Raw genomic sequence first — 44,950 nt, 5'->3', positions numbered from 1 at the left:
ATAAAAAAAGACGCCCGAAAGCGTCCGAAATCCCTTTATGTTCTGTTCTGAGAGGAATATTTTGTTTAAGCGATTATAAGCCGAATCGTTTGGCCAGCTGCGCTTTATCCAGAGCCTTTACCAGCGGCAGTCCCAAAATGAAACAGGCGACAAGTTCGCCGAAGCCGACTTCCAGCGCATTGATCACAAATCCGGTGAGCAGCGCAGTCGGATAGAGCACATAAGCCAGTTCCGCGCCGATAATCACAGCATTAAACAGCACCGGCATCAGCGCCGATACCAGCGGCACGCCTTTCACGCAGAGCTTACGGCACCGCCATGTCAGCATCGCCGCCAAAAAGGTAGCCAGCGTGCCCGCAAACACATCAAAAAAACCGAGTAAATTCACGCCCAGGATCGCACCGATCAGATTCGTCAGAAAGCAGCCCAGCGTTACGCCGGCAATCGCCTCCGGAAACAAAATCGGCAGCAGCGTCATCGCTTCCGCAATCCGAATTTGAATCGGACCGAAAGAGAGCGGCGCCAATGCCAGGGAAACAGCGGCATACAGCGCCGCAATCACCGCGCTGATGCAGAAACGGACTAAAGTCTTATTTTTCATTATCAATTAATTCCTTTCGTGTTTTGTTTATTGTCAGGGGATTGCGACTGACATTTCTTCTCTCAAAACGTATATCATTATATCAGAATTCGGCAATTAATAAAGAGGCAGAATCACATCAGCACATCCAACAGCCGGCCCCGTGTCATTCCAAACAATAGGAAGAGCCAGACGGTTTTAAATAAGCAGCCTCAGCAACCTCCGTTTACATTCCTAAAACTTATTTCTACTATCGCTGCACAAAGAAGAAAGGCTGCATTAACAACGACGTTAGTGCAGCATTTCTTCTTATCTTATGTGTTTGCTTCCATCATTCCAAATTGGCATGACGTTTCATCAGTTCGGCATTATTTTTATCCAGCGATTGCGCTGACATCAAACGGATAACCAGCGCGTCGCCAATCAACAGAACGCATTGTTCAAAGGTATTGGCGCCCGGCTGAACTGACGCGGCCTGATTGTCCTGCCGTTTTGTCGTCCCAGCCGCGACCTCGACAATAAAATCAGCCAACTGGGCAAGGGTTGAGCCCGGATTCGTTGTGATCAATCCCAAATCCGCGCCGATTTTCTTACATTTCATCGCTATCGATTTCAATGTGCCTGTTTCCCCGGAGCCTGAAGCGATCAGCAGCAAATCCCCGGTTTCAATCGCAGGGGTGATCGTATCCCCAACGACATAAACCGTAAAACCGGCATGCATCAGCCGCATCGCAAACCCGCGGATCATCAGCAGCGATCTGCCCGCACCCGCGACGAAAATCCGGTTTGCTTTGCGAATCTGATCTTCCAGTACAGTCAGCTCCGCTTGTTTCAAGCGTGTCCGCGTTTCGTATAATTCATTGAGAATCATTGTCAGGATATCCGTTGTTTTCATTTCCTCAGACGTCCTTTCATGGCAAGAGCTGCCTGCTTAATATCCGCAGCGTTATATAAGGCACTGCCGGCAATGATGATCCCCGGTTTCAACCGGACATAGTCATCGATTGTTTGTAAACTCACACCCCCAGCAACGGCAATTTTTGAAGGATCAATCTTTTCCGCCAGCAGCGTTAAATCTTTCAACGGCGTTCCGCCTTGCTTCTGCCGATCCACGCCGGTATGCACGCCGATCAGATCGACGCCCAGGGTCAAACACAGCTGTGCCTTGGCGGCGAGATCGTCAACGCCGATCAAATCCGCAAGCACCTGCTTTCCCACCGCGTGCGCGGTCTTGACCACCTCTGTGATTGTGGCTTGGTCGGCAAGGGCTAAGACCGTGACGATATCCGCGCCGGCCTCGCAGGCGTCATGACATTCGATCGCTCCTCCATCCATGATTTTCGTATCGGCCAGCACACACAGCCCAGGAAATTTGCTCTTTAAAGCGCGGACGGGGTGCATTCCTTCTTTTATGATCAGCGGGGTTCCGATTTCGACGATATCCACAATATCCTTAACCTTTTCAGCAAGGCAGAGTGCCTTGCCCATTTCGGTCAGATCGATTGCGATTTGTAATTTCATAGTTGCTTCCTTCCTTAGACCGAATAAACGCTTCTTGCGCTTCTATCGGCACTCATCCAAAACTTCCTGGGGAATGCCGGCAGCCGCTTCTTCATCGATGATCAATTCAACATTGGGATGCATTCTCAGCCAGGAAACAGGGAAATGCGGATCCAGTTTTTCGGTTTCAAAGAGTTTTTTCAGCAGCGCTGCCTTATGCGAGCCTGAACAGACGACATAATAATGCTTCGTCTTCATATGTTCCTCCATCCCGGTCGTAATCGCGTGGGTCGGCATCCCTTTTGGACAATCCGCAAACACTTTTGCGTTTTGTTTGCGCGTCGCCTCATCCATTTTTACAACGTGCGTACGCGGAAGAAGGAAATCATCGGGTTCGTTAAATGCAATATGACCGTCATCACCGATACTTGTGATCGCGATATCCAAGCCTCCGGCATCGAGAATTGCCTGAGCATAGCGCCGGCATTCCGCATCTAAATCCAAAGCGTCGGCTTTGGGATAATCGACGTTTTCCATATTGATGTTGACATGATCCATAAAATGCTTATGCATGAAATAAATAAAGCTATGTGGGTCATCCGGTGCCAATCCAGCATATTCATCCATATCAAACGTTCTGATCTGGGAAAAATCCACTTTTCCTTCCTCATACATCTTGACTAAATACCGATACATGCCAATGGGCGAATTCCCTGCCGGCAGGCAGAAGACAAGGTTCGGTTTTTCCTGAATCAAGCGAACTACTTTTTCCGCCATGACGCGGCTGACTTCCTCATAATCTTTGCATACAACAATCTTCATTTTTTCATTCCTCCTGATTTCTATATTTGCGCCTTCTACACAATACCGAAGAAGGATAACGCAAGCCTGCGGCCAGCATACGGCCAGTCAGCTCTTACTCCGAGATGGACTGCAGCTGGCCCCGGCAATAAACGGCCTGCAGAGCAATGTGTTCGTCACAGACGACAATATCCGCGTCCTTGCCCGCCTCTAACGTTCCTTTGCGTCCATCCAAGCCTAAATAAAGCGCTGGATTGATCGTCGCCGCACGGATCGCCGTGACCAGCGGCAGACGAGCCTGACGATGAAGGTGATCGATTCCCTGATTGACATACAGAGCCGAGCCGAACAGCGTGCCATCAGGCAAGCGGAACGCACCTTCGTGCGCAAACTGCGCATAGTCCGGATCATCTTTGCAGTCAGCGGAATCGGTCACTAATATCAGCTTCTCGGCGCCCTTCATCGTACCGATCAGATGCACTGTTTCAAAATGGACATGGACCCCATCTCCGATCACTTCAGCATACAGTTCCTCCAGATTCAACACCGCGCCGAAAATGCCGGGATTTCGGTGATGGAATGGACGCATGCCGTTGCCGCAGTGAGTGATGCCGGTCGCACCGCAGCGCGCCGCCTCCCTGACCTGATCAAAGCTGGCGCCGCTGTGTCCGCAGGAAACCCGGATGCCGTGCGCGACCGCGGTTTTGACAAACGCGTAATCCTCATCAAATTCAACCGCGCATGTGACGGTCAGAATATGACCTCCCGCTAAATTCTGATAGTGCAGCAGCTGCTGCGAATCCGGTTTGACAATTGTGTATAGATCCTGCGCCCCGTGAAACTGATGGGAGATGAAATTTCCTTCCATGTTGATGCCGAGAATTTCCGCACCGGCAGCCTGAGCTTCGATCGCTTCCTTCAGAATCGGCAGCGCGGCTTCGTTGGCCGCCGCGCTCTGGGTTGCGGTTGTCGCTAAAAAAGACGTCACGCCTTCCTTCGGCATATGCTTCTGCCAGCGAAGCATCGCTTCCACTGTGGGCTTGCCGGCATCGCAGCGATTCCAGCCGTGCGTATGGATGTCGATAAAACCCGGCAAAATCCACTGATCCTGATAGTCCTGGTCAACCGGCTTTTCACCATAAGGCAAAACCGCCTCAATGCGGCCGCCGGCAATTTCCAGCTGACCTGGCTGAAACGCGTCGTTGATCCAAACCTGTGTACTTTGAATGATCATGAAATATTCCTCCTCTTTCTTCAAGCTCCTATGCCATGAGATTTAATTGATCCGCTTCAGGAAGGCCAACGATTTTTATTTTTGAATCCAAACACTCTGAATGCTTTGCAGTTTCTTGCCCAATGAATAAATGACGGCTGCGCAAAACGAATACCGTTTTGCCTCACGTTGCTCATTTGCTCACAGAACTTTCTTCAGTAAACAACATATTGCGAATGGATAGATATCGCTTCTATCAAAAGCAAAATTACCTCTCTGATCAGGAACAAAGGATATCTCTGTCATCCCATCGGCGATCATACATTCATCAATCGTCAATTCGACGCCATTCAATATTCGTGGCCTCCATAATTTTACATCTCATTTCTATCGGATACAATAATATTATCACTTATTTTTGTTCATATCAATAAAATTAGGGTAATCCTCCTTTCGATTTCAATAAGATTGGGAAACAGGATTGCTTGAACCAATAATTTTGATAAAATAATAGGTATCAGACGGAGGTTTTTATGCAAACATCACAAAAAGCCATGGAGCGCCAGTCGCGCATCCGCGATTTATTGTGCTCAAAGGGAACCTTGACATTGCAGGAGCTGGTTGTCCTTTTAAATTGCAGCGAAGCGACGATTCGCAATGATTTGAGCAAACTGGAAAAGGAAGGTGTGCTGCAGCGCGTCTTCGGCGGTGCGGTGGCCAATGAAAGCACCGGCCGGAACTCCGTCATTTCCAAGCGCATGAACCGGGAAGTGGAAGAAAAAAACAAATAGCAGATTATGTTGTCAAGAATCTGATTCAGCCGAATATGATTTTGACATTGGATTCCGGCACGACGAATATGATGCTCGCCAAAAAAATAGTCGACGCCAAAATTCCGTGCACGATTGTGACCAATTCTTTTTCCGCAGCAACGATTATCTCAAAATCTCCGCACATCCAGCTGTACTTAGCTGGGGGATTCTTAGATGTTCAGCACGAATCATTTCATGATGATGTTTCTGAGCTGATTGTTAAAGCCTACCGAAGCAACCTATGCTTCATAACGCCTAATGGCTTGGATCAGAACGGCACAGTCACCAGTTCCAGCATACCGGAAAATTCGATCAAGCAGCTGATGATCAGACAGGCGGATAAAACGGTCGTTCTGGCAGATCATACCAAACTATGCAATACGGAACTCAGAGTGATCTGCTACGCCGACAGCGTGGATCAGGTCATCACGGATTATCAAGCATCAGCAGAACAAATCAGTATGTTAACGCAGGCCGGTTTCCGAATCGTTCAGGCTTAACAGGAAAATCAATTCTGTGCTTAAGAAAGCAAAAAATCCAGGGACTTCCTGGATTTTTCTCAAACTTATTTTATTCCAATCCCGATGATGAGTCCTATATCGCTCAACATGACACGGCAGCGTTGCTGCCTTTATCTCGTTTCCAGATTGGCTTAACTTCATGTCCGTGGGGGATCGATGCCCACCTCTGCGTTAAGCCTGTTTTTGATAATTTCTCTCCCCCTGCAGAGGTGGGGGGAATCCTCGCTTATTTCGTTGAATAGCCATATTTAAAGAATTATACCTAACAAGGATAACCGTTTTCAGTGCTTCCTTAAAATTCTTAAAAACCTTCAAAACATAATCTTAATTATCCCGCAGGTTTATCCGCAGGAATTAATTCACATCCTTAAGAATAATTTTAACTAAAGCACCGCTTTGCTGCTCTTTTCCGCTTAATTCATAAACAGTGCGCTTAGAGTCATTGTCTAATTGCAGATTTTCTTTTGTCATTAATCTGACCTTTTATTCTTCTATCGGAAGCAGCGAATCACTTTCCGAGTACAGCATGACACAGGCCATTAACATGCCGTAGACAAAACGGATAATCAGCTGAACAATCTGGGACGCCCAGGCTGCGCCGATAAACCAGCAGGCCGCTTCAGCGATCGCGCAGCAAGTAAACGCAAGCATGTAGATTTTCATGCGAAGATCAGTTTCCTTAGCCTTTTCCCGCAGCCGGCGGCGACGGAATTGCCGCCAGCAGCCTTCAAACATCTTAGCGAAGCCGAACAGCTCAAAGATCCGGCAGACCAGCATCAGAATTCCGCTGTATCGTAACGGCAAACTGGCAGCCAGAGAAAGCAGGCAGCAGATCATCGCGCCCAGCAAGCCGAGGCCGGAAATCAGAAAAGCCCGGATCTCACTGCTGCGAAAGTTCATCATCATGCCGATGGCACATAAGCCGTAGCCGATCATATTGAAAACCCAGACCAGACCCTCCCAAGGCAGTTTCACAATCGTCAGGGTCAGAAACATCAAACCCCAGAAAATCAAAAGCATTCCTTTTTTCATTCGCTGTCCCCCTTTCGTGTGGTTGACAACAGATTAAAAACATTAAAGCCTTCCTGCCGTTTGCGCTGCGTGGAGAACTGCAGATCAAAAGGATTGCCTTTTTCATCCTCCAACGTCATCGTCGGACTCAGCCGCATCGACTGCAGCGGATCGACCGTTTTTTCCTTAAAGCTGCCCTGAATGACAATTTCACCCTGCGGCACCAACAAGCCCTTCCATTCCTCCACCGGCTTATCGTTGATAATCAGCTCCAGCACGTCCAATACATTTTCTGCCGTAGTGCTGGAAATACTGGCAAAGTGCAGCATCTTTGTCGCGTTTAAGCGAATCGTAAAGCTGCCGTCATCCTTGGATGTCATTTCAGTAATTTCAAACGGACCCTCGTTCTTCTCTTTCGGCACCAGCTTCAGCTTTCCCAAACGAATCTGTTCTTCACTGCCGTCAGTAAACGTTAATATCGCATCGGACAAATCCAGCCCGCCGCTCTCCGGCCATTCGGTTTCCATCGGGGCAATGACAGCCTGCACGGTCGTCACTTCAAACGGACCGAAGCTCTGCGTTGTCCGGCCGATCACATACACAGGAAAATCCTTGGCGACAAAACGCATGGAATCCACGGTTTTAGGTTCATCCTGAGCGCTTAGATAACTGAATTCAAAACCCATCATTTCCGAGGAACGGCTTTGATAGATCAATTCTGTGTTCTGTTCAATCAGGGTCAGGCTTTCAACCCGGAATACGCTGACTAAAAGCAGCAGCACCGCGGCGCAAAGCCCCAGCAAGCCTGTCATGATCAATAATAAACGATTTCCTTTTCGCATTGTCGGCTCCTTTCCATTAACGATATAAAATGCTTTTCAGCCGCATCAGAGTATTTATGGGATCAGAAATCACGGTCTTTTTACGTTTAGACAGGAAACGTCAATTTCCGATTGGCTTTATTATCTCATTGAATGGCTGCAGATTCAATGAAACAGATGTGAACAGTTTGGGACTTTTTGTCTAAATTCAGAAAATTCCTTTCCAAGTCATGCAGTCAGAACGGTTTTTGATCTGAAGCTTTTAGCGCAGAATCCATCCGATGATCAAAATGATCCCTGTCTATGATCGGTTCTGTTCCTGACCTTATGATATAAGATGTTTTTGCCGCTATAAAGGCTATATATTTTTTCATTTCTTCCCCCTGGTTCATCATTGAGGTATAAGATAATCCGTAACGCAGGACTTCATTTCCTTGATTTCATTTATGACTTTTATCTTTTTATGAATTTCCGTCCAATTTGAACAGATAAGCATTAAATAAGCCTGTACCGGCGGCCCGTCTTGCTTCAAAAAAGCAAGACGTTCCCAACAAAATAATATCTTGGTTTTTCAGGAAAGCGCAGTCATTCCCGTCTTCTAAACTAAGTCTTTAAACAGAAAAGCGCGCTTTTAAAATAAATTTTTATGCGCATTCAATTCATTCTCTTTTATAATCTGATGCTTTTTCATGGTAAAATAAGAAAAACCTCAGGAGGGATGACCATGAAATGTCAGGAAGCCGCCGTTTTATTAAAGAAAAATATTCAACAGATTCTGGTCGGCAGTGAACAGAGCTGCGATTTGATGATGATGAGCTTGTTAGCAGGGGGCCACATTCTGTTGGAAGATGTTCCAGGCACAGGCAAAACAACCTTGGCCAAGGCTGTCGCGCAATCGCTGAACCTCTCGTTTAAACGGGTTCAGTTCACGCCGGATCTGATGCCGTCGGATCTGATCGGCATTCAGTTTTACAATCAGGCCAAAGGTGAATTTGAGTTCCGCCCCGGCCCTTTATTCACGCAGCTGGTGCTGGCGGATGAGATCAACCGGGCTGCCCCGCGGACTCAATCCAGTTTACTGGAAGCCATGGAAGAACATCAGATCAGCGTGGAAGGAACAACCTACCCGCTGCCGGAGCCGTTTTTCGTCATCGCGACGCAGAATCCGATCGAAAATCAAGGAACCTTCCCGCTTCCGGAAGCGCAGATTGACCGTTTCATGGTTCGCATTCATCCGGGTTATCCTTCGCCGCAGGAAGAAGTGCGGATGCTGAAGAACCTTAGTGCGCAGGCCTCAATGCCAAAATTGGACGCGGTTCTGGATGGAGCGCAGTTATTAGCGATGCGCAGAGAAGTCGATGCCGTCCGCATCCATGATGTCTTATTAAACTATGCTTTACAAGTTATCAGTAAGACACGAGCCCATGAGCGAATTCAGCTGGGCGTCAGTCCCCGCGGCGCTTTAGCCTGGATCCGCTGCGCCAAGGCAAAAGCGGCCATGGAGGGACGGGATTATGTGCTGCCGGATGATTTAAAAGCCTGTGCCCAGCCGGTACTGACTCACCGTTTGATTCTGGGAGGATTGAGCCTGGGATCAGATCGGCAAGCGGAAGCCGTCTTAGCCCAGATTCTTGAAGAAATTCCAGTGCCGGTTGAAAAGTTTCAGGGTTGATTCCCTATGACGCTGTTGTTAATCTTTATTCTCGGTCTGACGCTTGTCCAGCTGGGCCGTCTTTACTTTGAACGGCAGGGAGCGCGCGAGCTGAGCATCACGCTGCTCAGTGATGTCAGCCGGCTGGAGCCGGGACAGACCCTGACGTTGACGGTGATTTTAGAAAATAAGAAACGCATGAGTGTTCCGCATGTTTCCGCACGGATTCTGTTTCCCGCCATCCTGGAATGTCTGGAACCGGATCTCATTTTGAACGATGAAAGCACGGCTTCAGCGCTTGTCCTGCATACGACGCTGGCCGGAAGGCAGAAAAAAACCCGGACGCTGAAGTTCATCGCCCGGCAGCGGGGGGCCGGGGAGTTCCGGGTGACCACTTCCCTTTCTGATTATTTAAGCCTGACTCAGCTGGATGGACCGCAGGCGCAGCCGCGATTGTGTATCGTTCATCCGCTGCGGCAGTTTCCTTCATCCCTTGCCGCTCATCCCTGCGGGCTGCAGGGTCAGCGCTCAGTTCGGCGCTGGCTTTATCCCGATCCGATTTTTTATACGGGCGTCCGTCCATATCAGCCGCAGGACAGCTTCCGCGATATCGACTGGCGGGCAACGGCACGGTACCAGTCATTATACGTAAAAGAATACGATCACACCTCAGATCCGGCGTTTTCAATTTTCTTAATTTTGCAGTCGATTCAAAATTTGTTTGCGGATGATGCGGAATTTATGGAAAGGGCCGTGCAGTTCGCCGCCGCCATGCTGGATCAAAGCCAGCGCCAGCAGCTGCCAACGGCGTTGGTAACCAATGCGGTCGTGCGGTTTACCGTTGCGGACACCTCAGTCTGTGATCACAGTTTGAACCATACAGTCAGCTGTCTGGATCTGTTAGCCTGCGCCGCACCCTATCCGCTGAGTGAGCCGACACGGTTATTTCAGCGTTATCCGCAGCTGCTGGACGCCGCGCATCATTGCCTGTTGATTCTGAATACTTTGACTGAGCCTTTACAGGAATGGGTGATGAAGATTTGCGCCCAAGGTACAGCGGTCACCCTGGTATGCTGGACGCTGCCGGATCTTAAGGGCTTGCCGGAGAACTGCGATGTTCTGTCTTTAAGGAAGGAGGAAAGGGAATGAAACGTTTCTTTCCTTATTTAATTTCCCTGCAGCAATGTCTTTGCGGTTTATGGATCATGTTCGTTCTCGTCCAGACCTTTCTTTCGCAAACCCTTTCGCTGCTTGGATGCGGACTGTTTTTCTTTGTTCAGTGGGGGCTGTCGCATTTATCCTGTGAGAAAAAGCCGGCGCTGCGAACCGGACTGTTCTTCCTCTGCATTCTCCTCTTTGCTGTGCTGATTCCTACGCATCGGGATGTTCTGACGATAGGACTGACCGCCGTCGGCTTAATGTTGGAAACCGGGTTGATTTTTTCATTGAAAGAGCTGCGCGACTGTTCGTGGGGCCGGTTGGGCATCGGCGGCCTGACTCTGGTTCTTTTAAATCTGGTGAGTCCTTCCCCGGCCTTGATCCGCTATTCGCTGCTGTTAGTCTTAGCCGCATTATGCCTGCGGGTTCAGTCGCAATTTGTCAACCCAGCTCATCCGGCTTCCTTGATGAATTTAGATCAGGATCAGGAAAAACTGTTATTAAAATTGGCGGGAATGCAGTTGTTCGTTACGTTGCTCATCAGCCCGATAAGCTCGATGATTCTCTTTCTGGCGCAGCTGCTCAGCCAGGGACTGACATGGATTTTAAGCTTTTTAATCGAAGCGTTTGCCTTTGTCTTCTCGGCGATCATTCTGTCGCTGCAAAGCTTGATCCGCTGGATTCTTTCTCAGCAGAAAGGGACTGAATCGGCCCCGGCGCTTACACCGCAGCCGGACGCTGCGATGACGCCCAGTCCTGAATCATCAGCGGCTACCTCCTCTCTTTTCAATGGGATTCTGGCGTTCATTCTGCTGATCGCCGCGGTGTTTCTGCTTGTTTCTCTGATTCGCTGGCTGATTCGGCTGATCCGCAAATCCCGCCCGGTTTCCTTGGAAGGCGGATTTGCGAGCGAAGAAATCAACAGCTCTGAAATCCCTGTCCGGCCGAATTTGCGCCAGCGCCTGCAGGCTTGGCTGCATCCTGAAGTTCTCTCTCCCATTCGGAAGCAATACAAGGAAGCGGTTGATGAACGGATTGAAAAAGGTCATCCTTACGCGCCGCATACGACGCCTTGGGAATACTGGTCAGAAGTTCAAGCGGATGAGGCCGATGATCAGTTTGAAAAGCTGACGCAGGCTTATAATGAAGAACGCTACCGGCCTTAATCTATACACACATTCACGAACAAAGACCACAGGATAGAATCTGTCTTGTGGTTTTTTTAAGAAATAGTTCTGGTTTGTGACGGTCTGATAAAACTTGAAGTTTTTTCCTCTTTTTGCGGGGCTTTTTGTCCTTTTCCGCAATATCGAAGGTGGAGGTCATTGCCTATGGATAAAGATCAAACGCAAAAACGGCCCAGCCTTCACTTAACCAATGATTTCGTTTTTAAAGCCTTCTTCACCTATGACTCCGACAAAGACGGACGCATGCTTGAAGACTTAACCACAAAATTAATTCGCTCCCGGGTGAAAGTCGAAAAACGCAGCGCCACGGAACTCTACGCTCCCAACGATCAAGGGAAAGATATCCGCCTTGATGTCAGCGCTCAGTTCATTCCTCGTGCCTATCTTAATTTGGAGATGCAGACATCAAAAATGCAGATCGAAAACCGAGCGGTCTATTACGCCTCGATGTTGTTAACCCAACAGGAAAACAAAGGGCTTCATTACTCTGATCTAATGCCTGTGATTCAGGTCTTCTTTCTGGATTATCTTTTTCCCCCAAAAGAACATTTTTCCGACAAAGCGATCCATGCTTATCAGTTTCAGGAAATTGATGATCATGACTGCTTGACAAATTTGATGACAATTTATATCATTGAGATAGCAAAGATAATTCAAGTGAAGCATAGTTATGATGAACTCAATGAAATTGAACAATGGCTCTGGTTTATCAAATACTACGATGATGAACTTAGTGATCCAATCGTCGCAGAGTTAGTTCGACGGCAAGACATATTTAAGGAGGCGAGTGAAATTATGAATGCCATCAGCAATGATCCAGCCATCCGTGACGCAGCCTTTGCACGCGATAAAGAACTGAGAGATCGAGCCCAAATCAAATATGAAGGAAGAGAAGAAGAACGCCTGAATGTAGCCCGCTCACTGCTTCGCAAGCACCTGAACGATGATTTGATTATCGAATGCACAAAAGTAACCACGGAACAATTAGCTAAGTTAAAATTAGAACTGAATTCCATGATATTTTAATAGTAAAATAATTGCTGGATCGGATGGCTGCTAAATTAGATCCTGCGGAATTAAAAAAAGGGAAAAGTCAAAGTTACAAAGACTGCCCGATGAGCCTTCTATGCTTATTGGCCTCTCAGAGTCGGATTGAAGACTACGATACAGATGTGGATTTTGTCTGACGGCACTCTATTGATCATCAAACCAATGAACGGATTGATTTTTGATTCCTCGTTGGAGTTTATGAAAAAGCTGATTATTTCTATTCTGGATGACCCTTTCAAAATGGTTCGTTACCTAGGAGCTTAGACTTCCCGAAAGAAAAAGCTCTGTTCTCTCATCCGCAAAATGATCAAAAACCCTCGTGCTTGGATTCGCAAGAAGCTTTCTTCTCATCGCCAGTTCTGAAAGTAATTTCTTCAGAATGGTTTGGCTACTTGAATTCATCAGCGCTGGATATGCAATTTCCTAACAGATAGAAAAAGCAGGTTATCTCACCTGCTTTTTCCAATGGCAAACACTTAATTTTCTTTTTTTGGTTTTCTCGGCTTTGGTTTTGGCAGATGCTCGCAAGTCATCCTTACGATCTGTCCCAGCTTCTCCCGATCATCCAGATCTTCGATTAAAAAGCTTTCCTTCGCTCCCGCATAGGGCGGTGCTTTCGGACAATCCGGCATGCTTTCTGCGACAGGCGGTGTGATTTTGATAAACAGCTGATCATCACAGATCACACCGAAGAACACCTGATCGCAATACAGACCATATTCTCCGAACATGCGTTTCCACGTGATGGTGCCGGCTAAAGCCAGCTGATCCGCCACATACGTGACAAATTCCAGTGTTGAGGCCATCATTAATAACAGGCGATGTTGCTGTCGGTTCGGGATTCCGTTCCGCCAATCAACGTGCCGTTCTCCATTCTGAGAATCATTTGTCCGCGGCCGAAAACACCGGGATCCAAGCAGACTTCAATTCGATGGCCTCTTCTTTGCAGCGCCTTGGCTAATGCGGCTGGGAAATGGGGTTCAACCAAGATGCGGTTGTCCTGTTTCCACAGCCAGCGCGGCGCATCCAGCGCCATCTGCGGATTGAAATGGAAATCGATCAGGTTCATCGCAACCTGCACATGTCCCTGCGGCTGCATATGCCCTCCCATAACGCCGAATGGTCCGACCGCTTTGCCGTCTTTCATCATAAAGCCGGGAATGATCGTATGATAGGTACGCTTGCGCGGCTCTAAATAATTGGCATGCTTTTCATCCAGCGAAAAGCCGCGCCCCCGATTCTGCAGCGCAATCCCGGTACCGTCGACCACAATTCCGCTGCCGAAGCCCATATAATTGCTTTGGATATAGGAAACCATATTGCCTTCTTCATCCGCTGTGCATAAATAAACCGTTCCGCTTTGCGGCAGCTTGCTGACCTGCGGGTCCTGTGCCCAATCCGTAATCTGCGCGGCGCGGTCAGGGCCGAGCTTCGGATCCAGCAGCTGTTCGGTTTTGACCTTCATGGCTTTGGGATCCGTGATATAGAACAGACCATCCTTAAACGCCATCTTCATCGCTTCCAACTGACGATGCACCGTTTCAACATGCAGCTTCTCTGTAAACTGGAACTCCTTAAGGATATTCAGTGCCATCAAAGCAATGATCCCCTGGCCATTGGGCGGAAGCTCGCAGATTTCATACCCCCGGTAATTCATGCGGATCGGCGTGACCCATTCATTTTCAAAGTCTTCCAAATCGGCTTTTCGCAAGTATCCGCCATATTTGCAGCTGCAGGCGTCGATCTGATCGGCGAGCTTGCCATGGTAAAAACTTTCTGTTTGCGTTTCTCCAATTTCTCTCAGTGTCTTTGCATGATTTTTCAAAGTGATGACGTCACCCGGCTGAGGAGCGCGGCCCTCAGGAGCGAAGGTCTTAAACCATTCGTCAAACTCCGGCTTTCCGGCAAATTCCTTTCTGTACTGATCATAAGCAACACGCCAGTAATGCGCTAAAACCGGCGGGCAGGGATAACCTTCCTCGGCATAACGAATTGCCGGAACCAGGCATTGCGCCAGCGTCAGCTTTCCAAAACGTTCATTCAGACTTTTCCAGGCTTTCACAGCGCCCGGAACGGTCACCGGCGTCCAGCCAAAGGTGGGCATTGACGTCTGTCCCTGAGCTTTAATGGAATCGGCTGAGATCGCTTCCGGCGCAAACCCTGAAGAATTCAAACCGAACAGTTCATTTTTATGCCAGACGATCGCAAACGCATCGCTGCCTAAACCATTGGCTGCCGGTTCCACCACGGTCAGCGCCGCGGCCGTGGCAATCGCCGCATCCATCGCATTGCCGCCCTGACGCAGTATTTCCAGACCCGCGGCCGAGGCCAGAGCAGATCCGGTGCAGACCATGCCTCTGCGGGCCATCACCGGAAACCGGCTGGATGGATAGAGTTGATCAAAACAGTCAAAATTCATCATTGTTCTTCCTCCAACATGACTTGTAATTTCAGTGTCATCGCGATTGTTTTTCCATCGATGATCTCTCCGCGCATCACCTGATCGACGACTTCCTTCAAAGGTACTTTCACACAGTTCAGGAATTCATCTTCATCCAGATGGACGCCGACAAAGGTCAGCCCCTTCGCCCAATACATCTGAATGGTTTCTTCCAGATAAGCGCCGGTCGGCACCATTTCGCCCAGAAACACGAATTCCTCAGCCTGATAGCCGGTTTCTTCCTGCAGTTCACGCTTCGCGGTCACAAGCGGATCCTCGCCCCGTTCTCGTTTACCGGCTGGGACTTCGCGCATAATCCGCTGTTGCGCGTAGCGGAATTGATCGACGAGAAGCAGTTCGTTCTGATCTGTTAATGCCGCGATCGCAACACCCCCGGGATGTTCGACTACCTCGCGGATCGTTTCCGTACCGTCAGGCAGTATGACTTCATCGTGCCGCACATGAATCAAACGGCCGGTGAACACGCGTTTTTGCGATCTTGTTTTCTCAGTGAGTTCCATATTTTCCCCCCTCATTTTCTGTTCATTTCCCGGATGTCCTCGTGGGAGTCAGGGATTTCACGTTCAACTCTGATTTAGTTATAGAGAGATTTTTGAGAAAAAGCAAGTTGAAAATGCGCTTCCTTCAACTTAGTGAAACTGAAACGCTTCTCAACCTCAGGGAAACGATTATAATAGAAGCAGAGTAGGAAGAAGGAGCGCACATGAATATTCCCGGAATTCTTTTAACGATTCTCTCAGCGCTGTTGTTTGCCATCTCGCCCGTCTTAGTTAGCTGGACTTACGGCTGGGGCAACAATCCGCTGACAATGGTTATGTTCCGCAATCTGTTTGTGCTGCCGGTGTTGTTGATTCTGATGAAAAAGGATCATACCGCAATCAGGCTGCCGCGCGAACAGTTTTTTCAGCTGTTGTTTATCGCGGCAATGGGTTCCTGTCTGACCCCCTTGCTTCTTTACAGCAGTTATTCCTACATCGGCGTCGGCGCGGGCACCACGCTGCATTTTTTCTATCCGATTTTTGTCGCTTTATTCTGCCGTTTTTTCTATCATGAAACACTGGGCAAAGCTAAAATCAGAGCGCTTATTTTAGCCTTGACCGGCACCTTGTTCTTCATGGACTTCAGTAATCTGACCAATCTGGCCGGCGTGGCGATGGCGCTAACTTCTGGGATGACTTACGCCTTTTATATGGTCTTGTTGGAAAAGCAGGGACTGTCCCGGCTGAATCCCTTTCTATGCTCGTTTTGGCTGGCGTTATTTGCGGCAGCCGATCTCTTTGTCGTGGGTTCCTTTACAGGTTCTCTGTGCTTCCAGCAGCCGGCAGTTTCCTATCTGACGATGATCATCATCGCTATGATGACCTCCTTTCTGGCGGTTGTCCTGCTCCAGAAAGGGATCGAAGCCCTGGGTTCGTCCACCGCTTCAATCTTCTGTTTATTTGAGCCGATCGGCAGTGTGATCTGCGGCGCTCTGTTTCTGCACGAAGAATTAACCATCTCGAAAATTTTAGGCTGTCTGATTATCATTTTGGCGGTCGTTTTGTTGATTATGGCTGGACGAAAAAACAAATCCCAAGATAAAATCCAGTGATTCGCCTTATTCATCAAACCCAGCGAATCGGTTCGTCAAAATGAAACCCGCCGCAAGTTCTTTCACTTTTACGCGGCTCCTTTTATCTTTCTCACGGATCACAGCCTAGAAGTCCTGAACCTAACCTCATCCCGGCTTCTGGATTTTCCTTTTAAAATTTGCGGATTTCTCTGCCTCTGCGGAGTTTTTTTCTTTTTGCATTTCGCTTTCGTTTCAACCTGTTATAATGAAAAAGGTAAAAATCATGGACTTACAATTCAATGAGGTGAAAAAACGTGAAAAAAGCGGTAAAGATCGGCATCATCATCCTTACAGTCATACTGATCATTGCCGGCTGTACTTATGGCGCGGCCAACTGGGCAATGGATTCCATGCTGAATAAAATGGAACATGGCGAAGTCATCGAAAATGAAAATGCCCAGATTGCTCCGGAAGTCAGCGAAGCGGTGAAAGAAAGAAAAGTTGTCAACATCGCTTTGTTTGGTGCGGACAACAGCCAGGGGCCGACGGGAACCGATGAAGACCGCAGTGATGCTATGAAGATTGTATCGCTGGACTTTGACAACAAGAAACTTAAAATTACTTCCGTTGAGCGGGATGTCGTCGTCTGGATTCCGGGTGATCATCAAAAATATGGTCATTTTAACTGGGCTTATTGGTTCGGCGGGGCGACGCTTGCGGTCCAGACATTGAATTATAATCTGGATCTGGATATTACGCAGTATGTTACATTTAGTTTTAACGCAGTGGAAAAGCTCGTTGATTTGATCGGCGGGGTCGAAATTGAGTTAACCGCAAAAGAAGTTGGCGCTTTGCGAGGTCAGACGCAGAACAGCGTCCGGACAGGCAAGAACACGTTAAATGGCTATGACGCCATGATGTATTGCCGGCAGCGCTACATTGACAGCGACTTTGTCCGGATGGACCGGCAGAATAATGTCATCAGCGCGATCATTGCAAAGCTGAAGCACAAAAACATTCTGGAACTGATGGATATTGTGAATGATATGCTTCCTTATATCACAACGAACCTGACCAATTCCGAGATTAAAGATTATTTGATCTCGTTATTAAGCTTTGACTTGACAAATATTGAAACCTATAAAGAGCCAAGCGGAGAATATGACGATATTATGCGCGGTCCAGGCTTAGGCGGCTATCTTGTCCGCAGCTACAGCGGTATGGTGCGGCATCTGCACGCCAACATTTACGGCGATGATGAATATAAACCAAGTCAAACTGTACTGGATAACGAAAAGAAAACCTACAAGACCTACGGGGAATTCAAGAAATAAATGAAATTGCAGTAAAGAGAGAAGGGACACGCATGCCAGGTTTAGGGACACTGATTAACGGATTGGCGGTCGTCGCCGGCGGATTGCTCGGTTTAGTTTTCCGCAGGGGACTTCCGCAGCGGTTTCAGAATACGTTGATGCAGGCGTTAGGATTATCATCAATTTTTATTGGAATATCCGGATCGCTGGAGAAAATGCTGCAAATTCAAAACGGATTTGTCTGCGTTCAGGGCACATTGCTCGCGGTGCTCAGCCTAGCCGCAGGGGCACTGCTGGGTGAGTGGATTAATTTAGAGCGTCGTTTTGAACAGCTGGGCTTATGGCTCAAGAAGAAAACCGGAAGCGAAAAAGACTCCCGGTTTATGCAAGGCTTCCTTACCGCTTCGCTGACAATCTGTATCGGTGCGATGGCGATTGTCGGCGCTTTGCAGGACGGCTTGTCGGCCGATCCTTCCTTGCTAATCACTAAAGCCGTATTGGACTGCCTGATCATCATGATCTTTACTTCTGCCTTTGGCAAAGGCGCTGTCTTTTCAGTGATTCCGCTTGTTTTCTTTCAAGGATCAATCACGATTCTGGCGCAGTTCATCGCTCCCTTGTTAACGACACAGATGCTTGACAATCTGTCCATGATCGGCTCGATGCTGATCTTTTGCGTCGGTATCAATCTGATGTTCAACACTAAAATCAGAGTCGCTAATCTGCTTCCGGCTTTGCTGATTGCAATCCTGCTGACGCCTTTGCTCTAATAAACCTTTAACTCTCAGAATGCCTAAATCTATTAAAGATCATCTTGCAAAACAATTTAAATTTCTGCGTCAGCCTTTGATTCTTGCTGTGAATGCTGATAATAGCTTTCGGTCTTATACGCAATCTTTTCTTTAAACTTCGCAAACAAGGGATGCTTGTTCCATCGATGCAGATCTTCAGCCCCGCGCCAGGCGATCAGCTGAAACAAAGGCAAAAAAACGAACGGGGTCAACGCTTCATCGAGCTGCCGACCGAGTGAAAATGTCGTTGGATCAGGATCGTCGCAATCCAGACTCAATAGAACGACCCTTTTCGTGACCTGCCGGGTTGCCTCGGCAATCGTCTCCATCCGCGGTGAGGTTTCATCCTTGGGATCGATGATGAACACGGTATAATCAGGAGCTAACTGTAAATTCGGTCCATGCAGATATTCCTCGCTCTCATAAGCAGAAGTAGGAATGCCAATCGTTTCGCCGATTTTCAGTGCGCCTTCCAATGCCGTGCCATAGCTCGCGCCCGCGCCGATCACATAAGCCTGGTGCATCGACGTAACTAACGCGTAATTGTTTTCCACCCAGGCTTCACTGTGGATAACCGCCTCACCATGAATTTCAACCGCAGATTGAAGCTCACTCGCATACGCCTCCGCCTGTTCCTCAGATAACCGCCCATTTTCCTTTGCGGTCTGCAGCGCTGCCATCCACAGGTACAAAATCAGACTGACAACGCCCTGCGTGACATAACCGACCTTTTCCTCACCGACACCCCAGTCGATGATCTGATCCGCTTCTGTTTCAAAATCACTGTGCGGATTGCCGGTGATGCCAATCGCGGGGCGTCCCAACGAGCGAATCAAGCGCAGCGCTTCTATCGCGTTGGTGCTGCATCCGCTTTGAGAGACAACTGCGCACAAACCAACGCCTGCAAGTGACGACTCGTAATGGACGAACGTAAACGGTGTGACAACTCGTACTCTCTGCTGGAGTACCTTTTCCATCCAGCGGCGGGCACAGACGCAGCTGTTATATGAGGAACCAGAGGCGATCAACAAGATCTCCCCCTCGGGCGCCTGGCGGTAAGCCTCGACAAACGCTTTCGTTAATTCGACGCCGCGGCTCAAATTGGCTCGCAGGACGTCAGTACTGTTGTGAATATAGGTCTGCATTGTAGGTTTCATTTATTTTTCCTTTCCTTATTTCATATGTATGTTTTTATCATGGCAAGGAAAGCGAAACAGCGAAGGCAGCCGTCAACAACTTTCCTTCGCTTTCGCTTTTATTCTATCCAGTCCAGGATTTCCGTCAGAGAATGGATTGAACGATGCGCCCGACTCTGGTCAAAGCCAAACCGGAAGTCCTGCTTGGCACACACTGTCATTCCAGCGGCATACGCCGCGGCAATCCCCACCGTCGAATCTTCTACGGCGACGCAATCTGTGCAGCGGCAGTCCAGCTGCTGAGCCGTGAACCAGTAAATTTCTGGATCCGGCTTGCTTTTCACAAACTGCTCACCTGATACTATCGTATCAAAGCAGGAGGTTAAGCCGCATTGCTCTACCATTTGATCGATTGCCGCGCGGGGAGAGGAAGAAGCCACCGCCGTCTTGATTCCCTTAGCGTGGAGCTGGTTCAGGACAGGGAGGACATCCTGATCCAGCACTTCATCATAACGTACCGGCTTGTCTTTCCAATACGCGCGGTAGCGGGTCTGCAATTCTTTCAATGTCATCGTCTTCGGCCAGTAGGACAACGCCCATTCCCAAGTTCGCTTCGATGTCCAGCCAACCGTTTGACGATACGCTTGTTCGTCGATCGGAATCTGATGCTTCTGCATAAAATGCAGGAAACGGTTCATATAGACGGGTTCGCTGTCTACCAGCACTCCGTCCATATCAAAGATGACCGCCTGCATCAGCTTAATAATCAAACTGCCGGTAGTAGCGGCGGAAGGCCAACGAATGTCCGGTATGATGCTCCCAATGCGCCGCCAAGCGTCCGGTAGTAATCGTTTCAAAGACCATTGGGCTGCAGATATCCGCGAACTTCGCGTCCACGCCCGGAATCAGATAGTCGGACAGATCGATGATGACCTTCTTTTCGGCGTACTGATTCAAGAACTTCTCTACCCGCTCATCCAGCGGACGGCAAGCGTCGACACCTTTGACTAAGATAACCAGCGTGTCTTCATCGACCAACTCCAGCGAACCATGGAAGAATTCCGGCGAGGAAACCGCCTTCGTGCGCTTCCACTGCATTTCTTCCAGAATGCACATCGTAAACATGTAAACGTCACCCCAGACGGTCCCAGAACCAACCCACATCTGATACTCTTCCTTATGATACTGCTTCGCGATCTTCGCGGCGACAGGCTCAAATTTTTCTTTAACCTGAACTAATCCTTCATGGACATGTTCCATTTCTGAGGCAAATTGGGCATAATCCGGGAATTCCCCGCGCAGCTCGGCCAGCTTCAACAGAATGTAATAGAAGCTCAGATAGGTATTTTCAACCCCGCTGGAATCGATCAGGCAGACATGATCTGCAATTTCTGCCAGCGGTGTTTCGGCCTTGGTAATCGCGACCGTCTCAATCCCGCGCTCCTTGCACCATTTGACCACCGCGACCGTTTCCTTGGTATCGCCAGACTTGCTGCCGGTAATCACAATCGAATTGCGGATTAGCTGCTTATGCCCTTCCAGCATCAGCTCCGCCGCGTTAACGCAGTACACTGGAATCGAGGAATGGTTTTCAACGACCTTCTTCATTGATGTGAATTCTGCGGTCGTTCCGCCAACCCCTGTCAAAAACAGATTGCTGTAGCCGCGCTGATGCAGCTTTTCGGCGATAGCTTCCAGTTCCGGCCGTTTGGAAACGACCATCGCACCCATCTTGAGGTATTCGTCTTTTTCAAATTTAATCATATTAATCAGTCTCCTTCCCATAGTTATTTTTTCCTTAAAGATGACGTTACGCTTTGAGTCATCCCTTTTTTTGTTAAGCCAAGAAGCCGAAGAATGCACCAACAATTCCTACACCCATTAAGAGGAACGTCATCGGCAGCGGCTTCACGCCTTTTTTCAGCAGCCAGTAAACGATGCCAAACAAGCACATCGGCACTAAGCCCGGTACGATTCCGTCTAAGATACCCTGCAATGCGGTTGCGGTTTCCCCCACGCCGACTGTGATGTTCAGGGTTACATACACCATTTCTGCCGTCATGGCTCCGGCAACGATCAAACCGACAATTGAAGCTCCGTAAGTCAGAAGCTGCATCGCTCCGGATTTTTCTACTTTCTGCAGGAAATCAGTTCCCAGGTTATAACCCCAGAACGTGCAGAGATAACGCAGAACAAAGTGCGGAACATTGAAGATCAGTAAATACAGGATCGGACCGAGAATATTCCCCTGCAAAGCAAGTGAAGTTCCCACGCCGGTTGCCAGAATCCGCAGCGTTCCCCAGAAGAAGCTGTCGCCGATTCCAGCCAGCGGTCCCATTAATGCGGTCTTCACGGTAGAAACCGAAGTTTTGTCGAACGTTTCCGGATTCTTTGCGTTCAGTTCTTCCATCGCCGCGCTGATCCCTAACGGAAGCGTGATGATGAACGGCGTTGTATTGTAGAATTCCATGTGCCGAACCATGGCGTCGGACAGGTCTTCTTCTTTGTATAATTTTTTCAATACCGGAAGCAGGGCATAACAGTAGCCTAAATGCATCTGACGTTCATAGTTCCAGGTGAATTCCATCGGAATTGAACGCCAGAAGACCTTCATCAAGTCTTTCTTCGTTATTTTGGTTTCCTGAGTTACCAACGGTTTAGAAGTCATCGAGTTCCACCTCCTGCTGAACCTGTTTTTTTTCAGTTTTCGCTTCAATTTGAACAAGAACGATTGCTAAGATCACGGCGAAGATTGCACAGCCTGTCGTTGAAATTCCAAAATACTGGACAACGAAGAATCCCATGAAGAAGAAGACGGCAACGCGCTGATTCATAATCATCTGAGCCAGCATCGCAAAGCCTAACGCTGGAATCAGGCCGCCGGAAATATTGATACCGGTCTGAACAAATTCCGGAATGTGATTGAGCGCCGCGGTTACGGCATCGGAGCCGAAGTAGAAGGCCAGCGGTACAATGGGAAGGAATAAAATCTTTGATGCAAAACCGGTAATCCAATACATTCTTTCAAACTTCTTGGAATCGCCTTTCTCTGCATATTTATCACATTTATGCATCAGATACAGGCCGATTGGCGTTCCCAATGAATTGATGGCCAGCATCAGCGTCGCTATCGGATAACCTAAGGCCAAAGCGGTTTCAGCGCCAGCCCCGGCTTTAATCGCAAAGGCGGTTCCCAAAATTGTTCCGGAAATCATATCCGGCGGAATATACGCGCCGATGGAAACTGCACCGACGAACGCTAGTTCCAAAGCGCCGCCGATGATGATTCCTTGTGTCAGATCGCCCATGATCCAGCCTGTCAGCATTCCCAAGACAATCGGACGGTTGATCAGGCTGGTGCCAAACATAGTGTGGCAGCGGGCCAGCAGAGTGATCAGTGTGATCAGTAAAGTCTGTGTTATCAGCATACATTCTCCCTTCTTACAGAATGGTCTGTGCGTTTATTTTCTTTTCAGATGGAATCATCTGAATCCGCAGTTCAATATTTTTCTGAAGACACTGGCGCAGCAGCGCTTCTTCCTGTTCTGTGACATAAATTGCTTTTGATAGTTTTTTCTTCTCCGGCGCTGATTTCGTTCCGCCCAGATTGATCAGCTTAAGATCCGCAGCTTCCGCAATTTTAACCGCGTCCGCAATCGTATCCGTGACGATGAACAGTTTATATTTGTCTGTCACCCCGGATTGGATTGCCTGAATGGAATCAACGATATTCTTCACCACCAGCTTGACTCCCGGTGGACGGGCTATTTTGACCGAAGTCAGTCGCAGTTCATCCTGGAGTAAGGAATCGCTGGCTAATAAAATACAGTCCGCGGACAAATGCGACGTCCAGGAAAACGCAACCTGACCATGAAGCAAACGGTGATCAACACGCAGTAACTTGATCATTTCATCCTCTCCTTCTTAAAATTCATCGGTATCCTGAGCTTCGGGTAATGGATCGTTGCAGTAAAGAATTCCCTGACGGGCTTCCTCAACGCACCGACGAATCAAATCTTCTGTCGATTCTCCGGCTGGGCCCAAAATCAGACTGAGTGCCAAGAGTAAATTCATGCCGGTCACTAGATAAGTACGCGGCCGTTTCGTCAGTTCCAGCAATTCATTGTTTACGCTTCCGCCAAACAAATCCGTTACAAGAATGACCTCATCCTCCGGGTCCATCTTGTTTAAGTCCTGCAGCATCTGATCTTTAAAATGAACATCCACAGCCTCAGTATAAGCGCTGTACACTTTGAGGTTCTGCTGAGTTCCTGCGATCAGCTCGACCGCACTCAGTATCCCCTTTGCCAGTTCGGCATGAGAAGCTAATAAAATCTGTCTCACAATCACCCTCCTTTTTTTGATTTCATCCGCGCGTTTAAGTGGTTCTTTTTATAATCCACTTTATGAATTTATTATACCAATTAGAATTTTCTTTGCAAGCGTTTTCTTTAGTATTTTTTATGTGATCTGTTTCTTGGTTGTTTTTACACGACAAAAAAACCGCCTTCTATAAAGCGGTTTTTGAATATTTCACGATTCAATAAACTTGTTTATTCTGAACGATACGAACTAAATCGGAAGTTGGTCTTATCCGTTCGGATATAGGTTCTGGTAAATTCAACGATCCTTCCGCTGCGGTCACGGCCGGTGTATTCAAAACAGAAAACAGCCGTTCCTGGGTCAATTTCCAGCTGTCCTGCCTCCCGCTGCGGACACCCCACCACCATCAGTTTCTGACCGAATTCGACCGGCAAATGGTTTTTATTGTTCATGTAGTCATACAGCGAAACCTGCGCATAATCATTGAGATCAGCATCCTCAAAGAGTGCTCCCGGAATATAGGTATATTCAATAGCCAACGGCTGCTCATCCCCATACCGCACGCGGTGCAGGGCAAAGATCTGATCGGCAACATCCAGCCGCAGACGCTGACTCATCGTGGGATAGCCCTGGACGAAGCCATGAAAAATAACTTTGCTGGAAGCCTTCATTCCGACTTTTTTTGCACGGGCGCTGATCCCGTAATTCGCTTCACTGCCGGCGGTTCCTAACAACAGTTTATTCTTCTCGCCGCGGACGAACGTCCCTTTGCCCTGGATGCGATAAAGATAGCCGTCTCTGACCAGCACCTCAATGGCATTTTTCACCGTCATTCGATTGATGTCGTACAGCTGGGCCATTTCCCGCTCAGAAGGAATCATTTCATTCGGCAGATATTCACCGTCTTCAATTTTTTTAATAATGCTGTCGCGCAGCTGCATGTAGATCGGCGGTCTGTAATTCATCGTCCTTCCCCCCTACTTAATGAAAACAAAGCGATTCATCAGCATCATATTCTCGCTGTATTCCAGTTTGCGATTCTGCGTATCATAAACGATTCCATGCTCTTTGATCAAGGAAGCTCCCAGATCAACCTTCAGCAGCTCGCTTTCCATTTCGTTCGCATGAATAACGCTGATTTCCTGTTCAGCCCGATCCATGACAATGTGATACTCTTTCTCCAAAATGGCATACAGCGAACGGGAAGTGAAATCGAATTTTTCCAATCCCGGAACATATTCGGCAAAGGTATAGCTGATTTCGATTGATATCGGTTCTTCTTCCAATTTGCGCAGCCGGCTCAGCTTATACAACGGAGTGGCAATTGGAATATCCAGCCGCGCCGCCAATTTCTTATCCGCCTCAATCTTATCGAACTGCAGCAGCGTGATGCTGGAAGGCTTGCCCATCAGTTCCAAAATATGCGTTGTCGAACGGAATTCCTTGAGATTTTTAGTAATCCGCCGTTTGGCCACATAATAACCGCTGCGGTTTTTAGAATAAATATACCCTTCATATTTTAAAATCTGCAGACTGGAACGTACCGTCAACCGCTGGACTGAAAATTCGTCACAAAGTTCTCTTTCCGAGGGGAGCCGGCTGTCTTCCGGATATTGTCCGTTTTCAATCTGGGATCGGATCTCGTCCGCAATCAAAACATCCAAGGTTATGCCTTTCATACACTTCACCCTCGCTTTCAATACTCACTACCATTTTTTAAGTTTATTATACCAGATTTTGATCAAATTTCTACAAATGCATGATCAGTCCCAAAAATATTCCTGCTTTGCCGATCTTCTGCCTCTCGTTTCTTTCTATTGTACGGCTTCTGCTTTGCCTTCTGTCAGGTTTTTCAGCCAGTTTCCTTTTCTTAAAAACCAGGTAGCCAGACAGACCTTGATCAGACCCGCGCCTTCGACCAGACAATACGCGGGGAATAAGGAAACCCTGAACACCCGCGCTACCAAAAAGCTCAGCAGCACCGGGCCAAACCAGGTAAATAGGCCGTCGATAATCAAAACGGACTTGGTATCGCCTCCCGCCCGCAGAATATAATACACCGTATTGGCATATCCCTGCGTCCAGGCCAGAAAGGCTTTTGCCAGAATCAGCGCCGCCGCCATCGAAACATTCGCCGGACTTAATGAGAACCAGACCGGCGCCCAGCGATGAATCGCTACCAGAATCACACCGCCGGCCAGATACACCGTCAGCGCAAAACCGATCATTTTTTTTGCGTCCTGCTTCGCCTGTTCCAGCTTTCCGGATCCCAGCGCCTGACCGATAATCACGCCGACTGCGACCGAACAGCCGCTGAAGGCAACATAAACAAGATTGCTGATATTATCGACAACGGTGATCGCCGGGATGTATTGTTCGGCAATAAAGCTGTAATTGATAAAGATCATATTCAATCCCAGCGACCAGATCAGTTCGTTGCCCATTAACGGCAGCGCCTTGCGGATGACTGTCCAGCGCATCGAACCGCTCAGTTTATTTTTCAGTCTGAGCTTTAACGCCGGCAGGTAACGGCGGGAAGCATAAAACAGATAAGCGGCTTCCAGAAGCCGGGCGATCATCGTTGCCACGGCCGCGCCGATCACTCCCCATTTCGGAAATCCGAACAGGCCGTAGATCAGGACGGCATTCAGCACGATATTGACACAGCAGGAAATCACACCGGACACCATCGGGATCGCCGGCCTTCCCATTACCCGGCAGGCAACACTGATCATCGAGGTGCAGGCAAAAGGCAGCAACGTCCAAAGCAATACCCCCAGATAAGCCTCCGCATCCGCCAGTACAACCGGATTTTGAACGAACAAGCCGAGGATCGGCTGCGGGAAAACAACAAGGATGACCGTGACAAGAATTCCCATCAGACAGCACAGGATCAAGCCAAAATTATACAAGTCTGTGATCTGATCCTCCTGCCTTGCTCCCATGTATTGAGAAATAAAGATCCCGATTCCATTGCTTAAACCAAACAAAATCAGCTGATAAACAAAAAAGACCTTGTTAACGATGGCGACCGCACTGATTGCATTTTCCCCGATCCCGCCGATCATCATCGTATCGCACAGGTTCAGCATATTGGTCAGCAGCTGCTGGATCATCACTGGCAGCGAAAGCAAAATTACCCGTTTTAAAAACGTCCAGTTTTCCCGTTTCATCCTGAATTCCCCCTTATCCAAGCTGGTTATGAGAGTTATTGTAAGGCGAAACGGCGGCGAATGCAAGCTGCCGGTTCATGTCCAATGGTTCGATAAAATGAAATTGGATGCGATAATCCTGATGCACTATCCGCTTATGTCCCTTCAGTCTTGAAAGACGGCCTACGCACTGCCCCGTTCATTTCCGCAATAAAATTTCTGAATTTCAATCCGTATTTTTCACAAATCAACTCATGTTAAAATTTTCGAAAATATAAAATAAACACAACTTTCGGACTCGCTTTTTCAGGCTGATCCGAAAACTCCAAATATTAGGATCAATTTTGAAAAAGCAGGCTCAAGTTCCCCCTTTTCTGAGCAGGAGGGATGCTGCAACGGATCTTAAAATGTGGGAATTTTTAGTGAAATAGTCCTGTATTCTTGATCTTTTGCTTTAACTCGTTTAAAATAAGCCAATATGTTCAAATTGTGAAAATACATAAGGAAGGGGTTGATGACCTTGAAACAATCCTTGGATTTTATAAAAAAGCATAGGGCTCTGATCCTGCGGCTGTTCTTGATGGTGGCTTCGCCATTTTCAGCTGTTTTTCTGATGCAGTATGTATACTGCGGCGATCCCTGGCTGATTTCCGGTTCGGCTTTTATCGCTAATGCCCTCTGTGTAGGGGCGGTCTATTATCTGCTTTGCGCGCTGATCCGCAAACCAGCGGCCTGCAGTCTGATTGTTCATACTTGCTGCGCACTTTTCGGGGCGCTTAATTATTTTGTGTCCGTATTTCGTGGCACGCCTGTTTTGCCGTGGGATCTGACCGCCCTGAATACGGCGCTGGCAGTTTCTTCTACCTATGATTTTACGCCGACTTTGCCCATGTTCCTAGCTGTCCTGCTGCTGGCGGGGATGCTGATCGCCGTCATTTTCGGTCGCCGCCGCGATACGCTGCCATTTGCGGTCACGCCGCGGTTTCAGCTGCCTGTCCGGCTTGCCTGCCTGGCTCTGGCTTTGTTTTGCGCCGGACTGACCTCACCGCGCAATCTGTCCCGCTTCAACGTCCGCGCTGATGTTTGGGATCAGCGCGGTGCTTACCAGAAAAGTGGGATTCTCGCAACCTTTTTAAGAAATACTGAATTTATGAACGTTGATGTCCCTGCCGATACTTCTGTGGAAAAGCTTGATCAGATCCTGAGCGAAGTCACGGTTGAAACACCCGTCCTATCGCTGCCGCAAAATCCCCATGTCATCGCAATTATGAACGAGTCGTGGGCTGACTTTGAAGAATTCGGCAATCTGGAGCTTACGCAAAGCGTCATCAGCCGTTTTTCCGACCTCGACAACGCTCTATTCTCCCATGCCTACGCCTCGGTTTTCGGTGCCGGAACCAGTGCCAGTGAGTTTGAATTCTTAACCGGCAATTCGATGGCGTTTCTTCCTTCCGGCAGCATCCCTTATCAACAATACATTCTGAAAGATTCGTTTTCCTTGGCAGCCCATCTCAAACAGCTCGGCTATCAGACAGCCGCGTTTCACCCAGGTGAGCGAAGCTCCTGGCAGCGGGATCAGGCTTATCCGCGGTTAGGCTTTGATACCTTCAAAAGTGCGGAGGAACTGGATGTTCCGATTATGATGGAACATGGCTATATCAGCGATGAAACCGATTTTGATCAGATTATCTGGGAATATGAGCATCGCGATCCGGAGAAACCGTTGTTTTTGTTTAATGTCACGATACAGAATCACGGCGCTTATACGGTGAAGGACTATCCGGCAGCGGTCGATCTGCTGGACGAACCGGAAAAATACCCGATGGCGCAGCAATATCTGACGTTGATCAACAAAACAGAAGAACAATTTCTGCGGCTGACCGATTACTTCAGCCAACAAGAAGAACCTGTCCTGATCCTGATGTTCGGCGATCATCAGCCATCAGTGGAGCCGGAGTTTCTGGAGAAAGCCTATGGCGTTGGAACCGAGACTATGAGCATGGAAGAGTATATGAATAAATATCGCGTTCCGTTTGTCCTCTGGGCCAATTATCCGCTCCCGGAATTAGATAAAACGGAAACCAGCTTGAATTTCCTGTCCCAACTGCTGCTCAATTGTGCCGGTCTGCCAGCGGATTCATATGGCCAATATCTGCAATCTTTGCAGCAGGACCTTCCAGTCCTGACCTTTGCGGGATATATGGACACGTTGGGAAAGGCGTACAGCCATTGGGAATCGACGGATTTTACCGCTATGATTCAGGATTATCAGACACTGCAGTATGAGCGTTTGTTCGGCACCTATTTTAACGATCAAGCCGAAACGGATCCGGAAGCAGCAGCTCAGCCTTAATCCTAACTACGAAAAGCTCCTCACCTTGGGGAGTTTTCTTTTTGTAACCATTAAGGGTAAACTGACCCTTCTTTGGATAAAAATAACGAAAGGAGCGAATTCTGTCCGCTCCTTCTTGTGTTTTCTTATTTTGTCTTCTCTGTTTGAAGCGCTTCACGAAAGCAGAATCTTTGCGGACACTGCCTTCTAATGCGCAGAGCCTAGGAAGATAAAGCTTATTTTACCGCAGCCAGCCGTTCATTCAGCGCGGTTTTCGCAGCTTCATCCGTCAGCTTTTCAACTAACCGTTCAGCCTGGCTCTTCACCGCAGCCGAACCGGTCTTTTCCGCGCGGCTGACTAACAGATCCATCAAGGCCTGCAGCGATTGTTCATCCGCTGCGTTCTGATAGCCTTCATCCGTTTCCATCAGCGTCAGCTTGTTCGCAACCATCTGAGCCAACAGAGAATCTGTACTCTCCATGGATGTCGCATTCAGCGCATCGTAGGCTAAAGTTGCCACACCGCCTAAAGTACCGCCGATAAAGTGGTTGCCATAGAAATAATTCGGATTGACTTCTGGATCAACAACCGGACTGTTAATTTTATTCGACAACCAGATCACGATCAGATCATTTTCCGGGTCGATCAAGCTCAGCGTTCCCGTCCATCCGGTATGACCATAGGTTGAAGCTCCGGCCTGCGGACCAAAGTACCAGCTGTAACCATGATCGCCCATGCGCCGCCAGCCTAAGCCATATGTCTGGCTTGTGAACTTCGGTTTCGTGAACTGATCAATCGTCTGCTTCGAGAACAGCTTGACATCGCCATATCCGCCCTGGTTCAGCATCACCTGAGCCAGCCGGGCCAGATCCTGGGCATCCGCAAACAATCCGGCATGACCGGATACGCCGTTCATGGAATAAAATGCCTTTTCATCGTGAACTTCACCCTGAATGGTTTCGGTCCGATTCACCGTGAAGGTAATCGCACCATCACGGGAATTGCCGTTCAGCTCGGTCGCAGCACATTGGTCTTTGTCAAAACCCTTCTGCAGCGGATTGAAGACAATGTGATCAAGACCCAGTGGTTTGTAGATATTTTCCTCAACATAGACGTCAAGATCCATTCCGCTGACTTGCTCGACAATCAGTCCCAAAAGCATGTAGTCGACATCGGAATACACCGTTTTGCTTCCTGGCTCATACTGCAGCGGTGTTTTCAGAATCATGTCTTGGGTCGTCTGTTTTTCTACCGAATACAGATCATTGACACTATTTTCAATCCCGTCATCTTTATCATAAGTATCATTGTGATACTGCGGATCGGCAGGGAAACCGGCCTGATGTTCCAAAATATTCTGAATCGTCATCGTATTTTTTCCCTGAATCGCTGCCCCTGGCTGATCTTTGAATTCTGGGAAATAGCTCTGGATCGTATCGGTGATATTGACTTTGCCATCACTGACCAACATCTGCAGCGCATAATTGGTGGCATACATCTTCGTATTGGAAGCTAAGTCATACAGCGTTTCTGTTGTCGACGGCACCGGATTATCCATCCGCGTTCCATCCTGATTGTAGGAATTGGCAAAGCCATACGCTGTATTCTTAATCATTTTCCCGTCTTTGATGATGACCAACTGGCCGCCGGGGAACCCATATTCGACTTCTTTGTTTAACAGATCATCGATAAAGCCCAATTTTTCACTGCTGAAACCGACTTCTTCCGGCGTTCCTTCCAGCACGGTCGGATAGTCAACCTTGATATTCACGCTGGCCGTTTCCGGCAGAATGTTGGTGACCTGAATCGTGTTGATTTCATTGCTTGCCAATGCGGCAAAATCGACTGTGAAGGCCTTCCCGGCAAATTCACTGTGATCTATGGCCGTCCCATTGATAAACAGGTCGAAGCTCTCCGCACCTTCCGGCGTAACGGAAACCTTTCCCTGTCCCGCATAGGTTTTTACGGTTGTCAGGTTGTTCATCGCTAGGGTGTCATCCAAACCTTCCAGCGGATAGGTAACATCTGCCTGAACTCCCTTAACACTAACACCCTCGCTCAGTGTCACGCTGCGCGAATCCGTTGTCGGCGCCGATGGCTGGTCGGCAGTCTGCGGATTGTTTGCGCTGCAGCCTGCCGCAGTGGTGGCTAACACCGCGGCCAAGGCTAACAAAATCAGTTTTTTCATCCTTTTTCCTCTCCTTCGTCGAACTCTTTTTCCATTGTCTTCCTTTCGACTTCACCATCATAACAAAATCTGGTCTGACCAGTCAAGAAGAAAATTGAAGCGCTTTCAAAAATATTTCTTCACAAAATAAAAATCTGTTCCGCTTCCGCTTATCAGAACAGATCCTTTCTTCTGTTTTGGATTTCATTTTACGAATGAATTCTTCCTTCATTGCGATCTTTACAGAAATCCAGCATCATTCACTTATGCCAGCTGTGCTACTATGGCCGGAACTTCCGTTAATTGTTTTACAAAATAATGGGCGCGGGACTGATCCATCGGAAATCGTTCATCCTGTCGGGCAATCACGGTCATGCCTGCCGAAACACCAGCCTGAATTCCATACGGGGAGTCCTCCACAACCACGCATTGATGCGGGTCCAGCTTCAGCTTCTCGGCAGTAAACAAATAAATTTCCGGATTCGGCTTGGATTCCTTGAACATGCCGCCGGAAGTCACCAATTCAAAATAGGTATAAAGCCCGGTATCTGACAACATTTTTTCAATCGAGGCAAACGAACTGGAGGAAGCCAGTGCCAGCTTTTTACCGCTGGCTTTGAGCGTTTTCAGCGTATCTTCCACGCCGGGAAACAACAAGGGCCGATAATCCGCAATGCCTTGGGCATGACGATATTCCCGCAGACCGATCATGAATTCATCATACGGCTGCGGCAGCTCAATTCCTTCCAGAATCTTAGGCCACAAATTCATCTTCCCATTGGCTCCGACTAATAAATTCAATCGCTGAGGCGGAAGATCCACCTTCATCGCTCTGAAGTATTTCATTAACATATCCTGATAATACTGTTCTGAATCAATCAGAACCCCATCCATATCAAACACCACAGCCTGTATCTGCGTCACATCATCACCCTCTCAATCGCTTCTAGTTTAGCGGATTTCGCGGCGGTAGTAAAGCCTTATTCCCCCTCATCGGCAGACTTGTTATGAATTTCATCGATCAATTCAAAATAATCAGCCCAGCGTTCCTGGCGAATCGGCATCGGCGGCTCGTTGTCAAAATACAGAACCAGTGCCGGAGCAATCTGGTTCCACCGCTCAACGAGTTCAAAATGCGTGCAGTGACCTTCGCGGATCAGCCGCCTCGCTTTGGCATGATAGTTAAAATACATCTCTCACGCCTCCCTTCCCTGCTAGCTTACCCGCTTAAATTACCGCTTATCCGGCAGACTGCGGCGCCTTGTGGGTCCACACGCCTTGTCCGAATTCATTTTCTGTGATAAAATTCCCGATGAACCTCTGTCCTGCATACAAAGCTGGCAGAAAAGAAAGGAAAAGATAACGGCTGACATAATCAAAAGCAGCAGTTATCAGTCTTCATCATGTTAGAAAATCGCTATTTTACAGCTGGCAAAGCGCTGAAACTCATCTTCTTCGGTCAGGTCATCGCCCTGTTTGTTTCCATTCCGAATCTCGGCAATCTGATCAGTATGGTTGCTGGCATCACCATTCTAGTTGGCATCGTTAAAGCCCGGAAAGCTGACGTTTTGTATAACCGAGCCTTCATCATGGTCCTCTGCAGTCTGGGCTGCAGCTTGATTTTGTCCATGGCTTCGGTTTATTTCGCCAATCAGTATGCGGCGGGCGACGCGAATGCCGCAAATATCTTTATGATCGTTGCGTTAGCACTGTCCACGACTGCCTCCGTTTTCGGTTTCCTCCAGAACTTCTTCATTATCAAGGGAACGACCAACCTATTAACGGATCTGCAGGAAACGGCCTTGATCAAGCATGGAGATTTAACCTGGAAATTGATGATTCTCAGCTATGGCGTGAACATCTTATTCTCATTTTTAGTGCTTTCCCTGTCCAACATGGTCAATGTGTTCTCTATGATCAGCAGCGTGCTTAACCTAGTGATCACTGCCGTCTTTATCCTGTTCTTATACCGAAGCGAAATCCGGCTGCTTGCAGAAAACGCCGCTTAATTCTTCAGGAAAATAAATGAAAAACGCGCTGGCTCTTCTCTGATCTAACTTGAGAAGTCAACGCGTTTTTTATATAGATCTTCCAGCTTCACTCAAGCTTCGAGGGGAAATCGTCTTTCATTCTTCTGAAGCTGTTTCAACATTTTCAGATTTCAGCTGTTTCCATAAAACTGGAAGCTGAGCTTGGTTCTTCCAGTACCAAACTCCTAGCATCAACAGAATGACCGCTGTAACAATCAATCCGCCCTCCGGGCCAAAAGCTCCGCCGTTGAGCAGGGAATTGCCTTTCATATACGTGCTCAGCAGGCCGCTTTCCATCCCGCCGCTGACCGAGAAGCCATAGACCGGCCCCTGAAAGAAATTCCAGAAGATGTGATAGCCAATTGCCGGATACAGTGAACCGCTGCTCAGCGTGATCAGGGAGAGATACAGACCGATCAAAAACAGATTCAGATACGGAATCAGCCCCATCCCGGAATTGGCTGAGTGCATCAGCGAGAACAGGATGGATGGAACCAAAACGATCAGGATCGGATTGTGAGTTTGCTTCATGACGCCCTGAATATAGCCGCGGCAGACGATTTCTTCAGAATATCCCACAAGAATATACATCGCCAGCATCACCAAAAACGAAAAGTTCCACTGCGGCGTCCAAGTTAAAACCTGCGCGCTGTCCGTAAACAAAAGCAGCAGGAAAACCAACGTCATGGAACCGGCGCCGATCGCCAATCCCAGCCCCATGGAACGCCAGTGCTTTGTCAAAGCCGGCAGTCCCAATGAACGCAGATCTTTTTTCAGTCCCTTCCGCCAGAGCAGGATGGGAATTCCAATCATCACCAGAGTTTGGATAAACATCATGGATGTGTTGATGACTGCGGCAATCTGATACGCCAACGGCGTTCCGATCCCGGTTGATGCATTCAGATTCCCCGTCGCAATCATAATAAAAGAAAAACCAAATTGTATCGCAAAAATCAAAAGAAACAAGCTGCCGAAAACCGCTCCCAGCATCCCTGCAATTTTCCAGCCAGCCCGGAGTTCTCCATTTTTATTTTTAAACATAATACCCCTTCTTTCCCAGGTTTATGATAGGAGTATATCATGAAAGAACTCGTTCAACTCTTAAATCTTATTAAACTTTCTATGACAAAACCAAACTCTTGTTTTTGTTGGCCGCCGTTAAGTTCAGCTTTCAATGGATGTTCCTCATTCCCTGAAACACTCCAATTCTGAGCCTGGATTGGGGAACCCTGTTTTTTATATACTTATTAAAAAAATTAAATCTGCAGCTGGCTTACAATAGCGTGGTTATGCCAAACAAGGAAATTCAGAAGCATCTGGAAATGAGCGAAAAACGCGACGTTGTTCTGAGTACGCATATTTCTTATCTTACGGACAACACACCGTTTGAATATACCGAAACGTATTACCATGCAGATCAGTATTCCTTCCGTTATTAATGTTACCGACAGTGAAAATAAAAATCGGAGGCAATTCCGATTCTTATTTTATCCTTTCACAAATAAAACGTATCCTTATCATCTCCGCCAAATTTCTCAAAGCAAAGAGAAAGAATCTATTCTTTTACAGGAAATTTTCACATTTTCTCCAGCTCGGAAATTTTTTGATCAGGCGTTTTGGCGTTATGTCCGGCTGTTTTGTCCTTTGAATTGCTTTTTCATTGAACCCGAATCGACTTTTAACTGCGCCCAGGCTTCTGCCTTCTTTTTTCTTTCGTCCCCATTAGTTCTTATAAACCTGTTTTGCATCATAGAGCTGTTGATTAAACAAATAGTAAATATGCCATGTTCCTTCCAACCCCTCAGCACTGATTGTCTGAATCAGCGTGGAAACATCCGGTGACTTCGGCTGATTGAAGACCGCAACACACATTCCCGGCTGGGTATCCGTCTGGACTGGATAAATCCGCAGTTCTTCTTCATTGACCAGAATAAGATCGAGATTATCATGCTTGTTTAAGGTTGCCGTAACCATTAGCCGATCTTGTTCCTGAGTTAAGATCAGTTTCTGCGCCAGCTCCTCACCGATTGTCTGAGCCTCACTGAACTTCAATTTCGATGATAAATCCGCTTCCGTTTTAAATGTCGTCATGCCCAACGTTCCCAACAAGCTGCCGGACGTTAATGGTGTCATCGTCGTCTTTGAAACATCAATCATTTCTGCCCGATAAATATTCGCTGGAATCTTCAACTCAAATATTTCCTGATCCCCCTCGATCAGCGTCACATAGGCTTCCATCTTATCATAGGTGGTCAGGGAACCCGGCATGTTGTTAATCTTGCCGTCAAGCCAGGAAATACCGCCGGATGTGATCAGCCACTGATCATTTCCCAGGAAATCAACATCGCTGATATACGGTGAATAATAAGCATAGCCCCGTTCTTTGCCATATTCCTTGACCTGCCTGATCGTTTTGTTTTCCAGATCCACTTCATAAACCACCAGCCGCGAATAATTATCTTCTGCCGCAACCGCCTTGTCTTCTGTTTTTGAACGATACATTCCGTTATCAAATAACATCAGGTGTTTATCATCCAGCCAGGTTGCCGCATGCTGCGCCCACTGCCATTCAAAGTCATCCCCCTGCGGCGTCAGGAAATAAGACTGCATTGATTCAGACCAACCTTCTGGAGAACCGATAATCGCGATCAGTTCCTGTGTATCATAATCAATCACCGCGACGGCATCCTGATGCCTTCCCGAAACAGTCAGCGTGTTCTGGATCGGATTGTAATCAACGCTGTTGTTATGAAACCAGTCTTTGGCCGTCCAGTTTAGACTCTTGCCCTCATCCTGCGGCAAGGTCTTTTTTAGATCAAATGATTTGACAATCGCTCCGGTTTCCCGATCGACTTCTACAATCACATCTTCTACTGTACCGCTGCTGAAGTCATCCGAAGCGATTAAATAATTTCCATTAGGCAGCTGATCCAGATCATGATGATAACCTCCCGGCACACTGTATTCCGTGTCAATATGCCCCAGCAGATCCATCGTTAAAAAACCGGTGGTGTAATACGGACTGTCCAGCAGCCGATTGGTACTCAGCGTGACCCGTCCATTGTCCAGCAAATTCAAATCCCATAACATCATGACGTTCAATATCCAGCGGATATCGCCTTCGCAGTCATAACCTGTCGCATAGCCTGTACTGGAAGGTGTCGTGAAAATCAGCTGATTAGGCTCCGGATTTTGATAAGCTGTCGTTACTTCCGCAGTGAATGCCCCTTCCGGTAACGGTTGTCCCTGAATCTTGAGTTCTTTGACGATATCACCGACAATCAGCTGCACCGTTGTGTCTTCCTCAGGATACAAGCCGATGATCGGCACCCGATGCTCTGTTGCCGGAGCATAAGTCCAGCTTAGATCAGCCTGCGCCTTTCGGCCCTTTACCGTAACGGTCAGCGCTTCTTCCGTTTCCATGTCCAGTGCAATCAGGGCGCTGAGCGGGCTGAGCCCATACGGATTGACCAGTACAATCGGGTTATCCAGCGTTCCGCCCTGCAGCTGAGCTGTGATCTCCGCAGTCTGACGATTCTGGGTTTCCAACAAAGTTTCCTGGACTGTGACTTCCGTTTTTCCTTCCTCCGTGAAGGTCCGTTTTTCATTTGCTGACGAACAGCCAGCGCTGAGCAGCAGGCCAAAAGCCAAGATGGTTAAAAGTCCTTTTCGCATAATTCTCCTCCTTTAAGATCAATGTTGCAGGAAATGGGAACTCGATTTCTTTTTATGAATTGAAAAGAAAACCTCTGAGCTTATGATACCACAACTCAGAGGCAATATTTGTTTTTGTCTGAACTTTTATTTCTTGGCCAGCATGCTTTCGTTCCAGCCTTCCGGAACTTCCAGCCCCATCAGTTCAACAGCCGTAGCTGCCACATTGCTTAAACCGAAATCGCCGTCCTTTAATTCTACATCCGCGCCGCGAATGATGAACGGTACCGGATTAAGCGTATGGGAAGTTTTCGGTTTCGCCTTGTCTTCCGGATTCTTTTTCTTTTCTTCCATTTCATCGGCATTGCCGTGGTCGGCAGTCACAATCATGATCGCACCGGCTTTGTCACAGGCATCCATTAACCGCTTCAAGCACAGATCCACAGTTTCCATGCCGATGATCGTCGCCTCATAGTTGCCGGTATGACCGACCATATCGCCGTTTGGATAGTTAACACGATAGAAATCGTAATCACCGGATTCAATTGCCTTAATCAGTTCGTCACTGATCTCCGCGCCTTTCATCCAAGGCCGCTGTTCAAATGGAACGATATCGGATGGAATCTCAACCCAGGTTTCCAGCTTTTCATCAAACTTTTCTGAACGGTTGCCGTTCCAGAAGTAAGTAACATGACCGAATTTCTGCGTTTCCGAAATTGCATAGGAACGAATGCCTTTTTTCACCAAGTATTCCGACATCGTGTTGGTGATGTGCGGCGGCGTGACTAAGAATTTTTCCGGAATGTGCAGATCGCCGTCATACTGCAGCATGCCCGCATAGATGACCTTCGGGAACCGCACGCGGTCAAAAGCATCAAAGTTCGCCATTTCAAAGGCTTTGGAAATTTCGATGGCGCGGTCGCCGCGGAAGTTGAACAGAATAACGCTGTCGCCATCTTCAATCGTTCCGACCGGCTGGCTGTTTTCCGCAATGACAAAGCCCGGCAGATCCTGATCTGAGCAATGCAGCTCCTCGCGGTACGTTTCCACTGCTTCTTTGGCTGAAGCAAACTGACGGCCTTCGCCTAAAACATGAATGTGCCAGCCCTTTTCAACCATATTCCAGTTCGCTTCGTAACGATCCATCGTGATGACCATCCGTCCGCCGCCGCTGGCAATCTTCGCATCAAAGGTGCTGTCGTTCAGCTCAGTCATCAGGTTTTCAATTTCTTCGACATAGATCAGCGCTGAGGTTTCCGGAACATCGCGGCCATCCAGCAGAACGTGCAGACGTACACGTTCAACGCCTTCCTTCTTTGCTTCGCGAATCATGGCTTCCAGATGATGAATATGCGAATGGACGTTGCCGTCTGACAACAGACCTAAAAAGTGCAGCGTATGACCTTTCGCATTCGCAATCAGTTCTTTCCAGGTATCCGATGTATAAATCGCACCGGTTTCAATGGATTCGTTGACCAGCTTTGCACCCTGGCTGTAAATCTGACCGCAGCCTAACGCATTATGGCCGACCTCGGAATTTCCCATATCGGCATCACTCGGCAAACCCACCGCGGTACCGTGGGCTTTGATTTTTGTATTCGGGCAGGTTGCCATCAGCGCGTCCAGATTCGGAGTGTAGGCATGCTTGACCGCATTGCCGTTATCCTTCTCGGTTAATCCGACGCCATCCATGACAACAAGAACTAAAGGTTTTTTATTCATGTGTTATCCTCCTGTTTTCACACCAATAATATACCACGAAGCGGCCGCAAAAGCATTAAAATGTCTTGTGATTTTCTGGATTATTTCACAGGTTTCAGGTGAGCCTCAGGATATGAAAAGACATTCGAGTCTGTTTCACACCTTTCTCCGTTGGTTTCTCTTCCTTTCTTTTTTCCGTCTGTTTCATTGTTTTCCACCTTGCTTTTTATGGTAATTCTTTAATCATTTCGTTTAAACCGTTTCTGCACGAAACAGAAAAAAAGGGCAGATCAAATCTCTGTCCCTCAAGATTGAAGATTCAGCGCAGCAGCGGCAGATCGCCAGTCAGCTTATTTACCCGTTTCTTCGGACCGTATAACCCGATCCCAAAGTATGTAATCTGTGCTTCTGATGCCTGAGCTGCCTTCTCAATATATTCCGGATAGTTCTTGCAGCTCTGGGCAATATCCGAGAAATCAACGACAATCAGATCGGAAAACTCCGGCTGATACAGCTGTTCGCGAATCTTTTTCAGCTTTTCTGTAGATACGCTCAAGATCGGCACGGGAATGGCAACGACACCTAAATGGGTATTTCCACTTTGATCAACCACGTCCTCACCGACGATCTGCGGTGCAAGCTTACCTAGAGTTATACCTAAGATTCCGGCCGTGTTGGCGATCAGTCCCAGCGGCAATTCTGAATTGATCACCATGACACATTTTTCATTCAAGTATTCCATTTTGTTCTTTCTGCTCCTTTTCCTGATTTATTTTCTGGGACAGCAGCAAGCCGCCCAGGGTTAAGCCCAATCCCAAAATCACCCGCGGTGTCAGCGGTTCATGCAGAACCCAGGCTGAAGCCACTGCGGTAATCACCGGTACGATATAAATGGTCACGCTCGTTTTCACCGAGCCTAAAATTCCAACTGCATAATTCCAGGTCACAAAGCACAGCGCCGATGCGCCTAACCCCAAAAACACCAAATTCAGCAGAACGGAGGGTTCAGACAGGATCTGAAAATCTGCGGAAAACTGCGTCATAACCAGCGGCAGCATCAGCAGCAGGCCGTAGAAAAAAGTTCTCCGCGTCGTTAAAAGAACATTGTAGCCCAGCTCAGAAATCTTTCTGCTTATCAGACAATATATTGCCCAGATCATCGCGGCAATCACTGCCAAGCCATCACCCAGCGGATGAATTTCAACAGCCTGTTGGTTAAAACTGATCAGCATAATGCCCGCCATCGCCATCAAAAAGCCGAGAAAAAATCGCAGTCCCGGACGTTTTTGTTTCAGGAAAACCGCACTGAACAAAACTGTAAAGAACGGAGCTATGGAAATGATCACACCGACATTGGACGCTTGCGTCATGCTTAACGCCAGATTCTCAAATCCATAATACAAAGCCACGCCGCACAGTCCAGCCGCCGCAAACCAGCCTTCCTGCTTATGATCCGTCAGAACCAACCGCCGCGGCGCAGCCAGCCACAAGGCCAGATAACCGATCACAAAACGCAGAAACAAAATCTCAATTGGCGAGAGCGCTGTCAACAATACCTTAGTTGAGATAAAGGTCGTCCCCCAGATCAGAATCGTAATCAAGGCGGAAGCCTGACCTAACCGAAGCTTACTGCGCATCTTCGGTCTCCGCTTTTTTAGCTGTTTGGGTAAAGATCCGCTGATACTGCTTCGGCGTCAGTCCGATAAATTCCTTAAAATAATTGGTGAAATGACTTTGATCCGCAAAACCGGTCATCGCCGCCGCTTCCATCGGCGGAACTCCCTGTTCCAGCAGCTTTTTAGCCCGATCAATTCGAATCGTCTGCAGGTAGCGGTACGGCGATACGCCGACCTGCTGAGTAAAACAACGCAGCAAATAGGACTGACCAAAACCGGCCATTGCCGCTAAATTTTCCAGCGTGATATTTTCTTCGCAGTGAACTTCAATATATTCACACAGCGACTGAATCTGCGGATTGGGCTGCGGCACTGGACTTTGATCCACGTCTACGGCATAATCCTGAAGCACCTGTTCGATCAAAAAATAAAATGCCTCGGCCTTTTTCAGCTTGGGTGCTCCGCTTAGAATCGCGTCATAGACATCCCCGATCAGCACGGCAATTTCACTTTGCGGCACTACATTCTGCGTAAACCTTGGCAGCGAATCGCGGCCGGTTATTTCTTTAACGGCTTTCCGCATAATATCCGGATTGATATTCACTGCCCGATAATCCAGAATCTCACCGTTAATCGGCGCGCAGTAATGATTATCCCGCGGATTGAACAGAATCAGATCCCCTGCCGCTACGTCGTATTCCTTTCCCCGGCACCACAGATGCCGTTTTCCGCCTTCGATAAAACCCAGGACATAAAATTCATGAAAATGATTGGGAAACTTCTGAACAATCCCGCCCAGATTGTACGCTTCAATTTCCAAATCGCGGTCATAATAAACATGCCGCTGTTCCTGTGTTGATGGCATTCCCTTCCCCCCTTTTTTCATTTAAATCTATTGTACGCTGTTTCCGGATTTTTTTCTTGAAGGATCTGACACTGAAAAACAGGAAAGGTTTTACTTTTAACGCTGCCTTTTCAAGCACAGCCAAAAAAGTCACCTCTGTCCTTAGACGAGATGACTAACTTCTTTTTTAGTTTTTCCGCTTTTCCCTGCATTCCTTTTGCAAGCTTGTTACTCGGTTTCTGCCGTGACTGTCGGTGCGCTTGTAGCATCCGGCGAAGTTGCGCCGGTCGTTGAATCCGCAGTCGGTGAAATGACTGCTTTCTCTCCAGGATGACCGTCATAAAAAGAATAATTGGTTGGCCGCATATGTTTGGAAGCCGCTGTCATTGCATCTTCACCTTCCGCAACTTTTCCGATGACGACAGCCGCAACCAGTTTCATATTGCCATCTACCGGAATATCTTTAATATCTTCCCCATAGCTGTGGACAAATCCCCAACCTCGTTTTAAACCTTTGCCATCGATATACCGCGTTGGATCCGTTTTCGCAGCTTCTCCATATAGACCGCCGAAAATATGGGTATTATAGCCTAATGCATGAGCGGCAAATTGCAGCCATCCCATCGCAATCCCTGTGTCCAAATAGGCGTTAGTAACACTTTGACTGTAGAAATTACCGACTTCGCTTTCAAGTCCGGTGGTACTGTCAACGTAACTGCCGTAAGGCGTCGCATGTTCTTCCTGAGGCAGAATCTTATCCGCATAGAACAGAATTGTTGCCGTTCCCTCCGTAACACTTCTTCCTTTTGCGTTAAATAGCTGATCCCAATAATCCCCGATTACATCAAACTGATCCTGAACATCCTGCAGAACGACACAGAAAACCTCACTGAATTGAACCGCAAGCTGTGCCATCATTGCGACGTCGCACATCGTTGTCAATTCCTCTGTTGTGGGTTTATCTTCCGGTTTCTCTGACCAATATCCGTTATCTACCGACATCCAGCTTGTCGGATTGTCTTTCATATACTGGATCAAACCTTTCGGATCATAGGCTTGTTCCGTGGTGGTTTTAGGCTGAGGATCAGAACTGCATCCGCTGAGCATTCCAAGGATGGCAGTGGAAAAAGCGGCAGCTGATCCTGCTTTTAAAAATTGTCTGCGTGAAATCTGATTCATTTTGTTTCCTCCTCTATCTGTTGTTTTAATCATACACAACCCTTGATTCCTTTGTGTTTTAAAAATTAAAACAAACTTTTAAATATTCACATCTAGTCTTATTGCTTGTTTGTGATTTTACTGATAAGATGGAAATTAACGTTCTTCTTCCACTTCTTATCAGAAAGGAGAGTCTTATGAACACACGACAAATTCTATGCTTTTTACAATTATCAGAAACAAAAAGTTTTTCGGCTGTCGCTGAAAAAATGTTTCTTTCAATTTCCACTGTTTCTTATCAGCTTCGGCATTTTGAAGAAGAATTAGGCTTTCCCTTATTCTTTCGGGATCAACATTCCGTTACGCTGACGCCTGCCGGTGCGGCCTATGCTGAAGAACTGCGAAAAATCTATGATATGCACCAGGACGCCATTGAGCGGGCAGCTCAAATTTATCGTGAAAGCCAGACATTGACTGTCGGCTTTACACCCGAAGTGATATTAAACTGTTATCCTGCCTTGCTTCTGAATTTTCAAAAATGCTGCCCGCAGATACACTTGGATTCCGTTCCCGTCAACATCAGCAGCGGCTGCGATCCATTGCGTTTTAAAACCGTAGATATGATGTTTACCTATGACTGCTGGGTCAAAAATAATCCTGATTATGAGTTTATTTCACTGAAACAATCCCAATTTTACTGTGTCGTCAATCATGAAGATCCACTTGCGGTTAAGTCAGAAATTGAACCCCAAGATCTCTCTGGAAAAACGATTATTATTACTACACATAATGATCAATGGATACGGGATATCGTTCAGGAAATTGATCAATGCACAGAAAATGTCAATTATTTAGAAATTGAATACTGCAACTTCGCGATTGGCTTTGTCAAGGCTAATGCTGGAGTTTCTATTTTCCCGTATAAGACCATTCCCGGTGAAAAGAATGACGTATTGTTTATCCCATTTAATCGCAAACGAAAAATCACCTTGGTTTTAGCTTGGCGAAAAGGGGAATTAAATGAAGTAGGCAAAGCTTTCATTCAGCTATGTCAAACAAAAATGAAAACAATTCAATTTTAAGCTGAGTCTTTCTTCTTCGATGAATTTATTCCGCCAACAAATTATTTTAACAGAATTCAGATAATCATTCTTTAAATAAAGATCTCATTCCTTGAAAGTCATTGAAATATGCAAATAATCATGAGTTCATTGAACGCTGTTTCCTGACTCTTTTCTTGTAGGATCTGACACTGAAAAACAGGAAAGGTTTTACTTTACTCCAGAAAAGCAGCTGTAAATATCTATAGAAAATAAAGGCACCCATTTAGGTGCTTTTGTGATTCACTAATCTATCCATATCCAAATTCCGTTTATAAAGAGTTAAAACAGGCTGATACCAGCTCTGTTCTACTATTTCCTTATATTCAACTTCAGCTAAACTCCTTTTCTTATTGATCCTCTGCATCATTATTCGCAAGGCAAAAAGCAGGAAGTTCTAAATCGGAATCGACTAATAGTTTTTGAAAGAAGGATTCCAAGTAACGATAATCATTCCATTCTTTCTCGTTGTCACTTGCCAAAACTAAAGCATCTCTGAAATATTTAGAATTGTTCTTAAATAAAGTATTATCCACACGGAAGCGATTTTGCCTGAGATATTTCAGAATATACACGGCCGTGGCTCGGGTATTCCCTTCCCGAAAGGGGTGTGTATTCCATATGTTAGACACAAACCTGGATAAAGCAGGAATATGATCTACCTGTTCATGAATTGTTCTTAAATTCTCACGATGAATATCATAATCCAAATTTTCCTCAATCTGACGATAATCAGAATAACGAACTGAAAGTCCGCCTAGAATTTCCTCTTCTTTTCGAATATTTACATCGCGAAAACGGCCGACATATTTTTCAAGACCCTGGGGAAAAATATCTTTGAACAGAAATTGATGAATCCGCAGTAATTCTCTTTTCGTGAGTCTGAAATTCGTATCGTTAAGAAGCTGCGCAATCCGTACGGAAACAAGATCCGCCTCACGAGTTCTGTAATTCGGCTTCTCCGAAGCAGCTGCATAGTATTCATGCAGGCTCTCTTCCACCTGAGCATAATTCTTTTTTCCCATCAGATGATCTTCAACTAATTCGTAAAGTTTAGGGCTTGGAAAAAGATTATCAACCTGCTGCAGTCCTATGGCTGTATCCCAATAGCTCTTTGCATTCTTTAAATCCACATATTCTCCATTTACGACCTGATAGCCATCGTTCATGTTCTCATCTCCTTGCCCAGTTTACACTATTATATCAGATTTATGCAGTCTTCGTCTTGGAATAAAGCGGTGTTCATCCGTTTCAAAGATGTCGATTCAGAATCGAGTTTAAAGAGTTAAAACACTGATTTCATCAAGAAAGTGA

The 44,950-nt window shown here is 47.4% G+C and carries 45 protein-coding genes; 13 read left to right on the top strand and 32 right to left on the bottom strand.

Going from position 1 to position 44,950, the window contains the following annotated elements; all coding sequences use genetic code 11:
* Positions 1-73: 73 nt before the first annotated feature.
* The 5 genes from BN162_RS14615 to nagA form a co-directional block, all read right to left on the bottom strand.
* Complete coding sequence (locus tag BN162_RS14615; RefSeq protein WP_020225868.1) at positions 74-601, bottom strand: QueT transporter family protein; 528 nt, start codon at positions 599-601, stop codon at positions 74-76.
* Positions 602-911: 310 nt separating this feature from the next.
* The gene (gene hxlB / locus BN162_RS14610) at positions 912-1,475 is read right to left on the bottom strand and encodes a 6-phospho-3-hexuloisomerase (RefSeq protein ID WP_020225867.1); all 564 of its coding nucleotides are present in this window, start codon (positions 1,473-1,475) and stop codon (positions 912-914) included.
* On the bottom strand, positions 1,472-2,101 hold the full coding sequence (hxlA, locus tag BN162_RS14605) for a 3-hexulose-6-phosphate synthase (RefSeq protein WP_020225866.1): 630 nt from the start codon (positions 2,099-2,101) through the stop codon (positions 1,472-1,474). Before hxlA ends, hxlB begins: the two co-directional genes overlap by 4 nt.
* 42 nt (positions 2,102-2,143) lie before the next feature.
* The gene (locus BN162_RS14600) at positions 2,144-2,902 is read right to left on the bottom strand and encodes a glucosamine-6-phosphate deaminase (RefSeq protein WP_020225865.1); all 759 of its coding nucleotides are present in this window, start codon (positions 2,900-2,902) and stop codon (positions 2,144-2,146) included.
* Between the two features lie 94 nt (positions 2,903-2,996).
* Positions 2,997-4,115, bottom strand: coding sequence for an N-acetylglucosamine-6-phosphate deacetylase (gene nagA / locus BN162_RS14595; RefSeq protein ID WP_020225864.1), 1,119 nt, complete (start codon positions 4,113-4,115; stop codon positions 2,997-2,999).
* A 512-nt stretch (positions 4,116-4,627) separates the two neighbouring features.
* On the opposite strand from nagA, the gene BN162_RS14590 reads away from it, so the two are divergent.
* Both BN162_RS14590 and BN162_RS14585 read left to right on the top strand, forming a co-directional pair.
* The gene (locus tag BN162_RS14590) at positions 4,628-4,885 is read left to right on the top strand and encodes a DeoR family transcriptional regulator (RefSeq protein ID WP_020225863.1); all 258 of its coding nucleotides are present in this window, start codon (positions 4,628-4,630) and stop codon (positions 4,883-4,885) included.
* Positions 4,886-4,920: 35 nt separating this feature from the next.
* Positions 4,921-5,406, top strand: a complete 486-nt coding sequence (locus tag BN162_RS14585; protein WP_020225862.1) for a DeoR/GlpR family DNA-binding transcription regulator — start codon at positions 4,921-4,923, stop codon at positions 5,404-5,406.
* A 504-nt stretch (positions 5,407-5,910) separates the two neighbouring features.
* Here BN162_RS14585 and BN162_RS14580 read toward each other — a convergent pair.
* The 3 genes from BN162_RS14580 to BN162_RS18675 all read right to left on the bottom strand — a co-directional run bounded on the left by BN162_RS14580 (position 5,911) and on the right by BN162_RS18675 (position 7,633).
* A complete protein-coding gene (locus tag BN162_RS14580) occupies positions 5,911-6,459 on the bottom strand; it encodes a hypothetical protein (protein ID WP_020225860.1) in 549 nt (182 codons plus the stop codon).
* Positions 6,456-7,280: a hypothetical protein gene (locus tag BN162_RS14575; protein WP_020225859.1), complete on the bottom strand. Its 825-nt coding sequence runs from the start codon at positions 7,278-7,280 to the stop codon at positions 6,456-6,458. The genes BN162_RS14580 and BN162_RS14575 overlap by 4 nt, the downstream gene beginning before the upstream one ends.
* 215 nt (positions 7,281-7,495) lie before the next feature.
* On the bottom strand, positions 7,496-7,633 hold the full coding sequence (locus BN162_RS18675) for a hypothetical protein (RefSeq protein WP_020225858.1): 138 nt from the start codon (positions 7,631-7,633) through the stop codon (positions 7,496-7,498).
* 350 nt (positions 7,634-7,983) lie between these two features.
* Here BN162_RS18675 and BN162_RS14570 point away from each other — a divergent pair, with 350 nt between their 5' ends.
* From BN162_RS14570 to BN162_RS14555, 4 genes are all read left to right on the top strand, one after another.
* The gene (locus tag BN162_RS14570; RefSeq protein ID WP_020225857.1) at positions 7,984-8,931 is read left to right on the top strand and encodes an AAA family ATPase; all 948 of its coding nucleotides are present in this window, start codon (positions 7,984-7,986) and stop codon (positions 8,929-8,931) included.
* Positions 8,932-8,937: 6 nt separating this feature from the next.
* Complete coding sequence (locus BN162_RS14565) at positions 8,938-10,059, top strand: DUF58 domain-containing protein (RefSeq protein ID WP_020225856.1); 1,122 nt, start codon at positions 8,938-8,940, stop codon at positions 10,057-10,059.
* A complete protein-coding gene (locus BN162_RS14560) occupies positions 10,056-11,234 on the top strand; it encodes a DUF4129 domain-containing protein (protein WP_020225855.1) in 1,179 nt (392 codons plus the stop codon). Before BN162_RS14565 ends, BN162_RS14560 begins: the two co-directional genes overlap by 4 nt.
* Before the next feature lie 165 nt (positions 11,235-11,399).
* The gene (locus BN162_RS14555; RefSeq protein ID WP_020225854.1) at positions 11,400-12,281 is read left to right on the top strand and encodes an Rpn family recombination-promoting nuclease/putative transposase; all 882 of its coding nucleotides are present in this window, start codon (positions 11,400-11,402) and stop codon (positions 12,279-12,281) included.
* A 500-nt stretch (positions 12,282-12,781) separates the two neighbouring features.
* Here the strand turns inward: BN162_RS14555 and BN162_RS14550 are convergent, their stop codons facing one another.
* From BN162_RS14550 to BN162_RS14540, 3 genes are read right to left on the bottom strand one after another with little or no spacing between them, the layout of a single operon-like run.
* Positions 12,782-13,114 (bottom strand): TfoX/Sxy family protein, encoded by a 333-nt coding sequence (locus BN162_RS14550; RefSeq protein WP_020225853.1) that lies wholly within the window; start codon positions 13,112-13,114, stop codon positions 12,782-12,784.
* Positions 13,114-14,727 (bottom strand): gamma-glutamyltransferase family protein, encoded by a 1,614-nt coding sequence (locus BN162_RS14545; protein ID WP_020225852.1) that lies wholly within the window; start codon positions 14,725-14,727, stop codon positions 13,114-13,116. The genes BN162_RS14550 and BN162_RS14545 overlap by 1 nt, the downstream gene beginning before the upstream one ends.
* The gene (locus BN162_RS14540; protein ID WP_020225851.1) at positions 14,724-15,266 is read right to left on the bottom strand and encodes an NUDIX domain-containing protein; all 543 of its coding nucleotides are present in this window, start codon (positions 15,264-15,266) and stop codon (positions 14,724-14,726) included. The genes BN162_RS14545 and BN162_RS14540 overlap by 4 nt, the downstream gene beginning before the upstream one ends.
* Positions 15,267-15,469: 203 nt before the next feature.
* On the opposite strand from BN162_RS14540, the gene BN162_RS14535 reads away from it, so the two are divergent.
* The 3 genes from BN162_RS14535 to BN162_RS14525 all read left to right on the top strand — a co-directional run bounded on the left by BN162_RS14535 (position 15,470) and on the right by BN162_RS14525 (position 18,401).
* Positions 15,470-16,357 (top strand): DMT family transporter, encoded by an 888-nt coding sequence (locus BN162_RS14535; protein WP_020225850.1) that lies wholly within the window; start codon positions 15,470-15,472, stop codon positions 16,355-16,357.
* A 275-nt stretch (positions 16,358-16,632) separates the two neighbouring features.
* Complete coding sequence (locus BN162_RS14530; protein ID WP_020225849.1) at positions 16,633-17,652, top strand: LCP family protein; 1,020 nt, start codon at positions 16,633-16,635, stop codon at positions 17,650-17,652.
* A gap of 32 nt (positions 17,653-17,684) precedes the next feature.
* Positions 17,685-18,401 carry a DUF554 domain-containing protein gene (locus BN162_RS14525; RefSeq protein ID WP_020225848.1) on the top strand — a complete coding sequence of 239 codons (717 nt, stop codon included), beginning with the start codon at positions 17,685-17,687 and terminating at the stop codon, positions 18,399-18,401.
* 56 nt (positions 18,402-18,457) lie between these two features.
* On the opposite strand, the gene BN162_RS14520 is transcribed toward BN162_RS14525, so the two are convergent.
* The 10 genes from BN162_RS14520 to BN162_RS14475 form a co-directional block, all read right to left on the bottom strand.
* Positions 18,458-19,579, bottom strand: a complete 1,122-nt coding sequence (locus tag BN162_RS14520) for an SIS domain-containing protein (protein ID WP_020225847.1) — start codon at positions 19,577-19,579, stop codon at positions 18,458-18,460.
* Between the two features lie 98 nt (positions 19,580-19,677).
* Entirely contained in the window at positions 19,678-20,313 is a 636-nt protein-coding gene (locus tag BN162_RS14515; RefSeq protein ID WP_280109969.1) for an HAD family hydrolase, read from the bottom strand.
* A gap of 4 nt (positions 20,314-20,317) precedes the next feature.
* Complete coding sequence (locus BN162_RS14510) at positions 20,318-21,322, bottom strand: SIS domain-containing protein (RefSeq protein WP_020225845.1); 1,005 nt, start codon at positions 21,320-21,322, stop codon at positions 20,318-20,320.
* A gap of 73 nt (positions 21,323-21,395) precedes the next feature.
* The gene (locus BN162_RS14505; RefSeq protein WP_020225844.1) at positions 21,396-22,226 is read right to left on the bottom strand and encodes a PTS system mannose/fructose/sorbose family transporter subunit IID; all 831 of its coding nucleotides are present in this window, start codon (positions 22,224-22,226) and stop codon (positions 21,396-21,398) included.
* Complete coding sequence (locus BN162_RS14500) at positions 22,216-22,986, bottom strand: PTS mannose/fructose/sorbose/N-acetylgalactosamine transporter subunit IIC (protein ID WP_020225843.1); 771 nt, start codon at positions 22,984-22,986, stop codon at positions 22,216-22,218. The genes BN162_RS14505 and BN162_RS14500 overlap by 11 nt, the downstream gene beginning before the upstream one ends.
* A gap of 13 nt (positions 22,987-22,999) precedes the next feature.
* A complete protein-coding gene (locus tag BN162_RS14495; RefSeq protein WP_020225842.1) occupies positions 23,000-23,467 on the bottom strand; it encodes a PTS sugar transporter subunit IIB in 468 nt (155 codons plus the stop codon).
* Positions 23,468-23,482: 15 nt separating this feature from the next.
* Positions 23,483-23,902, bottom strand: coding sequence for a PTS sugar transporter subunit IIA (locus BN162_RS14490; RefSeq protein WP_020225841.1), 420 nt, complete (start codon positions 23,900-23,902; stop codon positions 23,483-23,485).
* 209 nt (positions 23,903-24,111) lie between these two features.
* Positions 24,112-24,846 (bottom strand): GntR family transcriptional regulator, encoded by a 735-nt coding sequence (locus BN162_RS14485; RefSeq protein WP_020225840.1) that lies wholly within the window; start codon positions 24,844-24,846, stop codon positions 24,112-24,114.
* 12 nt (positions 24,847-24,858) lie between these two features.
* Positions 24,859-25,560 (bottom strand): GntR family transcriptional regulator, encoded by a 702-nt coding sequence (locus BN162_RS14480; RefSeq protein WP_020225839.1) that lies wholly within the window; start codon positions 25,558-25,560, stop codon positions 24,859-24,861.
* A 135-nt stretch (positions 25,561-25,695) separates the two neighbouring features.
* A complete protein-coding gene (locus tag BN162_RS14475) occupies positions 25,696-27,054 on the bottom strand; it encodes an MATE family efflux transporter (RefSeq protein WP_020225838.1) in 1,359 nt (452 codons plus the stop codon).
* Positions 27,055-27,547: 493 nt separating this feature from the next.
* Here BN162_RS14475 and BN162_RS14470 point away from each other — a divergent pair, with 493 nt between their 5' ends.
* Positions 27,548-29,386 carry an LTA synthase family protein gene (locus BN162_RS14470; protein WP_020225837.1) on the top strand — a complete coding sequence of 613 codons (1,839 nt, stop codon included), beginning with the start codon at positions 27,548-27,550 and terminating at the stop codon, positions 29,384-29,386.
* A 215-nt stretch (positions 29,387-29,601) separates the two neighbouring features.
* Here the strand turns inward: BN162_RS14470 and pbp4b are convergent, their stop codons facing one another.
* The 3 genes from pbp4b to BN162_RS14455 all read right to left on the bottom strand — a co-directional run bounded on the left by pbp4b (position 29,602) and on the right by BN162_RS14455 (position 32,726).
* Positions 29,602-31,554: a penicillin binding protein PBP4B gene (gene pbp4b, locus BN162_RS14465; RefSeq protein ID WP_020225836.1), complete on the bottom strand. Its 1,953-nt coding sequence runs from the start codon at positions 31,552-31,554 to the stop codon at positions 29,602-29,604.
* 243 nt (positions 31,555-31,797) lie between these two features.
* Complete coding sequence (locus BN162_RS14460) at positions 31,798-32,457, bottom strand: HAD family hydrolase (protein WP_020225835.1); 660 nt, start codon at positions 32,455-32,457, stop codon at positions 31,798-31,800.
* A gap of 56 nt (positions 32,458-32,513) precedes the next feature.
* Positions 32,514-32,726 carry a hypothetical protein gene (locus BN162_RS14455; protein WP_020225834.1) on the bottom strand — a complete coding sequence of 71 codons (213 nt, stop codon included), beginning with the start codon at positions 32,724-32,726 and terminating at the stop codon, positions 32,514-32,516.
* A 210-nt stretch (positions 32,727-32,936) separates the two neighbouring features.
* Here BN162_RS14455 and BN162_RS14450 point away from each other — a divergent pair, with 210 nt between their 5' ends.
* The gene (locus tag BN162_RS14450; protein WP_020225833.1) at positions 32,937-33,542 is read left to right on the top strand and encodes a hypothetical protein; all 606 of its coding nucleotides are present in this window, start codon (positions 32,937-32,939) and stop codon (positions 33,540-33,542) included.
* Between the two features lie 117 nt (positions 33,543-33,659).
* Here BN162_RS14450 and BN162_RS14445 read toward each other — a convergent pair whose 3' ends face one another.
* Positions 33,660-34,604 carry a CPBP family intramembrane glutamic endopeptidase gene (locus tag BN162_RS14445; protein ID WP_020225832.1) on the bottom strand — a complete coding sequence of 315 codons (945 nt, stop codon included), beginning with the start codon at positions 34,602-34,604 and terminating at the stop codon, positions 33,660-33,662.
* A 248-nt stretch (positions 34,605-34,852) separates the two neighbouring features.
* Here BN162_RS14445 and BN162_RS18450 point away from each other — a divergent pair, with 248 nt between their 5' ends.
* Positions 34,853-35,002, top strand: a complete 150-nt coding sequence (locus tag BN162_RS18450) for a UTRA domain-containing protein (protein ID WP_020225831.1) — start codon at positions 34,853-34,855, stop codon at positions 35,000-35,002.
* A 283-nt stretch (positions 35,003-35,285) separates the two neighbouring features.
* Here the strand turns inward: BN162_RS18450 and BN162_RS14440 are convergent, their stop codons facing one another.
* From BN162_RS14440 to BN162_RS14415, 6 genes are all read right to left on the bottom strand, one after another.
* Positions 35,286-37,238, bottom strand: a complete 1,953-nt coding sequence (locus tag BN162_RS14440; protein WP_020225830.1) for an aryl-sulfate sulfotransferase — start codon at positions 37,236-37,238, stop codon at positions 35,286-35,288.
* 126 nt (positions 37,239-37,364) lie between these two features.
* Positions 37,365-38,939 carry a 2,3-bisphosphoglycerate-independent phosphoglycerate mutase gene (gpmI, locus tag BN162_RS14435; protein WP_020225829.1) on the bottom strand — a complete coding sequence of 525 codons (1,575 nt, stop codon included), beginning with the start codon at positions 38,937-38,939 and terminating at the stop codon, positions 37,365-37,367.
* 298 nt (positions 38,940-39,237) lie between these two features.
* Complete coding sequence (locus BN162_RS14430) at positions 39,238-39,660, bottom strand: DUF2000 domain-containing protein (protein WP_020225827.1); 423 nt, start codon at positions 39,658-39,660, stop codon at positions 39,238-39,240.
* Positions 39,644-40,555 (bottom strand): DMT family transporter, encoded by a 912-nt coding sequence (locus BN162_RS14425; RefSeq protein WP_020225826.1) that lies wholly within the window; start codon positions 40,553-40,555, stop codon positions 39,644-39,646. The genes BN162_RS14430 and BN162_RS14425 overlap by 17 nt, the downstream gene beginning before the upstream one ends.
* A complete protein-coding gene (locus BN162_RS14420) occupies positions 40,545-41,399 on the bottom strand; it encodes an AraC family transcriptional regulator (protein WP_020225825.1) in 855 nt (284 codons plus the stop codon). Before BN162_RS14420 ends, BN162_RS14425 begins: the two co-directional genes overlap by 11 nt.
* A gap of 207 nt (positions 41,400-41,606) precedes the next feature.
* The gene (locus BN162_RS14415; protein WP_020225824.1) at positions 41,607-42,557 is read right to left on the bottom strand and encodes a twin-arginine translocation signal domain-containing protein; all 951 of its coding nucleotides are present in this window, start codon (positions 42,555-42,557) and stop codon (positions 41,607-41,609) included.
* A gap of 176 nt (positions 42,558-42,733) precedes the next feature.
* On the opposite strand from BN162_RS14415, the gene BN162_RS14410 reads away from it, so the two are divergent.
* Positions 42,734-43,618 (top strand): LysR family transcriptional regulator, encoded by an 885-nt coding sequence (locus BN162_RS14410; protein WP_020225823.1) that lies wholly within the window; start codon positions 42,734-42,736, stop codon positions 43,616-43,618.
* Between the two features lie 368 nt (positions 43,619-43,986).
* Here the strand turns inward: BN162_RS14410 and BN162_RS14405 are convergent, their stop codons facing one another.
* Positions 43,987-44,805 (bottom strand): Fic family protein, encoded by an 819-nt coding sequence (locus BN162_RS14405; RefSeq protein WP_020225822.1) that lies wholly within the window; start codon positions 44,803-44,805, stop codon positions 43,987-43,989.
* Positions 44,806-44,950: the final 145 nt, after the last annotated feature.

Origin of the sequence: Holdemania massiliensis AP2 (assembly GCF_000327285.1) — a bacterium.
In the GTDB taxonomy this organism is placed as follows: Bacteria; Bacillota_I; Bacilli_A; order Erysipelotrichales; family Erysipelotrichaceae; genus Holdemania; species Holdemania massiliensis.
This window is presented reverse-complemented; position numbering and strand designations above follow the sequence as displayed.

Coding starts and splice junctions, on each gene's coding strand:
- BN162_RS14615 (WP_020225868.1), bottom strand. CDS start 601: ATGAAAAATAAGACTTTAGTCCGTTTCTGCATCAGCGCGGTGATTGCG.
- hxlB (WP_020225867.1), bottom strand. CDS start 1,475: ATGAAAACAACGGATATCCTGACAATGATTCTCAATGAATTATACGAA.
- hxlA (WP_020225866.1), bottom strand. CDS start 2,101: ATGAAATTACAAATCGCAATCGATCTGACCGAAATGGGCAAGGCACTC.
- BN162_RS14600 (WP_020225865.1), bottom strand. CDS start 2,902: ATGAAGATTGTTGTATGCAAAGATTATGAGGAAGTCAGCCGCGTCATG.
- nagA (WP_020225864.1), bottom strand. CDS start 4,115: ATGATCATTCAAAGTACACAGGTTTGGATCAACGACGCGTTTCAGCCA.
- BN162_RS14590 (WP_020225863.1), top strand. CDS start 4,628: ATGCAAACATCACAAAAAGCCATGGAGCGCCAGTCGCGCATCCGCGAT.
- BN162_RS14585 (WP_020225862.1), top strand. CDS start 4,921: ATGATTTTGACATTGGATTCCGGCACGACGAATATGATGCTCGCCAAA.
- BN162_RS14580 (WP_020225860.1), bottom strand. CDS start 6,459: ATGAAAAAAGGAATGCTTTTGATTTTCTGGGGTTTGATGTTTCTGACC.
- BN162_RS14575 (WP_020225859.1), bottom strand. CDS start 7,280: ATGCGAAAAGGAAATCGTTTATTATTGATCATGACAGGCTTGCTGGGG.
- BN162_RS18675 (WP_020225858.1), bottom strand. CDS start 7,633: ATGAAAAAATATATAGCCTTTATAGCGGCAAAAACATCTTATATCATA.
- BN162_RS14570 (WP_020225857.1), top strand. CDS start 7,984: ATGAAATGTCAGGAAGCCGCCGTTTTATTAAAGAAAAATATTCAACAG.
- BN162_RS14565 (WP_020225856.1), top strand. CDS start 8,938: ATGACGCTGTTGTTAATCTTTATTCTCGGTCTGACGCTTGTCCAGCTG.
- BN162_RS14560 (WP_020225855.1), top strand. CDS start 10,056: ATGAAACGTTTCTTTCCTTATTTAATTTCCCTGCAGCAATGTCTTTGC.
- BN162_RS14555 (WP_020225854.1), top strand. CDS start 11,400: ATGGATAAAGATCAAACGCAAAAACGGCCCAGCCTTCACTTAACCAAT.
- BN162_RS14550 (WP_020225853.1), bottom strand. CDS start 13,114: ATGATGGCCTCAACACTGGAATTTGTCACGTATGTGGCGGATCAGCTG.
- BN162_RS14545 (WP_020225852.1), bottom strand. CDS start 14,727: ATGATGAATTTTGACTGTTTTGATCAACTCTATCCATCCAGCCGGTTT.
- BN162_RS14540 (WP_020225851.1), bottom strand. CDS start 15,266: ATGGAACTCACTGAGAAAACAAGATCGCAAAAACGCGTGTTCACCGGC.
- BN162_RS14535 (WP_020225850.1), top strand. CDS start 15,470: ATGAATATTCCCGGAATTCTTTTAACGATTCTCTCAGCGCTGTTGTTT.
- BN162_RS14525 (WP_020225848.1), top strand. CDS start 17,685: ATGCCAGGTTTAGGGACACTGATTAACGGATTGGCGGTCGTCGCCGGC.
- BN162_RS14520 (WP_020225847.1), bottom strand. CDS start 19,579: ATGAAACCTACAATGCAGACCTATATTCACAACAGTACTGACGTCCTG.
- BN162_RS14515 (WP_280109969.1), bottom strand. CDS start 20,313: ATGCAGGCGGTCATCTTTGATATGGACGGAGTGCTGGTAGACAGCGAA.
- BN162_RS14510 (WP_020225845.1), bottom strand. CDS start 21,322: ATGATTAAATTTGAAAAAGACGAATACCTCAAGATGGGTGCGATGGTC.
- BN162_RS14505 (WP_020225844.1), bottom strand. CDS start 22,226: ATGACTTCTAAACCGTTGGTAACTCAGGAAACCAAAATAACGAAGAAA.
- BN162_RS14500 (WP_020225843.1), bottom strand. CDS start 22,986: ATGCTGATAACACAGACTTTACTGATCACACTGATCACTCTGCTGGCC.
- BN162_RS14495 (WP_020225842.1), bottom strand. CDS start 23,467: ATGATCAAGTTACTGCGTGTTGATCACCGTTTGCTTCATGGTCAGGTT.
- BN162_RS14485 (WP_020225840.1), bottom strand. CDS start 24,846: ATGAATTACAGACCGCCGATCTACATGCAGCTGCGCGACAGCATTATT.
- BN162_RS14480 (WP_020225839.1), bottom strand. CDS start 25,560: ATGAAAGGCATAACCTTGGATGTTTTGATTGCGGACGAGATCCGATCC.
- BN162_RS14475 (WP_020225838.1), bottom strand. CDS start 27,054: ATGAAACGGGAAAACTGGACGTTTTTAAAACGGGTAATTTTGCTTTCG.
- BN162_RS14470 (WP_020225837.1), top strand. CDS start 27,548: ATGACCTTGAAACAATCCTTGGATTTTATAAAAAAGCATAGGGCTCTG.
- pbp4b (WP_020225836.1), bottom strand. CDS start 31,554: ATGAAAAAACTGATTTTGTTAGCCTTGGCCGCGGTGTTAGCCACCACT.
- BN162_RS14455 (WP_020225834.1), bottom strand. CDS start 32,726: ATGTATTTTAACTATCATGCCAAAGCGAGGCGGCTGATCCGCGAAGGT.
- BN162_RS14450 (WP_020225833.1), top strand. CDS start 32,937: ATGTTAGAAAATCGCTATTTTACAGCTGGCAAAGCGCTGAAACTCATC.
- BN162_RS14445 (WP_020225832.1), bottom strand. CDS start 34,604: ATGTTTAAAAATAAAAATGGAGAACTCCGGGCTGGCTGGAAAATTGCA.
- BN162_RS18450 (WP_020225831.1), top strand. CDS start 34,853: ATGCCAAACAAGGAAATTCAGAAGCATCTGGAAATGAGCGAAAAACGC.
- BN162_RS14440 (WP_020225830.1), bottom strand. CDS start 37,238: ATGCGAAAAGGACTTTTAACCATCTTGGCTTTTGGCCTGCTGCTCAGC.
- gpmI (WP_020225829.1), bottom strand. CDS start 38,939: ATGAATAAAAAACCTTTAGTTCTTGTTGTCATGGATGGCGTCGGATTA.
- BN162_RS14430 (WP_020225827.1), bottom strand. CDS start 39,660: ATGGAATACTTGAATGAAAAATGTGTCATGGTGATCAATTCAGAATTG.
- BN162_RS14425 (WP_020225826.1), bottom strand. CDS start 40,555: ATGCGCAGTAAGCTTCGGTTAGGTCAGGCTTCCGCCTTGATTACGATT.
- BN162_RS14420 (WP_020225825.1), bottom strand. CDS start 41,399: ATGCCATCAACACAGGAACAGCGGCATGTTTATTATGACCGCGATTTG.
- BN162_RS14415 (WP_020225824.1), bottom strand. CDS start 42,557: ATGAATCAGATTTCACGCAGACAATTTTTAAAAGCAGGATCAGCTGCC.
- BN162_RS14410 (WP_020225823.1), top strand. CDS start 42,734: ATGAACACACGACAAATTCTATGCTTTTTACAATTATCAGAAACAAAA.
- BN162_RS14405 (WP_020225822.1), bottom strand. CDS start 44,805: ATGAACGATGGCTATCAGGTCGTAAATGGAGAATATGTGGATTTAAAG.